This is a genomic window from Microvirga makkahensis (genome assembly GCF_009830105.1).
Lineage (GTDB): Bacteria > Pseudomonadota > Alphaproteobacteria > Rhizobiales > Beijerinckiaceae > Microvirga > Microvirga makkahensis.
On record NZ_WURB01000003.1, the window covers coordinates 1 to 57,671 of the forward strand.

A 57,671-nucleotide genomic window follows, 5' to 3' on the forward strand; every position below is an offset into this window, starting at 1 on the left:
CAGTGCGGCGATGTCGTACATCATCAGCGACTGGGCATAGCCCCAGGTCTCGTTGACATAGCCGCTGGTGGTGGAGGCGCCCACATACGAGCGGTAGCTCATCACCGTGTACTCCATCGAGTCCCGGCTGGAGGGCATGCCGTTCTCGTGAGGGTGCTCCAGACCGAATGCATGGCCGATCTCGTGGACGAAGGTCAGAGAGGCGTAGTTGCCCTTCACGGGGGTGTTGTAGTAGCCGTCCGAGTTGTTGAACCAAGCATCGCCGCCCTCGGCAGCCGCGGTCGGAAAATAGGCCCAGGCGGTGCTCGGCTTGTCCGACATCGCAAAGCGAAGATCCGCGTGCTGGGACGAGGTCTCGCTGATTTCCGTAAAGCTGAGATTGGCGACCGAGGCGAACATTTTCAGGGCCCCGCGCGTGGCCGTCTGCTGCCCCGAATTGAGAACGCCAAAATTGGTAATGTTCTCACCGTCTCCATAGGAAGAGCCGTAATACCCGCCGCTTGTGGGAATGCTGAAGGTGAAGCTGTTTACAGCCCATTTGACGTCGCCCAGAAGGCCGTCGATGTAAGCGTTACCGGTCGGGCTGTAGGTCGCGACTGCAGGCATTGAAAGGTCCAGATCAGGAGGAGGGGGCAGCATCCGAAAGGTCGGCAGGAAGGTGCTGCCTGATACCGGCAGGGTATAGCCGTCTCGGTTTCTAAGTTCTATTCGGGAGAATGGAGTATGCGGATCAGCAGGAGGGCAGGTGAATGGATTAATGCGCGGCACATAACGGCGGCAATGGACACGATGCCGCGCCAGGAGGGAGGGAAGGCCGCTGCGGTCGTCGAGCCCCCCGGAGGCCTCGGGTTAACGGCCCGGTCCCGACCGTCACAGCTAGAGGGCGCGGAGACGAAGGCTCGGGATTATCTCCCGGCCTCGATGTAAAAAACGCAAGCTGAGCGGGTGAAACGACATGCCTGTCCGCTCCCGCGGCCTGTTAAAATGAATTTTGTCCTACGGCTGTTCGCTCCTGAGGTGATGCAGCGGGCGATGGGGCCTCCGGTGCCTTCTTCAGCGTCTGCTCCCGTGCGAAGATAAACAATCCAGCCGCTACGACGATGACGATTCCCGCGAGGGCCACGGTGTCTGGCCATTCGTCGAAGAAGAGCGCTCCGATGAGGAGCGCCCACAGGATTTGGCTGTATTGCGCGGCTCCGAGCCGGTCCGCCGGCGCATAGGTGGTCGCGATGACGAAGAGGGCCTGAGCAACGAAAGCCGTCGCCGCGAAGGCGAGCAGGAGACCCCACTGAGGCGGTGCAGGCCATGTGAAGCCTGGGATCATCAGGATCCCGGCAATGACCGCCGTGCCGAGGAACACGCTTCCAATCAGGGTGTAGCGCTTCTCGGTGGTGCCGATCATGCGTCCCATGATTACGCCGCCCGCGGAGCAGAGAGCGGCAGCGATGGCGATGACGTGGCCGGGCAGGATCTCCCGGAAGCCCGGGCGGACGATGATGAGCACGCCGATAAAGGCCGCGCAGACGGCAAGGCCGCGCCGCCACCTGACCGTCTCCTTCAGAACGAAGATGGACAGCACCGTCACTAGACTCGGCATCAGGAACAGGAGCGCGAAGGCTTCCGCGAAGGGAAGGCTGGTGAACGCCATGACGCTCAAAGGCGTCGTTATCGAGATGAAGAAAACCCTGAGCGCCATGAGCCAGGGGCTCCTCCACCGCACGAGATCTGTCAGGCGGTCGCCGGGCTTCATGAAGGCCGGCGAGAGCAGGAGAGGGATGAGATATCCGAAGAAGGTCACCTCGAAGGGGTCGAGATCGTGACCGATGGCCTTCACCACGGCATCGCCCCAGGCGAACACGGCAAAGGCGAGGAAAGCAAGAATGATGCCTTTGACCATGTAAGGACAACTTTGAAAGACGGGCCGACTTCGAGCAGTCCCCGGGGTGGTTCAAATCCGTCGATAAGGGAATCCTATCGAGCTGCCAAGCGTGGGCGGCGCCGTTCTACAACGATGACCTTGCCCCCCTCGCCACGATCCAGGATACGGTCGGCCAAAGGTGTGCGTTCCGGCCGGCGGATTTTGGCCGAGCTCTTGAGAACCACCGGGCGCACCTCGTCCTCGGGCATGCCCATGAGCTGGGACGCGATCTCGATCTGGCACTCGATATCGTCGGTCAGCCCCTGTGCGGCGGCTATGGCCTCGTCCAGCGACGGCGGCTCGACCCGGGTGACCCGCTTGCCATGGCGGTTGGGTGTTTTCTTCGTTCCAAGCATTCCGCTTCTCCTGGACTTCCCCTTAACGTATGAGGATCTCGTTCGCACAATGCGTAGGCGTGACGGCAGGGATGCGCGTGACGCAGACTTCCGGCCCGGACGGCGCGACGTGGCTGGAAGCCGACCCGAAAACATGCTTCCACAGAACGCGTTCGGGCGGCCGGTGTTTCGCGCCAAGGCAGATGAAAGGTCAAGACGGTGTTCACAGCCAAAATTCTCCTTCTCGGTTCAGGCGAGCTCGGCAAGGAATTCGCCATCTCGGCCAAGCGCTATGGCTGCCAAGTGATCGCCTGCGACTCCTATGCCCATGCTCCCGCCATGCAGGTCGCGGACGAATCCGAAGTCTTCTCGATGCTCGATGCGGATTCCCTGAGGCAGGCCATCGAAAGGCACAGACCCGACTTCATCGTGCCGGAAATCGAGGCGATCCGCACCGAGGTGCTTCAGGAGTTCGAGGATAAGGGGGTCACGGTCGTTCCCTCCGCCAGGGCGGCTTCGCTGACCATGAATCGCGATCGCATCCGGGATGTCGCCGCCCAAGAGCTTGGCCTTCGCACCTCCAAGTACCGCTACGCGGAAAGCCTGGATGAGGCGAGGGGGGCAGTGGAGCATACGGGGTTGCCTTGCGTGATCAAGCCGGTCATGTCGTCCTCCGGCAAAGGGCAGAGTACGGTCCGCACGTCCGGGGAGCTCGAGCGGGCCTGGGAGCATGCCGTTGCCAACATGCGGGGCGACCGCAGGAAGATCATCGTCGAGGAATTCATCCCCTTCGAGTACGAGATCACTCTCCTGACCGTCCGTTCGCGGGACGGGGTGTCCTTCTGCGCGCCGATCGGTCACAGGCAGGAGCGGGGTGATTATCAGGAATCCTGGCAGCCCACGCCGATGACCGGCAAGCTTCTCGCCGATGCGCAGGAAATGGCTCGGAAGGTGGTCGATAATCTGGGTGGCTACGGCATCTTCGGCGTCGAGTTCTTCGTGACCCGGGACGAGGTGATCTTCTCCGAGCTTTCGCCCCGGCCGCACGACACAGGCCTGGTGACGCTGCTGTCGCAGAACCTGTCCGAGTTCGATCTCCATGTCCGGGCCGTGCTCGGACTGCCGATTCCATCCATTCGTTTGAATGGCCCCACCGCTTCCGCCGTGATCCTCGCCGACCGGGATGCCGAGCGCTTCTCCATCAAGGGGCTCAAGGAAGCGCTTTCGCTGAGCGCCGGAGAAAGCGAAGTCGAGGTTCGTCTCTTCGGCAAGCCCATGACGCGCCCGTGCCGGCGAATGGGCGTGGCCCTGGCCTCAGGCAGCACGGTGGAGGAGGCGCGGGAGCGGGCGCGGGAGGCAGCGGCAAGGATCCGCATCACCTATGAAGCATGAGGTTCTTCAGGCGTAACGGGATTCCCGGTCGAGCACTTCGGTCGTGCGGCGATAGAATTCCTCCGCCCGCTCGTGCGTGGGCGCGATGCAGAGCACGCCGATCTTGCCGAATTCCGAGAGGGCGCCGATCAGGTGGAACATCACTCCCTGTTGGCTGGCTCCATCGAAGTGGAGGCAGTTCAGGGCCGCGATGTCGATGAGATCTCCGGGCAGAAGTCCGCGGTAAGCGTCCGATTGCAGGTTGTCAGAGGCGTAGTAGCAGCGCGGTTGCCCCGAGGGAGTGAGAAACGTGCCGGTCGCAGGGTCGTACTGCCCCTCAGTCAGGAACTCGAGCATGATGAAGGGATGCGTGGTGCCTCCTCTGCGCAGATTGATTTCGATGGCGTAGTGGCGCCACGCGTCGCCCTCCTTCACGGACAGGAAGTCGATGGCGAAGCGCCCGAGCACGCCCTTTGCCGCGAGAGCGCGGGCAGCTTTGCGGCCGCTTTCCTGGATCTGAAGCCGGTAATCCTCGTCAGCTGGGAAACGGCACCCGAGAAAAACCTGGCCGCTTTCCCCGCCGAGAACCTGATCGTGAGTTGAGACCGCCTCCAGCTGGCCAATCGGGTCGACGCGGAACTGTGCGGAAGGCGAGCGCTTCACATCGCCTTCGATGAATTCCTCGACAATACCGCCCATGCTCGCAAGCTTTTCGGAGAAAAGCTCCCAGGTCATGTCCGGGGCCTCGAAGGCGAGTTGGGGCAGCCGCTCCCTGATCCATGGGCGCAGGGCAGCGCCCTCGGGAGCACCCTCATAGGAGAAGAGGGCATTGCCCTCGCCCGAGAAGCCTTCCTCGAGTTTGACGACTGCCCTCTTCATGCCAGGCCTGCGGGCCCTCAGCTCTTCCAGCGCGTCGACGATCTCATCCACGCCGCGCAGTTCCTCGAAGCCTTCCGGCATATCGATGCACGCTTCGCGGAAGATCTTGCGGGAGCCGCTCTTCGACCCCCAGTGCAGCAGGTCCGGATCGCAGCCGTAGATTGGCAGGTTCAGGCGCAGAGCGAGACTGCGCTCCTGCTCGGTGACGTTGAAGCAGATCATGTAGGCGGCTTCGGGATCGGGGATGGAAGCCCGGATCCGGTCGAGCAGGCGAGGGCGGGCGAGGATCTTCTCCGTCAGGGGAATGGCCGAGCCGTCATGGCATGAGAAAAGGGTGAGACGGCTGCGGGCATGCTGTGCCGGGATGCCCGGCAGGAGGTGCAGGTAATAGTCGATGATCGATTCCGGGATCGGGTAGCTCGACACATAAATCACGCGGGTGCGCGGCATCCGGAGCTGCATGAGATAGCACAGCATGCGCTCCTCGTAATGGTGGGCACCCGAGATGCCGGCCAGCACCTCCTGATCCATGCTCAGGCTCGGGACAATGAGAACGGTCCGGGGCGCGCCGTGATCCGAAAAGGATTCGAACGCCTTCGCGAGCCGTGCCTGGAGTGAATGAAAATCATCCGCCTTGGCATCCGCTTCGATGCCGGCTGCAGTCAAAGGAGCATATTTCGTTTCCAATCGAGCACCCAATCACGTGCGATGCCGGGACCAGGGTCTCCGAAGCATGTTCCAAACCGCAACGTTTCTGGCAAAGTTTGGTTGCGGGGGCGGGAGCCTGAGCCGTGACGGAGCTGGCCTCGGCCGGGAACCGTCCTAAATATGGCGGTGCTCCAAGCGGCGAATTTTTAGGGGGAGCTGGGGTAGACCAGCTTAAAGCATTGAAATCGATAAACTTTGAGGCTCTCTTCAACGCCTCGCCGAACCCGTACGTGCTGCTCGACCCCTCGCTCGTCATCATGGGGATGAACGATGCGTATCTGCGCGTCACGATGCGCACGCGCGAGGAGCTCATGGGGAGAGGCATGTTCGAGGCGTTTCCCAGCGACCCGGATTCGGAGAGCTACAAGCAGCTTCGGGCGTCGTTCGACCGCGTGGTCCAGGAAAAGGTGACCGATCATCTGCCGCTCATCGAGTACGCCATTCCCCTGCCCAACGGCCAGGGCTTTGAAGAGCGCTACTGGAGCGCGACCCATACGCCTCTGTTCAACGACGCCGGGGAGCTGATCTCCATTCTTCAGCATACGGTGGACGTGACCGAGCTGCACCACCTTCGAAACTTCGCGAAGACCTCGGCTTTCCTGTCCGGCCCGTCCGCTCTGATCGAGACGGACATGTTCCGCCGCGCCCAGGCGGTTCAAGAGGTGAACCAAGCCCTCTCGCGGGAGCGTCAGCATCTGCAGGAGCTATTTGAACAGGCTCCCGGCTTCATTGCCGCCCTCAGCGGACCGGACCATGTCTTTACGATGGCAAATGCGGCCTATCGGCAAGTGGTCGGGCGATCGGACCTTGTGGGCAAGCCAGTGCGCGAGGCATTGCCCGAGGTCGTAGAGCAAGGCTTCACTCACCTTCTGGATCGGGTTTACCGGACAGGCGAGCCATTCATCGGCCGCGGCGTGCGCGTCATTCTGAAACAAGATTCCGGTGAGGATTCGGAGGAGCATTTCCTGGATTTCGTATACCAGCCCATCTTCGGCAGGGACAGAAAGGTGTCCGGCATTTTCGTCCAGGGTAACGATGTGACCGATCATCGGCGGGCGCAGAATGCGTTGCGGGAGAGCGAGGAGCGTTTCCGTGCCATCGCCAACTCCATCGACCAGCTGATCTGGGCCACCCGGCCGGACGGTTTCCACGACTACTACAATCAGCGCTGGTACGAGTACACAGGCGTGCCGGAGGGCTCTACGGACGGGGCCGGCTGGAGCGAGATGTTCCATCCCGACGACCGCGAGCGCGCCTGGAAGACATGGCGGCAGTGCCTCAAAACCGGAGAGCCCTACCATATCGAGTACCGGCTGCGGCACCGCTCGGGCCAGTATCGCTGGGTGCTGGGACGCGCACAGCCCGTCTACGACGAGCACGGGCAGATCACGCGGTGGTACGGCACCTGCACCGACATTCACGATCTCAAGCAGGCTCAGGAAGAACTGCGGGAAAGCCGCGAGCGGGCGGTGCAATCCGAGGAGGAAACAGGCCGTCTGGCGGCGATGCTGGCCGAGCGGGTTTCCGAACTCGACGCCGCCAACGAGGAGATTCAGCGCTTCGCCTACATCGTCAGCCATGACCTGCGGGCGCCGCTCGTCAACATCATGGGCTTTACGAGCGAACTCGACAACGCCCAGCGGGAGATCCAGAAATTCTACAGGAAGGTCTCGGAGGCAAAGCCGGATCTGGTTACGCCGGATGCCCGGGCGGCCATCGAATCCGACCTGACGGAATCGATCGGCTTCATCCGGTCGTCCACGGCCAAAATGGACAAGTTGATCAATGCAATTCTCAAACTCTCCCGAGAGGGACGCAGAGTCCTGATGCCGGAGCCGATCAGCATGAACAATCTGCTCGAGGCTCAGCATCACAGCCTCGCCCACCAATTGCATGAGCGTGGCGCCGAATTGCTCATTGAGCCCGTTCCCGACCTCGTCAGCGACCGACTCGCCGTGGAGCAGGTATTCGGCAACCTCATCGACAACGCGGTCAAGTATCTGGATCAGGGACGTCCCGGGAAGATCGTCGTGAGGGGCCGGGATCTGGGCATGAGCGTCCGCTACGAGATCGAGGACAACGGCCGCGGCATCGATGAGCGGGACTATGAACGGATCTTCGACCTGTTCCGGCGGTCGGGAACCCAGGACCAGCAGGGCGAGGGAATTGGACTTGCGCACGTGCGGGCCCTCGTGCGAAGGCTGGGAGGTACGATCTCGGTCAGTTCGAGATTGGGAGAAGGCTCGACCTTCACCGTCACTTTGCCCAAGTATATCAATATGAGTTCGGAGGCCGCGTAACATGCCCCACCAGCAACCCGTCACCATTATCATGATCGAGGACGACGAGGGTCACGCCCGTCTGATCGAGAAGAACATCCGGCGTGCTGGGGTGTGCAATGAAATCCGCACCTTCGCGAACGGAACGGCCGCGATCGAGCATCTGTTCAGCGCAAATGTGCGCAATGCCGGCCCGTTTCTGGTTCTCCTGGATCTCAATCTTCCGGACATGAACGGGGTCGACATTCTCGTGAAGTTGAAGAGCGACGAGAGCCTCAAGCGGGCGCCGGTGGTGGTTCTGACCACGACGGACGACCAGCGCGAGGTGCAACGGTGCTACGATTTGGGCGCCAATGTCTATATCACCAAGCCGGTCGAGTACGAGTCGTTCTCCCAGGCTATCCGTCAGCTTGGTCTGTTCCTTTCCGTGATTCAGGTTCCCGAAACGCTGTGAGCGAGACTCTGCCTATCCGCCTTCTCTATATCGACGACGATCCAGGTCTCGGGCGCCTGGTCGAGCGAGCGCTGACGCGACATGGGTTTCAGGTCACTCATGCCCTCAGCGGCGACGAAGGGCTGGAGCAGCTCGCCAAAGGCTCTTTCGATGTGATCGCCCTCGATCATTTCATGCCGGGCAAGGAGGGACTCCAGGTCCTCGCCGAGATTCAGAAGCTCGCGGATCCGCCTCCGGTCGTCTATGTCACCGGGGCGGATGAAGGGCGCATAGCGGTGGCGGCCCTCAAGGCGGGTGCGTCCGATTATGTGATCAAGGATGTCGGAGGCGTCTTCCTGGATCTGCTCCGATCCGCTGCGGAGCAGGCTCTCGAGGCCGCCCGGCTGCGCCGCGCGAAGGAGGCGGCCGAACGGGAAATGCGCGAGGCCCGCGAGCGGGCTGAGATGCTCATTCGCGAGGTGAACCACCGGGTCGCCAACAGCTTGCAGCTGGTCGCCTCTCTCGTCGCCATGCAGCAGCGAGCCGCCGCGGGCGATACGATCGCGCAGGATACCCTCGCGGAGACGCAGAGCCGGATCACTGCCATCGCCCAGATCCACCGCCGCCTCTACACCTCCAACGATGTCCGTTTCGTCGAAATGGATACCTATCTGGAAGGTCTGGTCGAGGAGCTGGAGGGCGCCATGCGTGCCGCGGGCCGGGAGCATACAATCTCCCTTCGGGCCGAGCCCATCCCCATTCCGACCGACAAGGCGGTGTCCGTCGGCGTCATCGTGACGGAGCTTGTCACGAATGCCTTCAAATACGCCTATCCGGAAGGCGCAACGGGAGACATTCGCGTCATTCTATCCAGTTCGGGCAACCAGATACTCCTCTCCGTCGAGGACGACGGGATCGGCTGGAAGGGAACGGGCCAGGTCCAGGGCAGCGGGCTAGGCACGAAGATCGTGCGGGCCATGGCCTCCAACCTGCAATCGGCCATCGAGTTCGACCCGCATTATGCCGGCACGCGAGCCGTCCTGTCCTTTTCGATCTAGGGCAAGAGAAGAGGTAAGGCGGAAGCGCATCGGGGCGTTCCCGCTCTCGTACTCCTCAGATGACGTAGAAGTCCGCGTAAGTGATCTTCAGGTTCTTGGTAAGCTGAGCGAACTTGACCGCAGCGCCTTTACCTGAGCCGTCGGCATCGTAATAGAGCGCCCCCGTCTTGCTGTCGTAGACGATGTAGTCGTTCTTGTCCTTCGCCTTGGCACCGATGGTGAAGAAATTCTTGCTCAGCGTCCCGGTCTTGGTCAGCTTTGAGAAGTACTTGTTCTCCAGACGGATCGTATCGTCCCGCACGCTGAAGTCGTTGATCGTGTCCACGTTGGAACGCCTGTTCAGGGCCGTGTCGAACACGAACGCGTCTTTGCCGGTGCCGCCCAGCAGTCGGTCGTTGCCTGAACCGCCCATCAGCGTATCGTTGCCCGCACCGCCGCTCAGCGTGTCATACCCGCTTCCGCCGTTGATGATGTTCTTGTTGGTGTTGCCGCTGATGATGTTGCTCAGGCTGTTTCCAGTGAGATTCACGGAAGCCGAACCCGACGCCGTCATGTTCTCGATATTCGCTTCGAGCGTATGGCTCACAAAAGTTATGACCTTGTCCTTGGAACTTGCCTTGGAGGTCTCGACGACTTTGTCTCGCCTGTCGTCGACATAGAAGATATCGTTGGAAGATGTTCCGACGAGGGTGTCCGCGCCCGCGAAGCCACGCATCGTGTTGCCGAGCGTCCGGTAGACGCCGTTGCCACCGCTGGCGGGGGATGACAAGGAATCGGTGATCGACAGCCCCGCCATGATGTGGGCCGCGTCCACCACGCCGTTTACACCCGTGCGTGCCGTAAAGCCGATCGTGGTCTTCTGGCCGGCATAGAGCGATCCGTTCCAGCTGGCGTTGCTGAGGTCGTAGACGACGCCGTTGGACCAGCTGGCTTCGGCCGTCGTTGCCGCGCCCCAGATGCTTTCGATCTTGAACCGGCTCTTGAGAAAGACCTCCCAGGCATTGACGCTCTCACGGGCGGTGATCGTGATCTCAGCCTGGAAGCCGCCCCACCAGGTCTTCGTGACCTTGAGAGTCGCGCTGACTTTCTTGCCATCCATGGGGAGATTGTAGGAGGTCAGCACCGCGGGCAAATCAATCGCGTCCGCATCGTCTCCGAAGATCAGATCCCTGCCGCCCGCGCCGTAGAGTTTGTCCGAGCCGGCTCCACCGATGACGACATCATCGCCACCGTTGCCGAAACCGGTGTCGTCGCCCTCGCCGCCGATGATGGTGTCGATGGTGTTGCCGCCGTAAAGCGAATCGTTCCCGGAGCGGCCGTTGAGCCCGTTTATCCCTTCGTTGCCATAAAGCTTGTCGTGGCCCAATCCCCCGATGATCGTATCGCCGTCATTGCTGCCGTAGAGGAGGAGCGGTGCAGGAGCCGTTCCGGTATTGGGCGCAAATCCCGCGGAAGCGGTCGTGGCCGTGCCCTCGGCCAGGTCGATCGGATTGGCTTTCGCAAGCTCCAGAATCCTAGCGGAGGACAGGGTGCTGCCGTCGGCCAGGACGATGGCGACATCGTCATAGCTGGGTGCCGGGTAATCGTTGAAGAGGATCGCATCGCCGCCCTGGTCCAGGATGATCGCGATCTTGTCGTGGTCTCCCGTGGGGATCCGGTTCTCGACGGAGCGAACAAGGGTGAAGGCGTGGATGTCGGCAAGGGTGTAGCCAGCCAGCTTGATCACGTCGCGACCCGGCTGGAAATCCCAGAGCAGGTCGACGCCGTCTCCCTTCTTGTAAAGAAAGGTGTCGTTGCCGTCGTTGCCGTACAGGTTGTCGCCCACTTTGACTCTCAGGCCGCCAACCCAGGTGAGGGCACCGTTGTCCCTTCCGCCGATGATCAGATCGTCGCCGCCTTCGCCCTGCATCTCGTCATCGCCCAGGCCGCCATAGATCGTATCGTTGCCATCGCCGCCCTCGATCAGATCGTCGTTCGACACGCCGGATTCTGGAGAGCCGGTCTCGGGTGGCTGAGGCGCGGGATCGTCGGCATGACCGCCATCGCCGGGGGATGCCGGCGGATTATCCGGGGGAGATGGAGGGTTGTCGCCGGGGCTGGTGGGCGTACCGCCAATGATCTTCGGATCACCGGTCATCTGCCCAACGAGCTTCAGGCTGAGGTCCCGGCCTTCGCCGTTGTTGCTGACACTGGTCAGTCGGAGCCCGAAATGCTGCTGAAGCACAAATTCGAGGCCCAACGGCTCGGAAGCGCTCAAGGTGAAACTGGTCTCGCGGATGTCGTCCTTTCCGCTCCCCGATGTCCCGAACGCGATGCCGACGTCGAACGGACCGGCGGACTTTCCGACTTCGCCTTCCATGGTGGCGTCCTTTTCGACGGTCATCACCCTGTCGGCACTGGAGACATAGGTCGTAACGTCGGGCCCGCTCACCTTCAGGCTCGAGAGCAGCGTCTCGTCCGATACGTGGAAGAAGAGGCCGCGAATATCCGCGATGTCGGCCACATCCGCAGAACTCGAGATGACGTCGATCACCCTAACCCTGAAATTGAGGTTCCCTTCCGGGGTTTCCGTGACGGTGACGAGTGCGCCCGGCTCGCCGTTGATGAAGAGGTCGATTGCCCGAACTGACGTGGAGGACATTGGAGGCCTTGTTCTTATGGTGGCCCTACCAATGCTCCACTGAGGAAAATAGTCAAGCTAACAACAAACGTAAGATAAAGTCGTCGCCTTGTTGCATTGTATCGATTAGGACGTGGATTCCTTGCTCGTCTGGTGACCTGTCGACTGACTACTTCTCATGCTCCCCTTTGTATGGGGGCGATGCCGCCCTGGTCTTGATGGCGCTGGCGATCAGGTTCAGTTCCCGTTGAACGCGATTCAGGCGCGAGAGGATCTCTCCATCCTCCATGACCGAGAGGTTCTGGAGGCGCTGCTCGGTCGGCGTCTGGTTGATATAGCGGCGGATTTCTTCCAGAGTCGTCGGACCGATGTTCGGAACCGTCAGCCATTGCGCGTCCGAGATGCTGGCGACTTCCCTGATCGTGGGACATCGGCCGTGGAACTCGGCGAGAACCGCACCTCGTACCCGTCCCGAGCACTTCTCGATAGGAAATGGATCGTCCAAACCCATCTCGCTTCCCCGATCCTCAACCTGTGAAGCATCGCCAGCTAGCATCGGACCCTTCCGAACTTGGCCTTACAGGCTCACATGCGTATCTGTTGCATGTGGAAAAGAGCAGAGTTCCTTAGGTCGATACAAGGCGTGCTTGGGGGGTAGCCAAATCGGCTCGTGTGGCGAGTGTATGGCAAGCGGGCAAAATTCGGGTCTGGAGATTGTGCATAAATCAGGTTCGCATCGGTGCCTCCGACGATAGGCCGACTCGGCTCGTGGGCAACATGCGGCCGGTCTGCCGAGCGCGGATATGCCAGGAGAAGGCCTTTTCCAGCAGATGGAGAGTTTGCCCTTCGCGCTGAGTTGTGCGTTTCAGGTAATCGGCCGCGAGTTCGCGGTAGCTCGGGTGAACACGGTTTTGGATGATGGTTGGGGCGCGTCCTCGCGGCGTCAACCCGCTCAGATCGGCAAGGTCGATCTCGGTGGCGATTCCGTCCGCGTGGTATTCGTTGTGGTCCATGTGGGGCACCATGGGAGCGATGAGAAACAAGGCGCCGTCATTGGCAAGCGCCTTCGTGACAAAGATTTCGAGATAGGCGTTGCGCGCGAAGTCAACCGAACCGCCGATGCCGGTCATCATATGGGTGCCGTTGACGTGGGTTGAGTTTACGTTCCCATGAATGTCGCACGCGAGCGCCGCGTTGACGCCGATCACGCTGCGTCTGCGAATGACTTCGGGGTGGTTGCCGATCTCCTGAGGCCGCGGAAAGATCTTGTTCTCGCAGCTTCCCATGTGGGGGATCACGGGCTTCTGGCTCAAGGGTGATGGACGAGCCCGACGCAATGACGAGGCCTCACGGAACCGAACAGCTCGAACATGCTGTTCCCAAGCACTTCGCTGTGCATCTTGGGATCGTGGAACGGAATGTGGATGAGCCCACGGAGCACCGCATTGGCAATGGAGCCGATACCCGCATGTTAGGGGCTGGTTGACGTCCCCATCCGTTCGCTCCGCAGCTCGCTCGGGAGAAACTCGATGAGATGGTCCGCAAGGGCGGTCGTGGCCGCATCAGGAGGGTTGATGGTCCCTGCGCCGTCGGATTTCCGTGTGATGTCGATCGCGGCGGTCTTGCTCGGATCTGCCGGAATGAACGGCATCCCGGGCCGGCTCTCCGGTGCCACGACCGGGATAGGCTCGCGAAACTGGCGGCGCGTCGGGATGTCGATCTCGTGCAGTCCATCGAGTTCGAGAGGCTGAGCCAGGTCGATCGCGACGATGACCTTCTCGGCGAGGATCGCGAAAGTCGCGCTGTTGCCGACGGAGGTCGCCGGCAACAGCGCGCGGTCTTCGGTGATCGCCGAGGCTTCGATGGCGAAGTCAAAGGGACCCAGCTGACGGGGACGAAGCATCCCCACCGTTTCGGAGAGATGCTGATCGATGAACATGACATCGCCCGTGTTGATGGCGGGGCGCAGGGTCGGATGGGCCCGTGTCAGCAGTTTGTCGTTGTCGTTGCCCGGAGACGCGCCCTCCACGAGAGCGGGGCGAACTGGTAGAGCGCCGAAAGCAGGTCGGCTTCGATTTCGAGCAACCCCTCTCCAAAGGGAGAGGACAAAGGGAGAGGATTGCGCCTAGGTACCTGCGCTCCCCCGAAAAGGCAGGGAAATCTTCTCCGGCTAGCCATTATTAGCCGGCAACCTTATTGTCGTTCCGAAACAAGGGGACTAAGCAGAAGGTTTACTCCTTATCCGTCGAATGCTGAGGAATAGATGTCCGCTACTACCGTCTTGATCCACCTTCTCGGTGAGATTGCCCTGCTTCTCTGGGGCATCAACATGGTCAACAGCGGGGTTCAGCGCGCTTTTGGCAGCGATCTGCGGTGGATTCTCGGCATCGGCCTGCGCACGCGGCTGCGTGCCTTTCTGGCGGGCGTCGGTGTGACGACCGTGCTGCAGAGCAGCACGGCAACCGCCCTGATGGTGGCCTCCTTCACCGCCGGCGGGGCCGTTGGCATCGTTCCCGCGCTTGCCGTGATGCTGGGGGCCAATGTGGGCACGACTCTGATCGTGCAGGTGCTGTCCTTCGACATCACCCTGATCTTTCCCATGCTGATTTTCTTCGGCTTCATGGCTTACAAGCGCGGCGGCTCGAGCCGGGTCAAGGATCTGGGGCGCGTCGCCATCGGTCTCGGCCTGATGCTCCTCTCGCTGCATCTGCTCGGCGAGACGATCCGGCCGATCGAATCCTCCGAAGTGCTCAAGAACGTCCTCGCGGTCATAGCGCCGGATCCGCTGATCCTGGTGCTCCTGTCCGGTTTGTTCGCCTGGATGGCACATTCCAGCGTTGCCGCCATGCTGTTCATCATGTCCCTGGCCACGGCAGGGGTCATCGATACTCATGCCGCGTTGGTGATGGTGCTCGGCGCCAACCTCGGCAGCTCCCTGAACCCGATGCTCGAAGGCCTCGGCGGCGACCCGGCGAAGTTCCGTGTGCCGTTCGGCAATCTTGCCATGCGCGTGATCGGCGGCGTCGCGGCGCTGCCGCTGATCGACCTCATTCTGGGCTACATGTCGATGTTCGAGCCCAATCCGGCTCGTATGGCGGCGAACTTCCACACGCTTTTCAATGTGGGCGTCGCTGCGATCTTCATCCTGCCGCTTCCGTGGATTGCGAAGCTCCTCACCAGGGCCTTCCCGGAGAAGCTCGTGGCCTCCGATCCCGGCACGCCGCAGTATCTCGACAAGGATGCCTTGGACACGCCCTCCGTTGCCCTCTCCAACGCGGCCCGCGAGGTTCTGCGGATGGCCGACACAATAGAGATCATGCTGCGCAGCTCGCAGGACCTGTTCCGCGAGGACGACATCAGCCGCGTGGCCGAGGTGAGCCGCACGGACGACGTGGTGGACCGTCTCTACAGCGCGATACGCCGGTATCTCAGCTCCATCAATCACGAGGCCCTGAGCGAGACGGAGGCGAAGCGGCTGTCCGACATCCTCGCCTTCGCCATCAACCTGGAGCACGTCGGCGACATCATCGACAAGAACCTGATGGAGCTGGCGGCCAAGCGCATCAAGAACCACCTGCGCCTGCCCAAGGACAGTCTCGATGACATCACCGGCATGCACAACAAGCTGCTGGAACACCTGCAACTCGCCGCTTCGGTCCTCATGTTCCAGGATATCGGCTCCGCCCGACGCCTCGTGTCGGAAAAGGAACGCTTCCGTGACCTGGAGCGGACCTTCACCCAGAAGCAGCTGGATCAGATCCGCTCCGGGCGGACAATCGGTGACACCAGCGCTCTCCAGCTCGACATCGTGCGCGACCTGAAGCGCATCGAGGCTCACATCGCAGCGACCGGCCATTCGCTCCTCGAGCAGAGCGGCCAGCTCAAGCCGAGCCGCCTGTCGTCCTGACGCCTCACAGGCGCGTCTCATCTTTCAAGCTGCGCCAGTCCATGTAGCGGACCGGCTCGGGCAGGCCGATATCCCGCCTCTCGTGGTCCGAGAGGTGGTTCAGATCGGCGATCGGCTTCCGACGACGGCGCTGCAGGCGAGATAAGCACAGCCACGTCCGCAGACGCAGCCAAGCGCTCTCGACGCCGCGCAGGCGGCGGGCATCTTCGTACCTCATGACAATCACCGTAGCTGTGCTTCGGAGGCACCTCATGGCCTCGCTGATACGGAGAGACTGCTCCTGTACGCCCGCCTTGACAAAATGAAAGCCAAGGGGCTGGCATAAGGCAGCCTTATGGATCGCCCATGTCGAACTCGCCTGCCAAACTTCCTCCGCTGAGCGCCGTACGGGCCTTCGAAGCTGCCGCACGGCATCAGAGTTTTACGCGTGCGGCGGAGGAACTCGGCATGACGCAGGCCGCGGTGAGCTACCAGATCAGGATGCTGGAGGACCGCGTCGGCGCGCCGCTCTTCGTGCGCATGCCCCGGCAGGTCGTGCTGACGGCCAAGGGCAAGCAATTGGCCCCGGCCGTGACGGAGGCTTTCGATGCCCTGCGGGCCGCTTTCGCCGGCGTGGAGGAAACGGTGCAGTCGGTGCTGGCCATTACGACGCTCAGCACCTTCGTGTCCAACTGGCTTGTTCCCCGCCTGGGCCGCTTCCAGCATCTGTTTCCGACCATCGCGGTGCAGATCTCCGTCAGCCAAGAGGTGGTGGATCTCGGTCAGAGCGGGTTCGATCTGGCGATACGCAGCGGCGAAGGGAACTGGCCCGGACTCGCGGCCCACCTTCTCTTCCCGAACTTCTTCACTCCGGTCTGCAGCCCCGATCTGATCCGGGGCACGGATCTGAGGGAGCCGCAGGATCTGTTGAAATTTCCCATCATCTCGCCGGGGGATCCCTGGTGGAGGGATTGGTTCACGGCAGCAGGCCTGCCGGATGTCGACCTGTCCCGCCGCCTCGACAACTCTCTCGGAATTCAGCATTTGGAGGGGATGGCGGCCATCGCGGGGCAGGGATTTGCTCTGGTCAATCCCTATTTCTTCAGAGCCGACCTCGCCGCGGGCCGGCTTGTCCAACCCTTCGATCTGATGGCCACGACAAGCCGTGGCTATTGGCTGGTCTATCTGAAAGCCCGACGCCGGTCTCCCAAGATCGAGGCCTTCCGCGACTGGATTCTCAGTGAGGTCGCGGGAGACGCCGAGCAGGAGTCCTGGGCCCGCAAAATCGAAACCAGGGCCTGAGCCCTGGCTTCGGAAACGGTCCTACTCTGCAGCCTGAGCGTCGGCAGGCTTCTTTTTCAGGTGAACGAGCATGTTGAGCAGCGCGCGGTCGTGTAGCACCACCATGCGCTCTTTCGGATGCAGCCAGCTGATGGCGTCCTCGATGGTTTCCGCATCGACCAGCTTGGCCTCCGCCAGGGCGCGTTCCGTCTCGATGATGCCGCGCTTGCGGGGAGCCACGGTAGGCAGCATCTCGATGTGCCTTTCTCTAAGGACCGGATCGGAGTAGATGGCCCTGAGGCTGTCCTCGTCGTCGAAGCCGAGGGTGGCGTTACGTATCTGCAGCTCGTTCGCGCGGGTGGCGATCGTGGGAGGACGGTGCTCTTCCGGCGTCATGAGAAGACCGAGCCTCTTGAGCGCGAGGCCCGCTCCGAGCTGTCCGCTGAGCCAGGACAGCGGGATTGCGAGAAGCAGGCCGATGATCGTCGGCGACATCCAAAGGAACAGGGACGTGGCGATCATGAAGGCTGAAATGCCGGCAAGCGCGCCCAGCACCGTGTGCGCCCGGTGGCGGCGCACGATGTCCCTGAACGGGATGGACCCGTCGTCACGACGCTGCGGCTGCCAGCCGGTGTCGCGGCCCAGAAGAATCTGGAATACGGAGCCGGACTGGATCAGCATCAGAATCGGAGCGAGTAGGGCCGACAGAATGATCTCGAGCGTCGACGAGGCGATCAGCCGGAGCCCCCCGCCGGACGCCCGGCGCTCCTTGCCGCGGATCAGCATCAGGATGAGGCCGAAGATCTTCGGGGCCAGCAGGATTCCCATCGTCAGCGCGAACAGGGCCAGGGCTCGTTCGGGATCGAACCGAGGCCAGATGGGATAGAGGCGGAAATCGCGCGAGAAATATTCGGGTCGGATATAGGTGGTCTGCAGAACAAGCGCGATACCGACGATCAGCTGGAACAGCCAGAAGGGCGACGCCAGATAGGACATGATGCCGGTGGCGAAGTGCTGGCGGGTCGGGAGCTTCAGGCCCTTCGCGGTGATCACGCGCATGTGCTGCAGATTGCCCTGGCACCAGCGGCGGTCGCGCGCGGAGAGGTCTATGAGGGAGGGCGGGCTTTCCTCATAGGAGCCCTCGAGGTCCGGCAGCATGTAGACATCCCATCCGGCGCGGCGCAGCAGTGCCGCTTCCACGAAATCGTGGCTGAGGATGTGTCCGCCGAAAGGCGGCTTGCCTCTCAGATCCGGCAGCCCGCCATGGGCCGCGAAGGCTTTGGTGCGGATGATCGCATTGTGACCCCAGTAATTGCCGTCCCGGCCCATCCAGACCGAAAGGCCCATGGCAATGACCGGCCCCGTCACCCGTGCGGCATATTGCTGAAGCCTTGCGAAGAGCGTGTTGCGGTTGATGATGAGGGGCAGCGACTGGATGATGCCGGCATCCGGGTCGGCCTCCATCGCCGCCGCGAGGCGCACGATGCATTCGCCGGTCATGAGGCTGTCCGCATCGAGCACGAGCATGTGCTCGTAGTGCCCGCCCCAGCGGGACACGAAATCGGCAATGTTGCCCGCCTTGCGGTGATGGTTCTTCGGCCGGTGGCGATAGTAGAACCGTGCCTTGGGTCCGAGCCGCTCCCGCAGGGCCAGGAATGCTCGCTCCTCCGCCACCCAGGCATCCGGATTCGTCGTGTCGGAGAGAATGAAGTAATCAAAGCTCTCACCGAGACCCGTGGCCTCGACGGATTCGTAGATCGCCTCAAGGGCGGCATAGGTTCGCGCCGTCTGCTCGTTGTAGACGGGCATGACGATGGCCGTGCGTGCCTGCAGCGCCGAAGGGAGCGGGCCGACGGGGCGACGCCGGAGAAGGGCGAAGAACCCGAGGAGTGCGCTGGTGAAGGCGACTGCTATCCAGGAGAAGTTGATGGTGAACAGGGCCACCAATACCCACTGGAGAGCGGTGGTCCGGCTGACCGACACCACCTGATACATTTCATAGGTGCCGTAGGCGGTCAGAAGCAAACCGCCACCGAACACGAACAGACGCGCGAGCCAAGTTCCGAGCCTCGGATTCTGGCGAACGGGTTTGCGCTCCTGATCCGCTGACCAGCGTCTCAGATGCTGGGTCGGCATGTCCAGGTGCTTTTCCGGAGGCATGACGGATTCGAGCCGCCCCAAGGGGGCGATCTTCGTGTTCGGGTCGGAACTTAGGGTGTCCAACGATACAGCCATGTCTCGCTTATCGGTTTCCCGCCTGCTTCGAGGATGAGACGCATCTCACACGCGTTTTCGTTGCCCGGGTCAAGCTCGAATGCAACGCGTACCGTCTTTCTCTCCGGATACGGCAAAAGTTTGAGGTCATGGAACGTTCCCGGACCAACCGTCAGAATCGACTTGAGGTCCTTTGGCCAATTGTCGCCCAGCATCTCCCCGACAAAGTCGACGGTGAAACGACGGCGGCGACCGGTGCTCCCCCGGCCCGACCGTGTCGCGGCGACGGTCGCAAGCGGTGGCCGTTCCGGCGAGCTCCATCCCCAGTACTGCCGATAGGCGAAAGGAATCTCCGCTCCTGCCGCCATCGGCGCGCGCGGGCGCCAATAGGCCAGGATGTTGTCGTTGATCTCCGCATCGGTGGGAATCTCGAGGAGCTGGACGCTGCCCTCGCCCCATTCGCCCAGGGGCTCGACCCAGAGGCTCGGCCGACGCTCGAAGCGCTGCTCGTCGTCCTGAAAGGCTTCGTAGGCTCGTTCCCGCTGAAGCAGACCGAATCCACGAGGGGAGTTGTCCACGAAGGCTGAAATCTGGAGGGTCTCCGGGTTCTGCAGTGGCCGCCAAAGCCACTCCCCCTGGCCATTGAGCATCTGCAGGCCGGAGGATTCGTACACAGCAGGGCGGATATCGTCCGCGTTGCGGCGATCATTGGGGCCATAGAAATAGGTTGAGGCCATGCCCCCCAGGCCTACATGCTCCAGGTTCACACGGGGGAAGAGAGTCGTTTCCACATCGACGATGGTCATGTCGCCGGGCCGGAACGTCATCCGGACCGCACCGGTCGTCGATTCAGAATCGAGGACGCCGTGAATGGTGATACTGTTGCTGCCGATGCTTGGACGCTCGATCCAGAAGGCCCGGAAGATCGGGAACTCCTCGCCCTTGGCCTCGGCGGGCTTGAGGGTCAGAGCCCGGGCGATTGCGCCGTAGTTCTGCCCGCGCGCGAGGGCGCGGAAGAAAGTGGCTCCTTGAACGATGGCGAAGTTGAAGGGTTGTCCCTCGGCAGGGTGTGAAATCAGGCGAAAGCCGGAGAAGCCTATGTCCTTCAAGTCCTTGGGGATGTTAATTCCGTTGAAGTTGAAGTTGGACGGATCATAGGCGAGCCGCCTGACGCCTCCATCCTCCACGAGGTACAGGTCCACCGCGTTGTTGAAGACAAAGCCGCGATGCAGCGGCTCCAAGGCGATGCCTCGCCCTTCCGTGCTCCAAATCGGCTGCGAAAGGGATTTGATCGAGACGTATTGCTCAAAATTCAGATTCGAGAACGCGTCGGGCAGGTCGTTCGGCAGAGGAACGAACGGCTTCTTCGAAAGCTGACGGGCGACGTCCGTCACCGCGGACGGATCGAAGCGCTGGCCGTCACCCATCCGGGACGCGATGTCAGCATGAGGCGCCTGGGCTTGGACGGCAGGCGCAAGCGTAAACGCGGCAACCGAAGCGCTGAGATAAGCCAGCACATCGCGTCGCCGAGGATGAGAAGGGCGCGAGGCCCCCAGCGAAACCGACACAGTTATACTCTTGCGTGAACTTGGCGCTTGGGCCAGACAATCAGGAAGACTCATGATTTATCATCGAACATGAGTATGAAGTAAACGAGGCAGTTCGCATTCCGGGCCTTTGCTCATGAAAAGATTGCCGAATTACCCCTTCTGATTTAGCTGCATCCCTGAACACCACCGGATTGAAGCCTGATGACATCGAGCCATTCCCCCAAGACGTCCGCCGCCCGGAGCTGCCTCGCCGTTGTGCTGGCCGCGGGGGAAGGGACCAGAATGAGGTCCGAGAAACCGAAGGTTCTGCATCACGTTGCGAACCGCTCTCTGCTGGGGCACGTCCTCGCCATTCTCACGGAGGCGGGCGCCACGCGGACGGCCGTGGTGATCGGACCGGATCGCGAGGATGTGGAGAAGGAAGCGCTCAGGAGCGTGCCGGATGCGCGGATCTTCGTGCAGCGGGAGCGGCTCGGCACGGCCCATGCGGTACTGAGCGCCAGAGAGGCTCTGGCTGAGAAGCCCGACGACGTGATCGTCGCCTACGCGGACACTCCTCTTGTCACGGTCGAGACCTTCGCGAAGCTGCGCGCTCCCCTCGCCAACGGGGCGGCCGTGGTGGCGATGGCCTTCGAGGCCAAGGACCCGACCGGGTACGGGCGTCTGATCATGTCCGGCGACGAGCTTCTCGCGATTCGGGAGCACAAGGATGCTTCCGAGGCCGAGAGGGCGATCACTCTGTGCAACGGAGGCCTGATGGCGCTCCGTGGCGACATCGCTCTGTCGCTCCTGGACAAGATCGGCAACAGCAACGCCAAGGGCGAATACTACCTGACCGACATCGTCGAGATCGCCCGCGAGGCCGGGCACCGGACGGCCATCGCGGTCGTGTCGGAGGAGGAGGTGCACGGCGTGAACGACCGTGCGCAACTCGCCGCTGCGGAGCGCATGATCCAGGACCGGCTCCGGCAGGCGACGATGGCTGCGGGGGTCACCCTCGTGGCGCCCGAGACCGTATTCCTCAGCCACGACACGAAGCTCGGGCAGGACGTGGTCGTAGAACCGCACGTGGTTTTCGGGCCCGGAGTCATCGTGGACAAAGGCGCTGTCGTTCACAGCTTCAGCCACCTGGAGGGTACACGGATCGCCTCCGGAGCCGCGATCGGTCCTTACGCCCGCCTGCGCCCCGGCGCGGTCATCGGTCCCAAGGCCAAGGTTGGAAATTTCGTGGAACTCAAGAACACGGAGCTCGGGGCCGGAGCGAAGGTCAACCATCTGACCTATCTCGGCGATGCCAGGATTGGAGCCGCGACGAATATCGGGGCGGGCACGATCACCTGCAATTACGACGGCTACAACAAGCACAAGACGGAGATCGGTGAGGGGGCCTTCATCGGGTCCAACTCGTCCCTTGTCGCGCCTGTCACCATCGGCGACGGCGCGTTTGTGGGCTCTAGCTCGGTCATTACGGAAGACGTTCCCTCCAATGCCCTGGCGCTCGGACGCAGCCGCCAGGTCGTCAAGGAGGGCTGGGCCGTGGAGTTCCGGGCGAAAGCCAAGGTTTCGAAGAAACAGTAAGGCTCAGCTGTCACAATCTGTCATGGAAGTTGATTCCAGCATACCTCGCATTCTCTGTATGGAAGTGCGCAGCTCAGCTTAGAATAACATCGTCAACGGAAAGCCTTGGGGCATGTGCGGAATCGTTGGAATCATTGGAAATACGCCTGTTGCACCGCAGATCGTCGAAGCATTGAAGCGGCTGGAGTACCGCGGATACGATTCCGCCGGGGTCGCGACGCTGGAATACGGCCGCCTTGCGCGTTGCCGCGCGGAGGGCAAGCTCCGCAACCTCGAGGCGAAGCTCTCGCAATCTCCCCTCTCGGGCCATATCGGCATCGGCCACACCCGCTGGGCGACCCACGGGAAGCCGAACGAGACCAATGCGCATCCCCATGCCACCGACAAGCTGGCCGTCGTCCATAACGGCATCATCGAGAACTTTCGTGAGCTGAAGGCCGCGCTCGAAGCCAAGGGCGTTCGATTCGAAACGGAGACCGACACCGAGGTCGTGGCGCAGCTCGTGACCTACGAAATGCGTCAGGGACGCCCTCCGGTGGAGGCCGTGGCCGTCACTCTCCCGCGCCTGCGGGGCGCCTTTGCGCTCGCGTTCCTGTTCAATGGCGAGGACGAGGTGCTGATTGGGGCCCGTCATGGCGCGCCGCTTGCCATTGGTTATGGCGCGGACGAGATGTATCTCGGCTCGGATGCGCTGGCGCTGGCACCGTTCACGGACGACATCACTTATCTGGAGGACGGCGACTGGGCGATCCTGCGCCGGAAGGGGGCCGACATCCGTGACGCCTCCGGAGCGATGGTCCAGCGCCCGCGCCACAAGATCCCCGCCGGTTCCTTCATGGCCGACAAGGGCAACCACCGCCACTTCATGGCCAAGGAAATCCATGAGCAGCCGGAAGTGGTGGGGCGGACGCTGGCCCACTACGTGAACTTCAGCGCCGGGAGGGTGGAGCTTCCGTTCGAGCTGCCTTTCGATTTCAAGGACCTGAAGCGGATCTCCATCTCCGCCTGCGGCACGGCCTATCTCGCCGGGCTGGTGTCGAAATACTGGTTCGAGCGCCTCGCGCGCATTCCGGTCGAGATCGACGTGGCGTCGGAGTTCCGCTACCGCGAGGCTCCTCTGGAGCCCGGCGAACTCGCGCTCTTCGTGTCCCAGTCCGGCGAGACGGCCGATACCCTGGCCTCCCTGCGCTATGCGGCTGCCGAGAAACTGCACACGCTCTCCGTCGTGAACGTGCCGACCTCCACCATGGCGCGGGAAAGCGCGGTGGTCGCACAGACGCTCGCCGGGGTCGAAGTGGGCGTGGCTTCGACCAAGGCCTTCACGTGCCAACTCACCGTTCTCCTCTCCCTCGCGATCGCCGCAGGGCGCGCCCGCGGCACTCTGAGCGCCGAGGAGGAGAAGGAGCTCGTGGATGCGCTCATCGCCGTTCCCGGTCAGATGAGCGAGGCCATGAAGCGCGAGCACGACATCGAGATCCTGGCGCGCGAACTTTCAAAGGCGAAGGACGTGCTCTATCTGGGGCGCGGCACGGCCTATCCGCTCGCTATGGAAGGCGCGCTGAAACTCAAGGAAATCTCGTATATCCACGCCGAAGGATACGCGGCGGGAGAGCTCAAGCACGGGCCAATCGCCCTGATCGACGAGACCATGCCCGTGATCGTCATCGCGCCCTTTGACCATATCTTCGAGAAAACCGTCTCCAACATGCAGGAGGTGGCGGCCCGTGGCGGGCGCATCATTCTCATCACGGACGAGAAAGGGGCGCTGGAAACGGGCCTGGACACGTTGGCGACCATCGTGATGCCGTCCGTGCATCCTGTCGTGGCGCCGATCCTGAACTCGGTCCCGATCCAGCTGCTCGCCTATCACACGGCCGTCTTCATGGGCAAAGACGTGGACCAGCCGCGCAATCTCGCGAAGTCCGTGACCGTGGAGTAAACATTCACACCACACCCTCACACCAGGTCATCACCGGCCCTATGCCGGTGATCCCGATTCGCCGAGCGCCGCGCCTTTCCGATCGGGATGGCGGGAGCTAACCCGAGATCAGCTCCTGGGACGATCATGGCGCGGGGAGGGGCTTACCCCGCTCTCAGCAGCTTGATCGCGGAGTCGCGCTCGAACAGGTAGAGCATGATGCGCAGCGCCTGACCGCGTTCGCTCAACAGCTCCGGGTCCCTGTCGACGATCAGGCGCGCGTCGTCCCGCGCGGCGGCAAGGAGATCGCCGTCCGTTTCGAGCCGCGCGAGCTTGAAGCCCGGCGTGCCGGACTGGCGTGTGCCCAGCACCTCGCCTTCGCCGCGCAGGCGCAGGTCCTCCTCCGCGATGCGGAATCCGTCCTCCGTCTGGCGCATCATCTCGAGGCGAGCCTGGGCGATCTGGCCGAGCGGGCCCTTGTAGACGAGAAGGCAGGTCGAGGATTTCGATCCGCGCCCGATCCGGCCGCGCAACTGGTGGAGTTGGGCGAGGCCGAAGCGTTCCGCGTGCTCAATCACCATGATCGTGGCATTGGGCACGTCGACGCCGACCTCTATCACCGTCGTCGAGACGAGGATCTTGGTTTCGCCGCTCGAGAACCGCTCCATGGCGGCGTCCTTGTCCTTGCCGGCGAGCTTCCCGTGGACGAGGCCGACCTGATCGCCGAAAAAGCTTCTGAGCGTCTCGTACCGCTCCTCGGCCGCGGCGAGATCGACCGTTTCGGACTCGCCGACGAGCGGGCAGACCCAATAGACCTGATCGCCGTTGGCGACGGCGCGTCCGATGCCGCCGATCACCTCGTCGAGCCGGTCGATGGAGATCAGCTTCGTGGCGATGGGCTTGCGGCCGGCAGGCTTCTCGCTGAGCACCGACACGTCCATGTCGCCGAAATAGGTGAGCGCCAGGGTGCGCGGGATCGGCGTCGCAGTCATGACGAGAATGTCCACGGCCTCGCCCTTCGAGCCCAGCGCGAGACGCTGATGAACGCCGAAGCGGTGCTGCTCGTCCACCACGGCGACGCCGAGATCCTGGAACGTCACGCCCTCCTGGAAAAGAGCGTGGGTGCCGACGGCGATCTGGATGCTCCCGTCGGCCAGGCCGGCGAGAACGGCTTTGCGGGCGGCCCCCTTGTCGCGGCCCGTCAGGAGGGCGATGGTCAGACCGGCCTCTTCCGCCATGGGCGCGAGACGCTCGTAATGCTGGCGGGCCAGGATCTCGGTCGGAGCCATCATGGCGGCCTGCCGGCCGGCTTCTATGGCGCTCGCCATGGTCAGAAGGCCGACGACCGTCTTGCCCGATCCCACATCGCCCTGGAGGAGCCGGAGCATCTTCTTGTCGGAGACGAGGTCACGGCGGATGTCCTCGATGGCCTGGGCCTGTGACGTTGTGAGCCCGAAGGGCAGGGCCTTCTTGAGCTTCTCGACCAGATGCCCGTCGCCCGCGTTCACCCGTCCCGGCAGGCGGCGCATGCGGCTCCGGACGAGCGCCAGGGCGAGCTGGGAGGCAAGCAGCTCGTCATAGGCGAGCCGGCGGCGGGGGGCGGATTTGGCAATGGCGTCCTCGGAAAGCTGCGACGCGCTGTTGGGCCTGTGCAGGGCAAAAAGCGCCTGCTTGAAATCGGGTAGGGCATTCCGGTCGAGCCAAGCGGCATCCTGCCACTCGGGCAGATCCGGCACCCGTTCCAGGGCGGCGCCGATGTACTTGCCGACCATCCGCGAGGAAAGGCCCTCCGTGAGGCCGTAGACCGCCTCGACGGCGGGAAGATTCTCGATGCCCCTGTCGTCCAGGATGCGATCCGGATGGACCATCTGGCGGCGGCTGTCCCTCAGCTCGATCTTGCCCGAGACATAGCGGCGCTCGCCGACGGGCAGAAGCTTTTCGAGCCGGGCCTTCTGGCCGTTGAAGAAGACGAGCCAAACCTCCCCCGTCTCGTCCTCGACGAGGATCCGGTAGGGCGCACGGCGTCCCGGCGGCGGCGGACGGTGGGCCACCACGGTGACCGAGAGTGTCACCGGCTCGCCGACGGGCGCATCGGCGATGGAGCCTTTCATCTCCCGGGAAATGCCGCTGTTGGGCAGATGGAACAGCAGGTCGGCCACGCGCGCGGGCCTGCCCGGCTCGCCGAGGAGCCGATCCAGCAAGGGGGCGATCTTGGGGCCGACGCCGGGCAGGGAGGCAGCCGGGGTGAACAGGGGATCAAGAATGGAAGGGCGCAGGGACATCAAACGGGTGTCAAGTCGAGGGGAGATGGTTATATAGCGGCCGAGCCTCTTCGAAGCGACGTTATCTTTTTCTCACCGGAGCATTTTCATGAGCGGGACGACACGCACCAGCGCCGACCTCGACGTCCGTCGCAGGCAGATCCTTTTCCGGGCTTGGCACCGGGGCATGCGCGAGATGGATCTGATCATGGGGCGTTTCGCCGACTCGGAGATAGGAAAGCTTTCCGACGAGGACCTCGCGGAGTTCGAGCGGCTGATCGAGGTGATGGACCGTGACCTCCTCGGCTGGATCACGGGCGAGATCGAGATTCCCTCGAACTACGACACGCCCCTGTTCCGGCGCCTGAAGGCTTTTCACACCCATACCTCGCCGATCCATAACTGACGCAAAGTTCAGCATTCGGATTCCGACGAACCGGGCCGGAACGCCCGCGTTCTCCTCCTATTGACCGATACGCCATCATGAAGTCTGCACTGACCCGCGCGCTCGACGCCCTCAAGAAGGGCCAAGGTCTGACGCTTTCCAGCGTTCCGGACGGCTTCGATGCCCTAGCGGTGGCCGATCTGGCCCGGGGCCTGTCGGGAAGCGTCGAGGGGCCGGCCGTCCTTGTCCACGTGGCCCGCGACGGGCAGAGGCAGCAGAATTTCGCCAGCAGTCTCGGGTTCATCGCGCCGGAGATCGAGATCCTCACCTTTCCGGCCTGGGACTGCCAGCCCTATGACCGGGTCTCGCCCAATGCGGCGATCACCGCGCAGCGCATGACGACCCTGGCGCGACTTGCCCGCTCCAAGACCTCGGAGGACAAGCCGCGGATTCTCTCCACCACCGTAAACGCCCTCGTGCAGCGCGTTCCGCCGCGGGCCCGCATCGCGGCGGAGACCTTCTCCGCCGCGCCGGGCAACGTGGTGGACACCACGCTTCTGATCAACTGGCTCGAGACCAACGGCTTCATGCGCACGGGCACCGTCCGCGACACGGGCGAATACGCCGTGCGCGGCGGCATCATCGATCTCTATCCCGCGGGCCTGCCGAACCCGGTGCGCCTCGATTTCTTCGGCGATGCGCTGGAATCGATCCGCTCCTTCGATCCGGAAACCCAGCGGACCGTCGGCACCCTGCGCTCCCTCGACCTCGTTCCCATGAGCGAGGTGCAGCTGACCACGGAGAGCATCAAGCGCTTCCGTCAGGCTTATGTAGCCGCCTTCGGCGCTCCGACCCGCGACGACCGGCTCTATGAGGCGATCAGCGAGGGGCGGCGCTATCCGGGCCTGGAACACTGGCTGCCGCTCTTCCACGATCACCTGGACACGCTGCTCGACTACGTTCCCGGCATTCCCGTAGTGTTCGATGCCCTGGCCGACGATGCCGCGGGAGAGCGTCTCTCGCAGGTGAAGGATTATTACGACGCGCGGCGCGAGAACATGGGGCAGAACCAGCCTGGCGTCGCGCCGTACCGGCCACTCCCTCCGGATCAGCTCTATGTCAGGCCCGATGAGTGGTCGGAGCGCACGAATGCGCTGCCGCTCGCCCGCCTCACGCCTTTCGCGATGCCGGAATCCGGTGCTCCGCGCATCGTGGTCGATTGCGGCGCGCGCCAGGGCCGCAACTTCATCGCCGAGCGGGCGGACGAGAACGCGAACGTGTTCGAGGCCGTGATCCGGCACATCCGCGACCAGCAGGCTCAGGGGCGCCGCGTCGTCCTCGGCGCATGGTCGGACGGCTCCCGCGAGCGCCTGTGCCACGTGCTGCAGGATCACGACCTGCGGCAGACGAAGCCAATCGGCCGGTTCTCGGAAGCGATGGCCTATCCGCGCAACGAGGTCCCGGTCGGCATCTGGCCCCTCGAGCACGGCTTCGAGACCAACGACCTCACAATCATCGGCGAGCAGGACATCCTCGGCGACCGCCTCGTGCGCCAGAAGCGTAAGTCCAGGCGTCCGCAGGATTTCCTCACCGAGGTCGCGGCGCTCACGCCCGGCGATCTCGTGGTGCACGTGGACCACGGCATCGGCCGCTTCGCGGGCCTGAAGACCATTGAGGCCGCGGGCGCGCCGCACGATTGCCTGGAGCTGCATTATGCCGGAGGCGACCGCCTGTTCCTGCCGGTGGAGAACATCGAGCTTCTGACCCGCTACGGATCGGAAGAGACGGAAGTTCAGCTCGACAAGCTCGGCGGCGGGGCCTGGCAGGCACGCAAGGCCCGCATGAAGCAGCGCATCCGCGAGATGGCGGGCGCTCTCATGAAGATCGCTGCGGCTCGCATCCTCAAGGACGCGCCGCGCATGGTGCCGCCGGAGGGGCTCTATGACGAGTTCGCTGCGCGCTTCCCCTATGACGAAACCGAGGACCAGCTCAACGCCATCGAGGCGGTGCTGGACGACATGGCTTCGGGCCGCCCCATGGACCGTCTGGTCTGTGGCGACGTAGGATTCGGCAAGACGGAGGTGGCCTTGCGCGCCGCCTTCGTAGCCGCCATGAGCGGCAAGCAGGTCGCGGTGGTCGTGCCAACGACGCTGCTCGCGCGCCAGCACTACAAAACCTTCTGCGACCGCTTCCGCGGGCTGCCGCTCAACATCGCGCAGGCCTCGCGCTTCGTGCCCTCGGGCGAGCTGAAGAAGACGAAGGAGGGGCTGACGGACGGTTCCGTCGATATCGTGGTCGGCACGCATGCGGTCCTGGGCAAGTCCATCAAGTTCAAGGATCTCGGTCTCATCATCATCGACGAGGAGCAGCATTTCGGTGTGACCCACAAGGAGCGCCTGAAGGAGCTGCGGGCCGAGGTGCACGTGCTGACGCTCTCGGCGACCCCGATCCCGCGCACCCTGCAGCTTGCGCTTACGGGCGTGCGCGAACTCTCTCTCATCACCACGCCCCCGGTGGACCGTCTGGCGGTTCGCACGTTCATCACCCCGTTCGATCCACTGCTCGTTCGGGAGGCTCTCCTGCGCGAGCGCTACAGGGGCGGGCAGGCCTTCTACGTGGTGCCGCGCCTCGACGATCTTGGGGAGGTGAAGGCCTTCCTCGACAAGGAGGTGCCGGAGGCGAAGGTCGCGGTAGCGCACGGCCAGATGGCGGCGGGGCAGCTCGAAGACGTCATGACCGCGTTCTACGAGGGCCAGTACGACATCCTGCTCTCCACCACCATCGTAGAATCCGGCCTCGACATTCCCACGGCCAACACGCTGATCGTGCACCGCGCCGACATGTTCGGCCTGTCGCAGCTCTATCAGCTGCGCGGCCGCGTGGGACGTTCCAAGACCCGCGCTTACGCGCTGTTCACCGTGCCCGCCAACAAGAATTTGACGGCTCAGGCCGAGCGGCGTCTCAAGGTGCTCCAGACACTCGACACCCTGGGCGCCGGCTTCCAGCTGGCCTCGCACGATCTCGACATTCGCGGCGCGGGCAACCTTCTCGGCGAGGAGCAGTCCGGCCACATCAAGGAGGTGGGCTACGAGCTCTACCAGCAGATGCTCGAAGAGGCGGTCGCACAGCTCAAGGCGGGCATTGAGGAGCCTGCGGAGGACCAGTGGTCGCCCACCATCGCGGTCGGCGCGCCGGTGATGATCCCCGAAAGCTATATCGCCGACCTTCAGCTTCGCCTCGGTCTTTACCGCCGCCTCTCCACATTCGAGACAGATTCCGAGATCGACGCCTTCCGCGCGGAGCTCATCGACCGTTTCGGCCCGATTCCGTCGGAGGTCGATCAGCTGCTCAAGATCATGGCGATCAAGGTGCTCTGCCGCCGCGCCAACGTGGAGAAGGTGGACGGCGGCCCGAAGGGTATCATCATCTCCTTCCGCGACAATTCCTTCGCCAATCCGACGGGCCTCATCTCCTACGTGACCGAGCAGGCCTCGTTCGCGAAGGTGCGTCCGGACATGAAGATCGTGTTCGTGCGCGACGTCGAGACTCCCGACGAGCGCATCCGGGCATCGACGGTCATCCTGCGCGATCTGGTGCGGATCGCCGAGAAGAAGGCGGCCTGACGCCGTGACCGAGGCATGGGCGATGGTCGAGGACGGCGTCGTGGCGGAAAGCCACGGGGCCGCGGGGCTCGTTCCCTGGTGGAGCTTCACCAAGACGGTTCTGGCCGCCGCCGCTCTTGTGCTCATCCGCCGTGGCGTGGTGAATCTGGACGAACCGGTGCCGGGGCGGCCCTACACCCTCCGTCAGCTTCTTCAGCACCGGGCGGGGCTCGCCGACTACGGCGGATTCCCCGCCTACCACGAAGCCGTCGCCCGCCGGGACGAGCCCTGGCCCGTTACGGATCTGCTCGCGCGGGTCGACGCCGACCGGCTCCGATACGCTCCGGGGGAGGGCTGGGACTATTCCAATATCGGCTACCTCGTCGTGCGGCAGATGATCGAGGCCGTCACGGGGGAAGGAATCGACGACGCCCTGAAGCGCCTCGTCTTGCATCCCTCGGGGATCGCGGGCGCGAGAGTGGCGACGAAGCCGCACGATCTGGCCGAGGTGAGCATGGGGGACGCGTCCACCTATCACCCGGCGTGGGTTTATCACGGACTCCTGGTGGGAAGCGTTCCGGATGCCGCGCTGCTGCTCGACCGCCTCATGCGGGGGGAGCTTCTCCCCGCCGAAACGCGGAAGGTCATGCAGGAGCCCTTTCTCCTTCCAGGCCTCGTTCAAGACCGGCCGTGGAAGCAGCCTGGATATGGCCTGGGCGTGATGGTGGGTGAAACGACGGGCAATCTTCGGGTCGCGGGTCATACCGGCGGGGGGCCGGGAAGCACGATTGCGGTTTACCACCGCTTGGACGGGCGTCGACCCTCTCGTTCCGCCGCCTTTTTCTCGACCCGCGGCGACCAGGCCCGGACTGAGGAGAAAGCCTTTGGTTTGCTGAAGGGTTGAATCTCAGAATTCCGCTGCTGCTACGGCACGGGTGTTCAATTCGTTCTGCAGCAACGTCGCCGTGCCGCCCTCTCCCCCGGTGATGATCACGGGCGTGTGGCTTGCGGCCAGCGTTTTGCGAAGGCGGGTGGCCAGTTCGAGGAACCTCTTGCGCTCCGACCAGTTGGCATGGCGAGGCATCTGCAGCACGACGGCCGCAGGGCTGGGGATCAACGCCAGAACATCGTCTGCTGCTTCGAACGGGGTCGTAACGCTCGCGTACCCCAAGCCTGCGAGTTCCGCCGAAAGAGCGCTGTCAGGAGCGCGCTCGCCGTTGTCGACGACGAGAACCTTCTGCATTCCATTCATTGCAACACCCTTGCGTGAGAACGCATTCACCGAGACACGAGATACATTCCTTAACGTACAAAGCAGCAGATTAGTTGCATCTGCTGCCTGAACGTAAGCTCAACGATAAGGGTGATCTTGTCGCGGGAAGGGGTCAGTCGGGCTGGCGCCACCAGGTGTCGATATGGGGGCCAAAGAGCGGTGTCCGATCCGGCTTCTTCAGGCCACTGTCATAAGCAAGCCATTGATCTGCCACATAGAACAGCGGAACCACGTAGAAGCCCGAAAGGAGCAGGCGGTCGAGAGCCCGCACCGCGGAGACGAATTCCTCTCGTGTTCTCGCCTCCAGAAGGGCATCGATCATCCGGTCGATGGCTGGAGAGGCGGCGCCGGAGTAGTTGAGGGAGCCGCTCCTTTTCGCCGCTTCCGAGCTCCAGCGGTTGCGCTGTTCGTTGCCAGGAGAGGCGGAGGCGGGCCAGACCCATTGCACCATGTCGAAGTCGAATTGCGAGAGACGACGCCAATACTGCACGTTGTCGACGAGACGGACCCGCGCCTTGATGCCGACCCGCTCGAGAGCCTGCGCATAGTTGAGGGCCAGGCGCTCCTGCTGGCTCGAACTGACCAGCATTTCGAAGGTGAAGGGCTCTCCGGTGCCCTTTTTGCGGAGGACCTCGCCCTCGAGGACCCAACCGGCTTCGGAGAGCAGGGACAGGGCGCGGCGGGCCATATCCCGGTCCCTTCCGGACCCGTCGGGGGCAGGTGGGGACCAGCGGCCCGTCAGGATGTCCTCCCGGACTGCGCCGGGGAACGAGCCCAGGAGCGCGCGCTCGCGCCCGTCGGCGGGACGTCCCGCCGATGAGAGTTCCGAGCCGGCGAAGTAGCTGTCCGCACCGGTGAGCAGCCCGTAGAACAGGTTGCGGTTCACCCAGTCGAAATCGAAGAGATGGCTCAGGGCCTCCCGCACCCGAGGATCGCCGAAGACGGGACGGCGGGTATTGAAAACGAAGCCGTTCATGCCCTTCGGCAAGCGGATCGGCACCGTTTCCCGCAGGATGCGCCCGCTCCTCAAGCCGCCGAAATCGTAGCCCGTGGCCCATCGGCCCGGGTCGCCCTCCAGGCGGTAATCGTAAAGTCCCGCGCGAAAAGCCTCGAACAAGGTGTTGGCGTCGCGATAAAAATCGTAGCGAATCTCGTCGAAATTATAGAGGCCGCGAACGATCGGCAGATCCTCGGCCCAGAAATCCTTGCGGCGGGTGAGGACGATGCGCTCGCCGGGCCGGACCTCAGTGATGGCGTAGGGCCCGGACCCGATGGGCGGGGCGAGGGTGGTCCTGTCGAAGCTGTCCGGATCGGTCGCATGGGCCGGGAAAATCGGCATCGTGGCGATGATGAGAGGCAACTCTCTGTCGTTCGAGCCCGAGAGGTCGAAGGTGATCCGGTGAGGCCCCTGGATCTCAACGGCTCTAACCTGCCCGAAGCTGGACCGGTGGAAGGGCTTTCCGTGCTTCCTCAGCACATCGAAGGTGAATCGCACGTCCTCGGCCGTCAGCGGGTGGCCATCCGAGAAACGGGCGCGTGGATCAAGGTTGAACGTGACCGAGCTGCGATCCTCCGGCATCTCCGCCGAGCGAGCGACGAGGCCGTAGACCGTGAAGGGCTCGTCCCTCGAGCGCATCATCAGGCTCTGGAGGACGTATTCGGGAACCGCAGGCGGGGCGACGCCGAGAACAATCAAAGGATTGAGGCTGTCGAAGGTGCCCTGGATCGCCAGCGTGATTCGCCCGCCCCGCGGAGCGTCGGGATTCGCGTAGGGCAGGTGGGTGAAGTGCGGCGGGAGCGCGGGCTCTCCGTGCATGGCGATACCATGCCGCAGGGGCTCCGCCCGGGCTGCGACCATAGGACCAAGACCAGCCACGGCGAGGCTGGCGAGCAGAGCGAAGGTCCTTGTGAGGCTGCGGCGCATGAGACTCCTACCGTGCGAGTGTGCTTCCGGGCAATATTGTACAGAAAGTTAACCGGGGTGACTGGAAACCTAGCTCACGAAAGGTTAAAGGAGCGCCACAGGTCATGTCTTCGCCGCATTCGGCAAAGATTCACCGTCCCATTGCAGGTTTAAGAACGCCGGATACCAACGGCCCATTCTAGAGCCGACCTTTCGACTGAAGAGGATCTAACGACATGTCATTCGCGACACGCATCGCGAGCTTGGGGGGCACCTGCGGCCTGGCGACCGCCTTGGCCCTTCTCGCCAGCGCACCCGCCTTCGCTCAGGCTCAGAAGCCGGCCGCCAAGCCCGCAGCTCCTGCGCAGGGCCAGCCTGCCCAGCAGCAGTCCGGCCCCACGGTCGTCCAGGTGAAGGCCGAGCCGTCCCAGCCCGAATGGACCAAGGTCTGCGGCAAGGACCAGAACGCCAACGCCGAGATCTGCTACACCACCCGCGATTTCGTCTCGGATCAGGGCCAGCCCGTTCTCGCTCTCGCCGTCTACGACGTGAAGGGTCCGCAGCCGCAGAAGGTCGTCCGGTTCGTCATGCCGCTCGGTCTGCTCCTTCAGCCCGGTCTGCGCTTCGCGGTCGATCAGGGTCAGGCGACCCCCGGCCGTTACGTGATGTGCCTGCCCAACGGCTGCTTCGCCGAGGCCCAGGTGAAGGACGACTTCATCGCCTCACTCAAGAAGGGTGCGAACCTGAATGTGAGCGTTCAGAACCAGGTCGGCCGCGAGATCACCTTCGCCGTGCCGGCTGCCGGCTTCGCCAAGGCTTTCGACGGTCCTCCGATCGACCCGAAGGTGCTTCAGGAGCAGCAGAAGAAGCTCCAGGAAGAGCTTCAGAAGAAGAGCGAAGAGATGCGCCAGAAGATGCTGCAGAGCAGCGGCGCCACTCAGGGCGGTCAGCCCGCGGCCCCTCAGGCGGCACCCAAGCAGTAAGCGGGGCGCCCAGAAGAATGGAAACGCCGGGCATGGAGCCCGGCGTTTTCGTTTGGGTCATTCCTCAGTGCGCCAAGCTCGGCTTGGCCCGATACGCGCCGTTCGATTCCCTAACGAACATTTCCTCGATCATGGGATTGCGCAGGGGCTCGTCCGAATGGTCCGGGACCAGGTTCTGCTCGGACACATAAGCAATGTATTCGGTTTCCGCGTTCTCGGCGAAAAGGTGGTAAAACGGCTGGTCCTTCCGGGGCCGAACCTCCTCGGGAATGGACAGCCACCAGTCTTCCGTGTTGTCGAATTCAGGGTCCACATCGAAGATGAGCCCCCTGAAATCGAACAGGCGATGTCTGACCACCTGGCCGATTGCGAATTTCGCTGAACTCGCTTTCATGGGCATGGTCCTCACTCCTCGACCTTGCATATAGACATCCGCGCCGGAATCTCCAAATCGGCGCGACGCACGATTCAGAGAACGTCATCGGGAAACCCGGCCTTCGGGCCGGCCCCGGCCGGGGCCGGCTCCCGCCGCGCCTTCACGGGCGAGCATTGCATTTTCGGTCTGGCCATCTTCCAAAGGCGGGATTGCCGTAGGGTTCGAACCTTGCCAGAAGAGGAAACTCCCACTTCTTGCTGTCCAGCCTCGTATCAGGAGCCTGCGATGTCCGACCTGATCGGGCTCTTCAACCTGCTTGCCCCCTTCTTCGGACTGATCGGCCTCGGCCTATTCTGCGGCAAGCTCGTCAGGCAGCCGGAGAGCGGTCTGGCATGGATGCAGTTCTTTCTGATTTACGTGTCGCTGCCATGCCTGTTCTTCCGCCTGATCGCGGATAAGCCCCTGGACCAGCTCGCCAACTGGGCTTTCATCGCCGGCACGACCCTTTCCACGGCCTGCGCCTTCCTCCTGTCCGTCGCGGCGGGCTGGCGCCGCGCGAAGGATCTGCCGCAATCCGTGATGCAGGGCGTTGCAGGCTCCTATTCCAATATCGGCTACATGGGTCCGCCATTGATCCTGGCGGCCATCGGCCCTGCCGCGAGCGCGCCGGTCGTTCTGATCTTCGTCTTCGACAGCCTGTTCCTGTTCTCCGTCGTCCCTCTGCTCATGTCCGTGGCCGGGGTCGAGAAGCTCAACTTGGCCCCTACCATTCGCCGGATCCTCTGGCGTATCACGACTCATCCCTTCAACGTGGCGACAGCCCTCGGCATCACCGCGAGCTATCTTCACCTGGAACTTCCTGGCCCCGTCAATCAGATGGTCACCTGGCTTTCGGGCTCCGCAGCACCATGCGCGTTGTTTCTGCTGGGAGTCACGGTGGCCATGCGACCTTTGCGCAACGTGCCCGGCGAGGTGCCTGCTCTGGTCGCCATCAAGCTGGTCCTGCATCCGCTGCTGGTCTGGGTGGTCCTTTCGGCGATCGGGGATTTCGGGGCGACCTGGACCTATGCCGCCATGGTGATGGCCGCGCTGCCGCCCGCCTTGAACATCTTCGTGATTTCGACCCAGTACAATGTCGGCGTAGAGCGTGCATCTGCCTGCGTTCTCATCGGAACGCTGGCGTCGATCGTGACCCTGACGGGGGTGCTCTACCTCACCACCAAGACCGGCATCGTCCCCTACGACCTTTTCCCTTAAGCGCCCGCGGCGTCCTGCATGAGGCGGGGCGCACCCATATGGGGCAGAACGCCTTCCCGCATGACCGCACGGCGCAGGAAGCCCACCTTGCCGAGAGCCAGGAGGCCGGCCCCTCTCAGAAGGTCGGCGGGCAGGAGACCCGTCAGGAGCGTACGATTGAGCCCGTCCACGGCGGCGGTCCGCAGGCGCACATCGAGATCGCGGCTGCGCTGATACTGGCGCACGGTTTCCGGCGTCCCGGGATCGCGCCCGTCATCGAAGGCATCCACGACCGCATCCCTCAGGGAGGCCACGTCGCGGAAACCGAGATTGAGACCCTGCGCACCGATGGGCGGAAAGACGTGAGCCGCTTCGCCCACGAGCGCCAAGCGGGGGGCTCCATAGCGATTGACGGATAGCCCGGTCATCGGGACGACCCCGCGCGGCCCGACGATGCGCATGGCGCCCATGAGCGACTGGGCCTGGCGTTCGATGACGAGCGCCAGGGCTTCGTCGTCCAGTTTCGAGAGCCGTTCGGCTTGCTTGGGACTCATGACCCAGACGAGGCTCGAGCGCCTGCCAGGGAGGGGAACGAGGGTGAAGGGGCCGTTCCGGGTATGGAATTCGGTGGAGGTTTCCCGGTGCTCCCGGTCATGGGCCAGGATCGCGGTCAGGGCCGTCTGGGGATAAGACCAGGTTTGAGCCTCGATCCCGGCGATCTGCCGCAGCCTGGAATTGCGCCCGTCGGCCGCCACTGCCAGATTCACCTCGATCTCGGAACCGTCGGCCAGGGTCAGCACGCCCCTATCCTCCGAAGCCTGGAAGCCCGTGGCATGCTGCGGGAGGATCGTCAGGTGGTCGAAGGACCGGGCCGCCCCGGCCAATCTTTCGACGAGGGTTGCGTTCTCGATGTTCCAGCCGAAAGCGTCCAGGTCAATCTCCCGGGAAGAAAACGACACCGGCGGGGGGCGAAAGAGGCTGCCCGTATCGTCGATGATCCGCATCGTTTCCAGCGGAGCCGCTTCGGAAACCAGGGATGGCCATACGCCGAGCGCCCTCAGGAATTGTACGGAGCCATTCAGAAGGGCGACGGTCCGCCCGTCGCGCCGCGCGTCAAGGCCGCCGATTAGAACCGTCTCGAAGCCGTCCCGCGCAAACGCCAGGGCCGCGCTCAGGCCGACCGCTCCGGCGCCGACAACCGCGATGCTATAACTTTTCATGGTCAGGATATTCCCGTCAACTGATGCCCGACGGCTTGCCGACTCACAATAATCCATGGATTCGCCATTGCCGACCTGTGTGGCGCATCCCTATGATCGTTATCCAAGGTTCTTATCGAGCCAATCTCCACTTCATCAGTTCAGAGTCGCTTGCGTGAAGGCAGACGTATCATCATCTGGGCCGCCCCTTGTCGAGCTTAAAGGGATCAGCAAGCGTTATGGCGACCTGCTCGCCAATGACGGGATCGATCTGTCCATCGAACCGGGTGAAATCCACGCTCTGCTCGGCGAGAACGGGGCCGGCAAGTCGACGCTCGTCAAGATCCTGTACGGTGTCATCGAGCCCAGCGCGGGCGAAATCCTCTGGGAAGGCAGGCCCGTCGCCATCGGCTCCCCGGTCGAGGCGCGGGCGCTCGGCCTCGGGATGGTGTTTCAACATTTTTCCCTTTTCGACGAGATGACCGTCGCCGAAAACATCGCGGTGGCGCTTTCCGGAGAATGGAGCCTTGCCACGGTTCGCGGCCGCTTGAGCGAGATCAGCCGCACATACGGCCTCGTACTCGATGCAGACCGGGCGGTCTGGACGCTCTCCGCGGGCGAGCGGCAGCGCATTGAGATCGTCCGCTGCCTCTTGCAGAATCCGCGCCTGCTGATCCTCGACGAACCGACCTCGGTTCTGACGCCTCAGGAGTCGGAGCATCTTTTCGTCACCCTCGACAAGCTCTCGGCCGAGGGCTGTTCGATCCTCTACATTTCCCACAAGCTCGAAGAGGTGCGCCGCCTCTGCCGCCGCGCCACGATCCTGAGGGCCGGGCGCGTGGTGGCGACCATCGATCCGCGGGCGAGCACCGCCCGGGAGATCGCGGCGCTGATGGTCGGCAGCGAGGTCGGAGAGATCCGCACCGATGCCCCCCATGTGCCTCAGGAGGAGGTCCTGCGGGTGGACCACCTCGGCATGCCGCCGGCGGGGCTTCACGGACAGGCCCTGAAGGACATCAACCTCGTGGCGCGAGCCGGCGAGGTGGTTGGGATTGCCGGGGTTGCGGGCAACGGGCAGAGCGAGCTGTTCGCTGCGCTCTCCGGCGAGAGGCTGGCCGAGAGAGCCGATGCCATCGCCATCGCGGGTCGGGCCTGCGGAACGGCGGGGATCGATGCCCGCCGTCGCCTTGCCGCCGCCTTCGTTCCCGAGGAACGCCTGGGCCATGCGGCCGCCCCGACGCATCGCCTGAGCGAGAACACGCTGATCTCCCATGCGGCGACGGAAGTCAGCCGGTCCGGGTTCATTCTTGTCAGCGCCGCCAAGCGGCTGGCCCGCTCGATCATCAAGAGCTTCGATGTGCGCACGCCGGAAGGCGATCCGCAGGCACGCAAGCTCTCGGGCGGCAACCTGCAGAAATTCGTGATCGGCCGCGAGATCATCCGCAAGCCGAAGCTGCTGGTGGTCGATCAGCCCACTTGGGGCGTGGACGCCGGTGCCGCGCGCCTGATCCGACAGGCTCTCGTGGATCTGGCACGTGAGGGCAGCGCAGTCGTGGTGGTCAGTCAGGATCTCGACGAGTTGTTCGAGGTGGCCGACCAGATGGCCGTGATTCATCAAGGGCGCCTGAGCCCGCTGAAGCCCATCGGCGAATGGACCAGGGAGGCGGTCGGCCTTGAAATGCTAGGCGTGGCTCAAGCTCAGGGGGGCGCTCATGCGGTTTGAACTGATGCCCCGTACCAGCGTCTCACCCGTTGCGCGGGCTCTCGCGCCGGTCGTGGCTTTCATCATTTCGTTCCTCATCGCGGGCTTCGTGATCTGGCTCATGGGCCGTTCGCCCATCGCAGCCTTCGACGTCTACGTGCTTCAGCCCCTGAGCGACCCCTGGTCCTTGCAGGAGCTGCTCGTCAAGGCGACGCCGATGGCCCTTATCGCGATTGGCCTGTCCTATTGCTTTCGCGCCAATCTCTGGAACATCGGCGCCGAGGGGCAATACGTCATGGGGGCCGTCCTCGGCGGCTGGCTTGCCCTGAATACCCACGGGACGGAAGCGGGCTTCTGGGTGCTGCCGCTCATGCTGACCCTCGGCATTATCGGCGGCGCGCTCTACGGCCTCATACCGGCCTTTCTGAAGACCCGCTTCGGTGTCAACGAGATCCTGACCAGCCTCATGCTGGTCTATGTGGCGCAGCTTGCGCTCGACTACCTCGTGCGCGGCCCGTGGCGCGACCCGAAGGGCTTCAATTTCCCGCAATCGGTCACCTTCGATCCGTCGGCGACGCTGCCTCCCATCCTGGAGAGCGGCCGGGTGCATTACGGCTTCGTCTTTGCGGTGATCGCCGTCCTCGTCACGGCCGTGATCCTTGGACGGACCCTTTTCGGCTATCGTTTGAAGCTTACGGGCGATGCGCCCCGCGCCGCGCGGTTCGCGGGCTTCAACTCCAGCGCGACCACCATGACGGTGTTCGCGGTTTCGGGCGGACTTGCCGGGCTGGCCGGCATTTCGGAGGTCTCGGGCCAAATCGGCCAGTTGCAGCCGTCGATCTCACCGGGCTACGGCTTCACCGCTATCACGGTCGCCTTCCTGGGACGGCTCAACCCGCTGGGTATTCTCGTCGCGGCGCTCGTTGTGGCTCTTACCTTCATCGGGGGAGAGAGCGCGCAGATCCTGCTGAAGCTTCCGCTCGACCTCACGCAGGCATTCCAGGGCATCCTGCTGCTCTGCGTTCTGGCCGCGGATGCTCTGGTGAGCTACCGCATTCGTCTCGTGACACGGGGAGGGGGCAAGTGACCACTTTCGAGGCCATTCTGCTCACCATCGTAACGGCGTCGACGCCGCTTCTGATCGCAGCCCTCGGCGAACTCGTGACCGAGCGTTCCGGCGTGCTCAACCTCGGCGTCGAAGGCATGATGGCCATGGGCGCAGCGTGCAGTTTCGCCGCCGCCGTGAGTTTCGATTCAACTCTCGTCGGTGTCCTCGCCGGAATGACGGCGGGCGCCCTGATGGCGGCCCTTTTCGCGCTGGCTGTGCTGGGTTTCGCGGCGAATCAGGTCGGCTCCGGACTGGCGCTGACGATCTTCGGGCTGGGATTGTCCGGGTTGATCGGAGCTCCGTTCGTCGGTGCCAGGCGCGACCCCGTCGCGCCTGTCGACATTCCGGGCCTAAGCGATATCCCCTATATCGGCCGCCTCTTTTTTGAGCAGGATCTGTTCGTCTACGCTTCTTTCGCATTGACGATCTTGATCGCGCTTTATCTGACGCGAACCCGTTCAGGCCTGACGCTCCGTTCGATCGGAGAGAACCACACCTCGGCCAATGCCCTGGGCCTGCCGGTCCTGCGCGTGCGCTTTCTGGCCATTCTGTTCGGCGGCGCCTGCGCCGGTCTGGCGGGAGCCTATCTTGCCCTCGTCTATACGCGCTTCTGGTCGCCCGGCATGACCGCGGGCCGCGGCTGGATCGCTCTTGCGCTCGTGGTGTTCGCCGCATGGCGGCCCGGCTGGCTCTTGATCGGCGCCTATATTTTCGGGGCGGCGACGGTCCTGCAGCTGCACGCGCAGGCGGCTCAGTTCGGCGTCCCGTCTCAGGTGCTGTCGGCCGTACCTTACCTTGCCACCATTCTCGCCCTCCTGCTCCTCTCCCTACGCCACGGCAGGGCGGTCGGAGCGCCGGGGTCCTTGGGGACGCCTTTCGTGCCTGACCGGTAGGCATTCTGATGAGATTGTGAGCAGAACCATTCTTGCCAGACGTTCTCAGACCTGCAAATGGATGTCTAGGAACCTAACCTCGGGGGACGAGCATGTTTTCACGGAAACTCTTCGGAGCTTTGGCGGGCGTGGCGGTTGCCGCTCTGTCTGCAAGCGGCGCCATGGCTCAGGCGAAGGACAAGATCAAGGTCGGCTTCATCTATGTCGGACCGGTGGGCGACCATGGCTGGAGCTATCAGCACGATCAAGGCCGCCAGGCCATGGTCAAGGCGCTCGGCGACAAAGTGGAAACCACGTTCGTCGAGAGCGTGCCGGAGGCCGATTCCGAGCGTGCCATCGAGCAGCTGGCCCGCACGGGCCACGATCTGATCTTCACGACCTCCTTCGGCTTTATGGAGCCGACCCTGAAGGTCGCCAAGAAATACCCGAAGATCAAGTTCGAGCACGCCACAGGCTTCAAGCGCGCTCCGAACGTCTCGACCTACGCTGCGAAGTTCCATGAGGGCCGCTACATTATCGGCCAGATCGCGGGCAGGATGACCAAATCCGGCGTGATCGGCTATGTCGGCGCCTTCCCGATTCCGGAGGTGATCGCGGGCATCAACGCGTTCTATCTCGGCGCTCAGTCCGTGAACCCGGACGTGAAGATCAAGGTGGTGTGGGCCAATACCTGGTATGATCCGGCGAAGGAAGGCGACGCCGCCAAGGCTCTGCTCGACCAGGGCGTGGACATGCTGGCCCAGCACACGGACAGCCCGGCTCCGATCCAGGCGGCCGAGGCGCGCGGTAAGTTCGGCTTCGGCCAAGCCTCCGACATGGAGCGCTTCGCTCCGAAGGCCCAGCTGACCGCCATCATCGACAACTGGTCCGATTACTACATCGCCCGCGCCAAGGCCGTCCTGGACGGCACCTGGAAGTCGGAGGACACCTGGGGCGGTCTGGCCGAGAACATGGTGATCATGTCGCCCTACAAGAACATGCCCGACGACGTGAAGAAGATGGCCGAGGAGACCGAGGCCGCGATCAAGTCCGGCAAGCTCAACCCCTTCAAATGCCCGGTCTACGGCCAGGACGGCAAGGAAATCGAGTGTAAGGGCAACGGCGCTCTGTCCGACGAGCAGGTTCTCGGCATGAACTTCTACGTGAAGGGAATCGAGGACAAGATCCCGCAATAAGCGAGGTCTCGAAGCGAGCTACGAAAGGCAGCCAAGCGAGTGGCTGCCTTTTTTCATTGGGGCAACTATAATTCCAGCATGCGACAAGCTGGAGGCAGTGAATGGCTGACCGGGAAGCGATCCGAATGAAAGACTCCGATGTCCTGATCGTTGTCGACGTCCAATACGACTTCCTGCCCGGCGGTGCGCTCGCCGTGCCGGACGGGGATGCGGTGATCGGGCCGATCAACCGGTTGTCCAATGTCTTTCGAAACGTCGTGCTCACACAGGATTGGCACCCACGGGGACACGCCTCCTTCGCTTCCAGCCATCCCGGCAGGCAGCCCTTCGGCATGATCGAGCTGGCCTATGGGCCGCAGGTGCTTTGGCCCGATCATTGTGTTCAGGGCACTGCTGGAGCGGAGATATCCCGTGATCTTCGCGTTCCGCACGCGCAGCTCATCATCCGCAAAGGCTACAATGCGGGCATCGACAGCTATTCGGGCTTCAGGGAAGCGGACCGCAGGACGTCAACGGGTCTCGAGGGCTATCTCAGGGAGCGGGGCTTCAGGCGCGTGTTCTGCGCCGGTCTCGCCCTCGATTTCTGCGTTGCCTGGACGGCCATCGACGCGGCCGCTGCGGGCTTCGAGACGCTTCTGATCGAAGATGCCTCGCGGGCGATCGACACGAACGGGTCGCTTGGGATGGCCCGTCAGGAACTGGCCGCCGCTGGCGTTCATATGATTGCGAGCGGTCAAATCGCCCCATAGACGACCGCTCCTTTGTCATGGCCGGGTTCCTCCCGGGCTCCCGAACCGAAGAGCGCTGCGTTTCGGGCAATCGGGGTCACCGGCACAGGTCCGGTGATGACGTAGGCCTATTGCGTCGCGCTGGGTCTCAAACCACAGTCCCGTGCAGATCGTATTCGTCGGAACTTTCGATCTTCACGTTGACGATCTCGCCCGGCTTCAACGGGGTCTTGGAGGCCACGTAGACCACGCCGTCGATCTCTGGCGCGTCGTACTTGGTGCGGCCCGTCGCGACCGTCGCGCCCTGCTCGTCGACGATGACCGGAAGAATCTTGCCGACGCGGTTCTTCAGCAGCCTCGCGCTCACCTGCTGCTGCGTCTGCATGAAACGGTGCCAGCGCTCCTCCTTTACCTCGTCCGGAACGGCACCCGCGATGTCGTTGGCGGGGGCGCCCTGCACAGGCTCGTACTGGAAGCAGCCGGCACGGTCGATCTTCGCTTCCTGCAGCCACTGCATCAGATAGTCCACATCCCCCTCCGTCTCGCCGGGGAAGCCGACGATGAAGGTGGAGCGGATGGCCAGATCCGGGCAGATCTCGCGCCACTTCCTGATCCGGTCCAGGGTCTTCTCCTGATTGCCCGGCCGGCGCATGGCCTTGAGCACGCCCGGCGAGGCATGCTGGAACGGGATGTCGAGATAGGGAAGGATCTTTCCCTCCGCCATGAGCGGGATGATCTCGTCCACGTGCGGATAAGGGTAGACGTAGTGCATGCGCACCCACATGCCGAGCTCGCCCAGCTCCTTGCCGAGTTCGTAGAAGCGGGTGCGAACCTCGCGGTCTTTCCACAGGCTCGGCTGGTATTTGATATCGAGGCCGTAGGCGCTGGTGTCCTGCGAGATCACCAGCAGTTCCTTCACGCCCGCCCTGGCCAACTTCTCGGCCTCGCGCAGGACGTCACCGATGGGACGGCTGACGAGATCGCCGCGCAGTTTCGGGATGATGCAGAAGGTGCAGCGATTGTTGCAGCCTTCGGAGATCTTCAGATAGGCGTAGTGGCGCGGCGTCAGCTTCACGCCCTGCGGCGGTACGAGATCGACGAAGGGATCGTGCGCGGGAGGGGCGGCCCGGTGAACGGCCGACACCACGGATTCATAGGCCTGCGGCCCGGTGATCGCGAGAACGTTCGGGAAGTGCTCGCGGATCTGCTCGGGCTCGGCGCCCATGCAGCCGGTCACGATGACCTTGCCGTTCTCCGCCATCGCCTCGCCGATGGCTTCCAGCGACTCCGCCTTGGCGCTGTCCAGGAAGCCGCAGGTGTTGACGATGACCACGTCGGCCCCGTCATGCTCCTTGGTCAGCTGATAACCTTGAGCGCGCAGCTGCGTGATGATGCGCTCGGAATCGACCAGGGCCTTCGGGCAGCCCAGGGACACGAACGAGACTTTCGGTGCGGGAGCATTCATCCGCAGAATTCCACTTTTAGAGGCAAGGAGGACATCGGGAGGGGGCCGTAGCGAGATTTCGGTGCGAAATCATGGCAAGCCAGCCTGCGATCTGAAGCATTGCGCAAGCGGGCAGGCGTGCTGCGAGCCGAAGGCTCGGACGCTACGTGATGACCTTCTCAAAACGATGTCGCGCCTGGCGCAGGCGCTCTGGGTAAGGGAGCGCGCGACCAAGGCGCGGGAATGCCATACTACAGCGAACCCGTGTTTACAACACCAGCCTGCCGGGACGCCCGTGGACGGCCATGTGCTAAGCGATTGAATGGCCTCGTTTGTTCAGCCGCGTCAATGGGCCATGAGGATGGAGACGCCCGAAGTCGAGAGGGCGTTGCGGGTGGCTCCGCCGGCAGTCCATTGCCGAGTCCTGGAGTGTCCATACCCGCCCGTCACGATCAGGTCCGCGGAGCTTCTCCGGGCCTGATCGAGGACGACCTCGCTGACATCCCGGTTTCCGCTATGCACGATGCTCACTTCAATGGGAACTCCGAAGCCCTGGATCTGGACATCCATGATTGGAAGATACAGCGTACGGCTCTTCGCTTCTTGGGCTTTGGATGAGCGGGTCCTACCTTCTTGCCAATCGCGGCGGCAGGGCGCATCTGAGGCTGCGTACGGAATGGAGAAATGCCGATGACGAAGAACTATATTGCGGGCGAATGGGTTGCTGCGTCCGAGGCGACCCCGAACCTGAACCCGTCGAACACCAATGACGTGATTGGCGAGTTCGCCCGTGCCTCGGCGGCGGAGGCGGAGCGCGCCATTGCGGCGGCCTATGATGCCTTCCCCGCCTGGGCCCATTCCTCCATTCAGACCCGTCACGACATTCTCAAGGCCGTGGGCGACGAGATCCTCGCCCGCAAGGAGGAGCTCGGGCGCCTGCTCTCCCGCGAGGAGGGCAAGACCCTGCCGGAAGGCATCGGCGAGGTCACTCGGGCCGGCCAGATCTTCCACTTTTTCGCGGGGGAATGCCTGCGCCTGGCCGGCGAGAAGCTGCCCTCGGTGCGCCCGGCCCTGGATGTCGAGATCACCCGCGAGCCGGTGGGTGTGGTCGGTCTCATCACGCCCTGGAACTTCCCGATCGCGATTCCGGCCTGGAAGATCGCGCCGGCGCTCGCCTATGGCAACACGGTGGTATTCAAGCCTGCCGAGCTGGTGCCGGGCTCGGCCCATGCGCTTTGCGAGATCATCATCCGGGCCGGCGTGCCGGCGGGGGTGTTCAACCTGGTCATGGGCCAGGGCTCGGTGGTGGGCGAGGCCATGCTGCAGAGCCCGAAGGTGGCGGCGATCTCGTTCACCGGCTCGGTGCCCACCGGCCGCCGCGTGGCCCAGACCTGCATCACGGCCGATCCGATGAAGAAGGTCCAGCTTGAGATGGGCGGCAAGAACCCGATGGTGGTGCTCGACGACGCCGACCTGAAGGTGGCGGTCGAGTGCGCCGTCAACTCGGCCTTCTTCTCCACCGGCCAGCGCTGCACCGCCTCCTCGCGCCTGATCGTGACGCAAGGCATCCACGACCGCTTCGTTGCGGCGATGCAGGAGCGGATGCGCGGGCTGGTGGTGGACGATGCCCTCAAAAGCGGCACCCATATCGGCCCGGTGGTGGACCAGAGCCAGCTCGATCAAGATCTGAAATACATCCGCATCGGCCAGGAAGAAGGCGCCAAACTCGCGGCGGGCGGCGAGCTGCTCAAGCGTGATGCGCCCGGCTTTTATCTCTCTCCGGCGCTGTTCACGGAGGTGGACAACCGGATGCGGGTAGCGCGCGAGGAGATCTTCGGGCCTGTGGCGACGGTGATCCAGGCGAAGGACTATGACGAGGCGCTGGAGATCGCCAACGACACGCCGTTCGGCCTGTCGTCGGGCATCTGCACCACGAGCCTGAAATACGCCAGCCACTTCAAGCGCAACGCGGAAGCCGGCATGGTGATGGTCAACCTGCCGACGGCGGGGGTGGATTACCATGTTCCGTTCGGCGGCCGGAAGGGCTCGAGCTACGGCCCGCGCGAGCAGGGCCGCTATGCGCAGGAGTTCTACACCACCGTCAAGACCGCCTACACCTTCGACGGCAACGGACCATACGTGCCGAAGACCACGTCCAGCGAGTGACCGCCGGAGGTACCAACACTGCGTTGCAGAACCTTCTGGCTCTGCAACGCCAAGATTGCCCCAGATCAGGACGATAATCCCATGACCCAGACGAATTACGGCTCGCTGAAAGACAAGACGGTCCTCATCACCGGCGGCGCCAGCGGCATTGGCGAGAGCATCGCGCGCTCTTTTCATGCACAGGGCAGTCAGGTCGCCATCCTCGACTACAATGCAGAAGCGGGTGAGGCTCTGGCGAGAGAGCTCGGTCGGAGGGTTCATTTCGAGCACAACGACGTTCGGGATATTCCGGCGCTCCAGGCGGCGATCCGTCGCGCGAGCGACGCCTTGGGCCCAATCACCATCCTCGTCAACAATGCGGCAAGAGACGATCGTCACAGCATCGACGAGGTCACGCCGGAATATTGGCGCGAGCGTTTCGCCACGAATCTCGACCACCAGTTCTTCGCCGCCCAGGCCGTGTTGCCGGATATGGAGAAGGCAGGAGGGGGTTCGATCATCAACATGGGCTCCACGAGCTACATGGTGAGTGACGATTCCTTCGCAGCCTATAAGACCGCAAAATCCGCCGTAGTGGGATTGACCCGTGCACTGGCACGTGAACTCGGATCGAAGAATATCCGCGTCAACTGCATTGTGCCGGGCTGGATCATGACGCCGCGCCAGATCGACCTGTGGCTCACCCCCGAAGGTGAGAAGGAACTACTGAAGCGCCAATGCGTCAAGCGCAAGCTCGTGCCTCAGGATGTTGCAAATTTCGCTCTCTTCCTCGGCTCGGACGATTCCAGCGCCATGTCCGCCCAGACTTACCTTGTAGACGGCGGTTGGGTCTGAGAAAAAGGAGTACAATCGTAACGACAGGCGACTTTCGCAGCCCTCCGGCAAGCCTCCCACAAGCATACCGCCTCATGATCTCCCTCAAGGACGGAATCGCCAAACGGGGGAAGGCATGACGGCTTTATTGGCATTCGCAGTGGTTGCCGCGATGACCGCTCTTATCGTGCCGCCGGTCTTCAGGGTCTTGACGCTCGATCGCGAGGCTAGAATGGAGCTGAAGGGCAACAGGATCGCTTTCGCGCCCGAATAGTCGCCAGAGCCGCAGAATCCTGTGGAAAGCGACCGGAAGCAGAAGCGTTTGGGGCATGAGGGGCGCACGCCAGCGCCCGTTTCGCAGGTACGCTAAAGCTCGATGGCGATAGACAAATTGGTGACCTCATACTGCGCATTCGCTGCTCTCGCGAAGCGCATCGGCCCGGGTGTTCCTCGCCCTAAGGGGAGCGTATCCGAATTCTCGCCGCAGGACGGACCGCTCAATCGGCATCCAGGCTGATGCGATCCCTGGTCCAGTTCCATACCGTGTAGAGAGCGCCGTTGCGATCAAGGACATAGACGTTCTGTTGAGCCGACGCACCCGCCCGATAGGCGGAGGTTACGGCGAACTTCAGCGCGGTGGTGCGAAAGTAAAAAGCACCCAGATCCCGGCCTCGGTGAAGAACAGACCAGCGCCTGTCTCGGTATGCAACACAGTAAGCTTCGTGGGGCATTCAGGCTCCTCCGAAGTGGTTTAGTCATCAAACAATGTCGGGCTTTGCTAACCGCCGCCGTCGCGCGACGCAACCCGTTAGCCACACTTATTTAGCCTCGGCGGGTTAAGGATTCGTAGGCCGGAGGGGTGTCTTGAACCTGCGACGGGCTCAAACACGCACAACATTGAGCGCGAGGCTCAAAAAGCCGATTCCCACGAGCAGCACGAAAAGATCGCAGATCTTCGCGAGAGCGTCGGTCCCGGGATGTGTGTTTCGGTCGGACATGACACTCTGTTAACCAAATCAGTTCAGATTCTGCAATGATGCTTAAGCTTAGTGCTCTGGCTTTCCTACTGGACCCTCTGGATTTTCAGGCGGACGGGGGCTCCTGACAGACATCGACCCAGTTCGCCCCTACCAGATCGGCCATGCGTTCAGGGCAGATCTTCACCGCCGCGTGGATCGATCCGGCGGCGGGTACGACCTCGTTGAATGCCTTAAGTGAAATGTCGCAGTAGACCGGCAGGGGGGTTGCAAGGCCGAACGGGCAGACACCCCCGACCGGATGTCCGGTGAGAGAGCGAACCTGTTCCTCATTCAGCATCGATGCCTTTCCGCCGAAGGTGGCCTTGACCTTGCGGTTGTCGAGGCGAGCATCGCCTCTGGTAACGATCAGGAAACTGCGCTCCCCCACGCGAAGGGAGAGGGTCTTGGCGATCCGCCCGGGCTCGACGCCGTGAGCTTCCGCCGCCTGAGCGACCGTGGCGGTGCTCGCCTTCATCTCGATGATCTCGATGTCCGGCGCATTCTGCGAGAAAAACGCACGTACGGATTCAAGGCTCATTGATGCCGAACTCCATGATGTGAAAGAGCGCGTGCAGAGATACACAATGTATCGTGCGAAAGGAAGTGCACAGCGCATGTCTCATGAGATAAAGTTACATCAGCCGTTTCCGCCTCGTGATGAGCGGGACAGGGAGGCTGAACGATCATCGACGGGAGAGCCCGCTTCGGCTCGTACCGACGCAAAGCCGCAATGCCCTCAATCTGCCGCAGCGACGCTGTCGATCTGCCCGAGACGCTGCAATGTCGCCATGTCGAGTTCTCTGGTTACAGGAAGGCCGTTCTTGTATTGAAATTCCTCGATGGCCTGGCGAGTGCTCGGACCCATGACGCCGTCCGCGGCAAGGGGACCATAGCCGAGTTTGGTGAGCGCCTTCTGCGCAGTTGTAACGAATACCTTCTCGGGATGATCGAGAGTGGTTATCGAACCTGTCTCGGAGACGTTTGGCTGAGAGAGCTTGACGTTTCCGTCGCTCTCGCCGCCCCGGCTTGGCCGGGGCTGCGCCTGCAAAATGCTACGACGTTGCGACAAGTCGTCGATTTCCTTTCGCAATGCGGCTACCTGAGATTGGAGGGCGATCAGATCCGCTTTTGCGGCTGCCGCGACCTCGCGTTCGTGCAGCAACTGCATCTGGCTTTGTGCAAGAGTGGAAACCTGCTCCCTGAGATCCCGCTCGACCCTGTCAGAGCGTCGGTAGGAGACAAACCACGTTCCCCATCCTGAGGCAGTGCCGATGGCAAGCGCCAGGATGATGATACGGCTGAATGTCCTCTGCTCTGACCTGTACCTCGGCGACATCATTTCTCCTCATGTTGCTGGCGCGGTGCCACGGAGCCACACTCAGAACGGATCAATGGGGCTTGGAAGTGGCGATGCGACGGGGGCAAGGAATAGGATGGCACCCTCATATGCATTCGACAGGTAAGGCAAACGTTAAGGAGGCAATCGGCTGCGGCGGGAAGGATCCGCAAGATCTCCATTCTCACGGATCAGGGGCGATCAAGGTCATGGTTTGACCACGATTATCTCTAGGTTGTCGCGAGAACGGTTTTCACCAATCCAGATCTGAACGTTGAAGGAAGCACCGTGAATCCGAAGTCGAGAGGGTTGTCTCTCAGCTCCAAGCGCATCGTTGTTTTTGTTTTGGCACTTGCGGGGATCGCAGGGTGGGGCGCGTATGTCCACTCGTCCCTGACCTACGCAGAGCTGGAAGAGCAGGTTCGCACGCAATCTTCCGCTCTCCAGGATTATCAGGCTAGGTTCGCGGCACAGCGCCAGAAGGCTGAGGAGAGTGCCGAGCAGATTGAGACCTTGCGGAAGGAACTCTCGGTTGCCCGATCGGAGATGCAGCGCATCAAGGCGGACGCTGAGGCTGAACTTGTGAAACTGCGAGAGCAATTGGCGGCTGCTCCGCAGCAGGACTTGTCTCTTTCTGCAGGAGTTGCGCCCGAAGTCTTGCGCATCAAGCCGAGGCCTACAAAGCAGGATATAGTGGCGGCACAAGAGGCGCTGACGCAGCTCCGTTTTGGGGAGCTCAAGGCCGACGGCGTGATCGGAGCATCGACGCGGCAGGCAATCGAGGATTTTCAGCGTGCCGCCGGACTCGAGGTCACGGGTGAGCTCCAGGCCCAGACGCTTCTGGCCCTGACACGGGCCGCAAAGGTCATGGCGGCGCAGGCCGAGAGACCTGAGTAGGTTTCTCAAGGCACAATAGGGGGATCCCCGTTCGCGCGACGCGCCGGCCGGCAATGAGCGCCACACCATGTTCACAAGCAGTTGATATGGTCATAAGCTCTTGTGTCAAAGGACTAATTTGTGCGGCTCGCCCATCGATGGAGCTCGTCGGTCCCGAAATTTACCAATGAGTAACCTCGCCTTGGAAGGTTGCGGCCTCCTGCAACCACCAAGGCGAGTATCTCGTAGATGAAAATCACAAGCACGGCCCTTGCAATCGTCGTCCTCTCGAGCACCTGCGCGCTTGCGCAGAGCCCTCGCATGCTTGGTTCGAACGAAAGCTGGAGTGCTTGGAAAACCAGGGAGAGAAATGCTTCTGCCTGCTATGTGTTTTCCGACGCAATATCAAAGAAGCCCGAGCGTCTCGATCATGGACGTGTGACCCTGTTCGTCCGCCTGCTTCGTCGCGGCAAGGCTCGAACCGAAGCCAGTCTGCAGGCCGGTTACGAATTCGCGCCTGTTTCGATCCGCGTTAGGGTGGATGGCAAGAACTTCAATTTGATTCCGCGAGGCAAATACGCTTGGCTGCGCCGAGCCGAGCGGGAGGCCGAGTTCGTTCGCGCCCTTCAGAAGGGACGTACTGCGAGCGTCGAAGCGACATCGCGGCGCGGCAATAAAACGACGTACAGTTTCTCGCTCCGGGGCTTCACCGCCATGATGCGCAAGGCGCGGCAGGGCTGCCGGTAATCCGCGAGCGTCAAAAGAGACGTTTCTCAATCCGGCCGAGGGTGTACGGCCGGCGGTGGGCGAGGCTGCAGGAAACTGCATCATCCGGGGGGATTTGCTCCCCGGCGCCTCTCCCACGGAGGCTGCGATGAACGTCCCGCAGCACGACGAGCACCAGAAGGCCGTGACAACGAGGGTCGAAGGTCGATGCAAGCGCCGCAACGCAGCAGGGTGACCTTGGAGCATGCACGGTTGGCCGACCGCCAGGAATCTCTTGTGCTCCGACGCGGCGGGTCCTCGCTTCAGCCTAGGGGGCGATCAGCTGTGCGGGCAGGAACGTCGTGAATGCTGCTGCCGTCTCCTGAACAATGCCGTGCCGCACGTGGTCTGCTGAATTGGACGCAGGAGGAACTGGCGGAGCGTGCTTATGTCTCGCGCAGCACCGTCCGCAACATCGAGAACGGGCGACACTCTTTGCATCCTGTGATTGGCATCCTGTGATTGCGGCTCAGGTCGTAGCTGCGATCGAATGTGGCGGGGCGCTGTTGATCCCGTCCGGAGAGGCAGGTCCCGGCGTGCGGCTGCGCGAACCTTCTGGCTAGAGTTGCTTCCACTGCCGCAAAGACATCCTCCTTCTTTCCGGCACGTTCCGCCGGCGAAGCGGAACCGCTTCTCCGAAAGGTGCTCCAGGCGCTCTCCAGCCATCTGCCGGAGAAGCGCGGAACTGTTCGAGGACGCGGCTTGCGCTGCCCGTGACCAGTTCAGGTTCGTCTATCCATTCTCAGGTGGAGGCGATCCGTCCCCGGCATCTGCCGGAGGGACGTCCGTGCTGCCTGCGATGCGGTCCCGGTAAAGCGCGGCTCGGACCAGGAGCAACAGGGTGACCGGAGTGGTCAGAGTGACGAATATCGCGATCAGGATCTCGTGGGTCACGGGACGGGCCTCGAGCACGCTGAAGAAGAGCGCCGATCCCATCAGGATGCAGGCCATTCCCAGAGTCGTGCCGAGAGTCGGGGCATGTACGCGAGCATAGAAGCTGCCGAGGCGCACGAGACCGATGGACCCGATCAGGGTGACGCCGGCCCCCGTTAGCACGAGAAAGGCCGTCAAAAGGGCGGCCCAGACTGGCAATTCACCGGTCGTGCTCATTCAATGACCTCGCCGCGCATAAGGAATTTAGCAAGTGCCACAGTCGCCACGAAGCCCACGAGGCCGATGATGAGAGCGGCCTCGAAGTAGAGCCTGTCGGAAACGCGGATCCCAAACGTCAGAAGCATCAGCATCGCAATGACGTAGAGCGCCTCCATGCCCAGGATACGATCCTGCGCTCTCGGACCGAAAACAAGCCGGTAAGTGGCGCAGCACATGGCAAGGCCGAGCATGACTTGGGCCGCAAGAATCGACCAAGCAAGAACGGGGGCGCTCATTCGAAGATCTCCATCAGCAACCGTTCGTACCGACCTTTGATGGTGCGGATCCATACGGTCTTGTCCACCAAGTCGAGGACATGCAGCAGCAGCACGCTTTTCGCGGGATCGTAGTTCACCCAAATCGTGCCGGGCGTCGAGGTGATGATGATGGACAGGACCGCAAGTCCGTGGCGACTGCGCATATCGAGCGGTATCGTCATGAAGCCCGCATTCGCGCCAGGCTCCTGCGGGTGAACGATGATCCGCCCAACTGCGATATTCGACCGGAAGATGTCTATCAGCACCACGGCCATCAGATGCAGCGCCGCCATGGGGCGGCGGATTCCAGGCTTCCCGGGCCGCAGAGCTGCCATCGCCCAAGAGGCGACTATAGAAAGCACGCTTCCTAGAACCAGGTGACCAGGCGAGATCGACTGATTCAGCAGAAGCCAGAGCAGGAGGAGGACGGCTGAGAGCAGGGGAAAGGGCAAAAGCCAGCTCATGGGCTCCTCTCCTCTCCAGGTGCTCCAGCCTCATGGGCCGGGAGCACTCCTGTTACGTAACTTTGAGGAGACCAGAGAGCCTGTGTCGTGGCCTGCATGTAGTGCATCGCCGGGCCCCCTCCGACGGATAGACAAAGGCAGAGCAGGAGAAGGGCGAGCACCGGAGCCATCTCGATGATGCCGACACGGGGTACGCTGTCATCGATGCGGGCCCAAAAAGAGGTGATGCCGGTTCGAGTCATGGCGATCAGGGTCGCGAGTCCGGATAGAGTCAGAAGGGCGATCAATACCCAGGTCGACGCGCGGATCGTTTCGTCGCTTTTCAGCATCGCTGCCATCATGCCGAACTTCGCGATGAACCCGGACAGGGGCGGCAACCCTGCGAGAAGGAGGGCGCATGCGATGAAACTGCCGCCGAGGAGCGCAATCGTGGCGGGAATGGCGACACCCACTTCCTCTTCGATGAAATCGTCGTCGTCGCCATAGGCTTCCATCGTGACAGCAAGCACGTCGGCGCCGGGATCGCGCATTCGTTCCACCAGTTCGACCAGCAGGAAGAAGGCGGCGATCGCCAATGTGGAGCTGACCAGATAAAACAGCGCCGGGCCGATGACTGCGGCGCTTCCGGTACCGAGAGCTCCGATGAGAGTTCCGGAGGAAACGAGAACGCTGCACCCGGCGAGGCGCGGGATGGATTGTGATGCCAGGACTCCAACGGTGCCGAAGAGGATCGTCAACATGCCCGCCAACAGCAGCCAGTCTCCACCGAAACCTGCCAGCAGGCCCGCATCCGTGCTGAACATCAGCGTCCAGATGCGCAAGATCACATAGACCCCGAGCTTGCTCATGATCGCGAACATGGCCGCGGCAGGAGCAGAGGCGGCCGCATAGGTCGTTGGGAGCCAGAAATTCAGGGGCCAGATCCCTGCCTTCATCAGGAAGGCGGTGCCGAGAATGGCCGCGGCGGTCGCCAGAAGGGCCGCGTCGCCCGATGCAAGGGCGGGTATGCGCCTGGCCAGATCCGCCATATTGAGAGTGCCCGTAACGCCATAGGCAAGGCTTGCACCGATGAGGAAGAGCAAGGAGGCTGTTAGATTGATGGCGATGTAGGCAAGCCCCGCCCTGACGCGGAGGGTCCCGGCGCCGTGCAGGAGAAGTCCGTAGGACGCGGCGAGCATCACTTCGAAGAAGACGAAGAGATTGAAGAGATCGCCGGTCAGGAACGCACCGTTGAGCCCCATGAGCTGCAGCTGGAAGAGAGTATGGAACCTCGGTCCCGCCCGATGCCAGCGCGCCAGGGAATACACGAGCGATGCAATACCCAGCACGCTCGTCAGCGTGAGCATCAATGCCGAGAGGCGATCCAACACGAGCACGATGCCGAACGGAGGGGGCCAGTTCCCGAGCCAGTACACTCTCAAGAATGAGGCGGGCGTGTCCGCCGGGGATGCGTCCGCCATCCCCAGCAGAATGATGGAGACGATCAGAAGAACGACTGTCGTCGCAATCCCGATCCCGCCTTTCAGGGCACGGCGCCGCTCATCGAGGAGGAGCATCACGGCGCCTGAAATCAGCGGCAGCAGGATCGGAATGATGATCAGATGCTCGGCCAAGCCCATCATTGCGGATCCTCCCGCCCGTCGACGTGATCGGTTCCTGTGAGGCCGCGAGAGGCCAGCAGGACGACCAGGAACAGGGACGTCATCGCGAAGCTGATCACGATCGCGGTAAGGACCAGGGCCTGGGGAAGCGGGTCCGCATAGAGTGCAGGGACGGCGGCATCAGGGCTCTTGAGAATAGGGGCCGCTCCGATCCGCAAACGACCCATGCCGAAGATGAAGAGGTTCACCGCGTAGGAGAGCAGGGAAAGACCGATGATGACCTGGAACGTGCGCGGACGCAGCAGAAGCCACACTCCCGAAGATGTCAGGACTCCGACCGCAAGCGAAAAAACGAGTTCCATCATGCGTCCTCCTGCACGACTGCGGGCTTCCGGTCGGACAGCGGTGGGCGAGCCGCCCGCGGGCTTCTGACCGATTGGTGCGCCAAGGCGATCAGGATGAGCACCGTGGCACCCACCACCGTCGCGAAGACCCCGAGATCGAATAGGAGAGCGGTGGCGGCGGGCATTTTTCCGATAAGGGGCAACTCCAGGTACCGGAAATGTGATGTAAGGAACGGGTGTGCGAACACCCAAGCGCCGAGGCCCGTGAAAGCCGCGCAGAGGAGCCCCAAACCCATCCAGCGGATCGGCAGAACCCGAAGGCGCGCTTCGATCCACCGGGTTCCGCCCGCCATGTATTGGAGGACGAGGGCGATCGACATCGTGATCCCGGCCGCGAATCCTCCACCCGGCAGGTCGTGGCCGCGAAGGAAGAGATAAATCGCGACCATGCCAATGACCGGAAAGAGCCATTGCATGATGATCCCAGGGACGGTGAGATAGTCGGAGAGAGTGTCGCCGAGCGCACGTTCCGGTGCCGTACGGTCATAGGCGTCCTGCCTCTGCTGCTGCTCCGGTGCTTGAACGCTTTCTTGAGCAGGACGAAACCGGCGCAACAGCGAGAAGACGGTGATCGCCACCACGGCGAGCACGACGATCTCACCGAAAGTATCAAAGCCACGGAAGTCCACCAGGATGACGTTCACGACATTCCGGCCACCGCCTTTGTCGTAAGAGTTTTCGACGAAGTAGCGCGATACGGCGTCAGGAAGCGGTCGCGTGAGCAGCGCGTAGACGATCAGCGAGATGCCGGCTCCGGCTGCAATGGAAAGGGTCAGATCTCGGGCGCGGCGCATTCTTGCCCGGAACCCGGCGGTCAGGCCTTCGCCTGAAATTTCGATGCGCTTCGGCAGCCAGCGCAACCCGAGCAGAAGCAGTACGGTTGTGACGATTTCGACGAGGAGCTGCGTGACGGCGAGGTCAGGAGCAGAGAACCAGACGAAGGTGATGCAGGTGACAAGGCCCGCTCCACCCATCAGCACGGTGGCTGCGAGGCGGTGATACTTGGCCTGGTGCGCCGCGCCGATGGCGGACAGGCCGCCGACGACCCAGAGGAGGAGGAAGGCCGGATCGAACTCCGTTCCTGCGTGATGGCCCGCTTCAAACCCGTGCTGGTAGAGCGGCCACACTGCCGCGAGGACCGCGAAGGCCACGAGTAGCCGCAGCTGCGGCTGGAGCCGCTGGGTTCCCAGCACGCGTTCGACGGATCTCGCGCCCCGCCAGGAAACAGCGACCAGAACACGCTCGAAGATGCGCTGTCCTTTGAGACGGCGCATCAGGGGAGGGCCTTCGATTCCTTTTGCCAGGTGTGCTTGCAGAAGCCAGTACATGAGAATGCCGCCCACGAGAGCGATCACGCTCATGAGCAGGGGCTCGTTGAAGCCGTGCCACACGGCCAGACTGTAATAGGGTGTATCCGGCCCAAGGACGGATCTCACTGCCGCCGAGAGAAACGGCTTGATAGTCAAAGCCGGCAGGATGCCGACAAGAAGGCATATCAGCACCAGAAGCTCGATGGGAAAACGCATCCAGTGCGGAGGCTCGTGTGGCGTGCGGGGAAGGTCCGTCGCGGGCTCGCCGAAGAACACGCCGTGAATGAAGCGCAGGGAATAGGCCACGCTGAAAGCGCTCGCCATCATGGCGAAGTATGGCAAGGAATGATCGAGGAGCGAGTCGACGTGAAAGGCCGCGGCCTCGGCAAAGAACATCTCCTTGGACAGGAACCCGTTGAGCAGGGGCACGCCGGCCATGGCGGCCGCCGCGACCATGGCCAGGGTCGCTGTCACCGGCATATGTCGGAGCAGTCCGCTCAATCGGCGGATATCTCTTGTGCCGGACTCGTGATCGATAATTCCGGCGGCCATGAACAGCGAGGCCTTGAAGGTCGCGTGGTTCAGGGTGTGGAAGATCGCCGCGACCGCCGCCAGCGGACTCCCCAGCCCCAGGAGGAGCGTGATGAGGCCCAAATGGCTGATAGTGGAGTAGGCGAGGAGGCCCTTGAGATCCTGCTGGAAGATCGCTGCATACGCCCCCAGGAGAAGGGTGCAGAGGCCTGCAGTGACCACGATGTAGAACCAAGCCTCCGTACCTGAGAGCACGGGCCAGAGCAGAGTGAGGAGGAATACGCCTGCCTTCACCATCGTGGCAGAGTGGAGATAGGCCGAAACCGGCGTGGGCGCGGCCATGGCGTGCGGCAGCCAGAAGTGAAATGGGAACTGTGCGCTCTTTGTGAGGGCGCCAAGCAGGACCAGGATCAGAGTGGGCAGATAGAGATCGCTGCTGCGGATGAGTGCGCCGGAGGCGAGAACGCGATCCAGGTCGTAGCTGCCGACGATATGACCGATCAGGAGAATTCCGAGGAGAAGGCACAACCCGCCGGCGGCCGTTACCGTCAACGCCATGCGCGCCCCTTCGCGCGCGCTGGCACTATGATGCCAATAGCCGATGAGCAGGAAGGAAAAGAGGCTGGTCAACTCCCAAAAGAAGACCAGCTGAATCAGGTTGCCGGACAGCACGATGCCCAG

The 57,671-nt window shown here is 62.9% G+C and carries 50 protein-coding genes and 1 pseudogene (1 of these 51 running past the window's edge); 24 read left to right on the plus strand and 27 right to left on the minus strand.

Annotated elements, in window-relative coordinates:
* The 3 genes from GR328_RS04865 to GR328_RS04875 all read right to left on the minus strand — a co-directional run.
* Positions 1-606 (minus strand): matrixin family metalloprotease (locus GR328_RS04865; protein ID WP_160883408.1); only part of this gene is annotated, 606 nt, incomplete at its 3' end.
* Positions 607-979: 373 nt separating this feature from the next.
* Positions 980-1,897 (minus strand): DMT family transporter, encoded by a 918-nt coding sequence (locus GR328_RS04870; protein ID WP_160883409.1) that lies wholly within the window; start codon positions 1,895-1,897, stop codon positions 980-982.
* 74 nt (positions 1,898-1,971) lie between these two features.
* The gene (locus GR328_RS04875; RefSeq protein ID WP_160883410.1) at positions 1,972-2,274 is read right to left on the minus strand and encodes a hypothetical protein; all 303 of its coding nucleotides are present in this window, start codon (positions 2,272-2,274) and stop codon (positions 1,972-1,974) included.
* Between the two features lie 198 nt (positions 2,275-2,472).
* On the opposite strand from GR328_RS04875, the gene purT reads away from it, so the two are divergent.
* Entirely contained in the window at positions 2,473-3,645 is a 1,173-nt protein-coding gene (purT, locus tag GR328_RS04880) for a formate-dependent phosphoribosylglycinamide formyltransferase (RefSeq protein WP_160883411.1), read from the plus strand.
* A 6-nt stretch (positions 3,646-3,651) separates the two neighbouring features.
* Here the strand turns inward: purT and GR328_RS04885 are convergent, their stop codons facing one another.
* A complete protein-coding gene (locus tag GR328_RS04885) occupies positions 3,652-5,169 on the minus strand; it encodes a peptide ligase PGM1-related protein (RefSeq protein WP_246215703.1) in 1,518 nt (505 codons plus the stop codon).
* Between the two features lie 221 nt (positions 5,170-5,390).
* Between GR328_RS04885 and GR328_RS04890 the strand changes: the two genes are divergently transcribed.
* The 3 genes from GR328_RS04890 to GR328_RS04900 are packed head-to-tail and all read left to right on the plus strand — an operon-like array spanning position 5,391 to position 8,981.
* A complete protein-coding gene (locus GR328_RS04890) occupies positions 5,391-7,511 on the plus strand; it encodes a PAS domain-containing protein (RefSeq protein WP_160883412.1) in 2,121 nt (706 codons plus the stop codon).
* Position 7,512: 1 nt separating this feature from the next.
* Positions 7,513-7,944, plus strand: coding sequence for a response regulator (locus tag GR328_RS04895; protein ID WP_160883413.1), 432 nt, complete (start codon positions 7,513-7,515; stop codon positions 7,942-7,944).
* Positions 7,941-8,981, plus strand: a complete 1,041-nt coding sequence (locus GR328_RS04900) for a histidine kinase dimerization/phosphoacceptor domain -containing protein (RefSeq protein WP_160883414.1) — start codon at positions 7,941-7,943, stop codon at positions 8,979-8,981. Before GR328_RS04895 ends, GR328_RS04900 begins: the two co-directional genes overlap by 4 nt.
* A 55-nt stretch (positions 8,982-9,036) precedes the next feature.
* Here GR328_RS04900 and GR328_RS04905 read toward each other — a convergent pair whose 3' ends face one another.
* From GR328_RS04905 to GR328_RS26820, 4 genes are all read right to left on the minus strand, one after another.
* A complete protein-coding gene (locus GR328_RS04905; RefSeq protein ID WP_160883415.1) occupies positions 9,037-11,622 on the minus strand; it encodes a calcium-binding protein in 2,586 nt (861 codons plus the stop codon).
* Positions 11,623-11,770: 148 nt separating this feature from the next.
* Positions 11,771-12,112, minus strand: coding sequence for a hypothetical protein (locus GR328_RS04910; protein ID WP_160883416.1), 342 nt, complete (start codon positions 12,110-12,112; stop codon positions 11,771-11,773).
* A 214-nt stretch (positions 12,113-12,326) separates the two neighbouring features.
* Entirely contained in the window at positions 12,327-12,887 is a 561-nt protein-coding gene (locus GR328_RS26815; RefSeq protein WP_205789759.1) for an acetyl-CoA hydrolase/transferase C-terminal domain-containing protein, read from the minus strand.
* A 185-nt stretch (positions 12,888-13,072) separates the two neighbouring features.
* Positions 13,073-13,630 carry a sugar phosphate isomerase family gene (locus GR328_RS26820; RefSeq protein WP_205789760.1) on the minus strand — a complete coding sequence of 186 codons (558 nt, stop codon included), beginning with the start codon at positions 13,628-13,630 and terminating at the stop codon, positions 13,073-13,075.
* 234 nt (positions 13,631-13,864) lie between these two features.
* Here GR328_RS26820 and GR328_RS04920 point away from each other — a divergent pair, with 234 nt between their 5' ends.
* A complete protein-coding gene (locus tag GR328_RS04920) occupies positions 13,865-15,508 on the plus strand; it encodes a Na/Pi cotransporter family protein (RefSeq protein WP_160883417.1) in 1,644 nt (547 codons plus the stop codon).
* Between the two features lie 4 nt (positions 15,509-15,512).
* On the opposite strand, the gene GR328_RS04925 is transcribed toward GR328_RS04920, so the two are convergent.
* On the minus strand, positions 15,513-15,725 hold the full coding sequence (locus GR328_RS04925) for a hypothetical protein (protein ID WP_160883418.1): 213 nt from the start codon (positions 15,723-15,725) through the stop codon (positions 15,513-15,515).
* Positions 15,726-15,853: 128 nt separating this feature from the next.
* Here GR328_RS04925 and gcvA point away from each other — a divergent pair, with 128 nt between their 5' ends.
* Positions 15,854-16,789, plus strand: coding sequence for a transcriptional regulator GcvA (gene gcvA / locus GR328_RS04930; protein WP_160883419.1), 936 nt, complete (start codon positions 15,854-15,856; stop codon positions 16,787-16,789).
* A 21-nt stretch (positions 16,790-16,810) separates the two neighbouring features.
* Here gcvA and mdoH read toward each other — a convergent pair whose 3' ends face one another.
* Both mdoH and GR328_RS04940 read right to left on the minus strand, forming a co-directional pair.
* Entirely contained in the window at positions 16,811-19,003 is a 2,193-nt protein-coding gene (gene mdoH / locus GR328_RS04935; RefSeq protein ID WP_425487013.1) for a glucans biosynthesis glucosyltransferase MdoH, read from the minus strand.
* Positions 18,979-20,499, minus strand: a complete 1,521-nt coding sequence (locus GR328_RS04940) for an OpgD/OpgG family glucan biosynthesis protein (protein WP_343039287.1) — start codon at positions 20,497-20,499, stop codon at positions 18,979-18,981. The genes mdoH and GR328_RS04940 overlap by 25 nt, the downstream gene beginning before the upstream one ends.
* 234 nt (positions 20,500-20,733) lie before the next feature.
* Here GR328_RS04940 and glmU point away from each other — a divergent pair, with 234 nt between their 5' ends.
* Positions 20,734-22,110, plus strand: a complete 1,377-nt coding sequence (glmU, locus tag GR328_RS04945) for a bifunctional UDP-N-acetylglucosamine diphosphorylase/glucosamine-1-phosphate N-acetyltransferase GlmU (RefSeq protein ID WP_160883420.1) — start codon at positions 20,734-20,736, stop codon at positions 22,108-22,110.
* Between the two features lie 112 nt (positions 22,111-22,222).
* Positions 22,223-24,049 (plus strand): glutamine--fructose-6-phosphate transaminase (isomerizing), encoded by a 1,827-nt coding sequence (glmS, locus tag GR328_RS04950; protein ID WP_160883421.1) that lies wholly within the window; start codon positions 22,223-22,225, stop codon positions 24,047-24,049.
* A gap of 143 nt (positions 24,050-24,192) precedes the next feature.
* Here the strand turns inward: glmS and recG are convergent, their stop codons facing one another.
* Positions 24,193-26,310 carry an ATP-dependent DNA helicase RecG gene (recG, locus tag GR328_RS04955; RefSeq protein WP_160883422.1) on the minus strand — a complete coding sequence of 706 codons (2,118 nt, stop codon included), beginning with the start codon at positions 26,308-26,310 and terminating at the stop codon, positions 24,193-24,195.
* An 88-nt stretch (positions 26,311-26,398) separates the two neighbouring features.
* On the opposite strand from recG, the gene GR328_RS04960 reads away from it, so the two are divergent.
* The 3 genes from GR328_RS04960 to GR328_RS04970 all read left to right on the plus strand — a co-directional run bounded on the left by GR328_RS04960 (position 26,399) and on the right by GR328_RS04970 (position 31,180).
* A complete protein-coding gene (locus tag GR328_RS04960; RefSeq protein WP_160883423.1) occupies positions 26,399-26,695 on the plus strand; it encodes an FAD assembly factor SdhE in 297 nt (98 codons plus the stop codon).
* A gap of 77 nt (positions 26,696-26,772) precedes the next feature.
* Complete coding sequence (gene mfd, locus GR328_RS04965) at positions 26,773-30,297, plus strand: transcription-repair coupling factor (protein WP_205789761.1); 3,525 nt, start codon at positions 26,773-26,775, stop codon at positions 30,295-30,297.
* Between the two features lie 4 nt (positions 30,298-30,301).
* Positions 30,302-31,180 (plus strand): serine hydrolase, encoded by an 879-nt coding sequence (locus GR328_RS04970; RefSeq protein WP_160883424.1) that lies wholly within the window; start codon positions 30,302-30,304, stop codon positions 31,178-31,180.
* Between the two features lie 3 nt (positions 31,181-31,183).
* Here the strand turns inward: GR328_RS04970 and GR328_RS04975 are convergent, their stop codons facing one another.
* Positions 31,184-31,519, minus strand: coding sequence for a response regulator (locus GR328_RS04975; RefSeq protein WP_246215704.1), 336 nt, complete (start codon positions 31,517-31,519; stop codon positions 31,184-31,186).
* Between the two features lie 142 nt (positions 31,520-31,661).
* On the minus strand, positions 31,662-33,473 hold the full coding sequence (locus GR328_RS04980; RefSeq protein ID WP_160883426.1) for an extracellular solute-binding protein: 1,812 nt from the start codon (positions 33,471-33,473) through the stop codon (positions 31,662-31,664).
* Between the two features lie 215 nt (positions 33,474-33,688).
* Here GR328_RS04980 and GR328_RS04985 point away from each other — a divergent pair, with 215 nt between their 5' ends.
* The gene (locus GR328_RS04985; RefSeq protein WP_160883427.1) at positions 33,689-34,435 is read left to right on the plus strand and encodes an invasion associated locus B family protein; all 747 of its coding nucleotides are present in this window, start codon (positions 33,689-33,691) and stop codon (positions 34,433-34,435) included.
* 64 nt (positions 34,436-34,499) lie between these two features.
* Here the strand turns inward: GR328_RS04985 and hspQ are convergent, their stop codons facing one another.
* Positions 34,500-34,829: a heat shock protein HspQ gene (hspQ, locus tag GR328_RS04990; protein ID WP_160883428.1), complete on the minus strand. Its 330-nt coding sequence runs from the start codon at positions 34,827-34,829 to the stop codon at positions 34,500-34,502.
* A 267-nt stretch (positions 34,830-35,096) separates the two neighbouring features.
* Between hspQ and GR328_RS04995 the strand changes: the two genes are divergently transcribed.
* On the plus strand, positions 35,097-36,068 hold the full coding sequence (locus GR328_RS04995; RefSeq protein WP_160883429.1) for an AEC family transporter: 972 nt from the start codon (positions 35,097-35,099) through the stop codon (positions 36,066-36,068).
* Here the strand turns inward: GR328_RS04995 and GR328_RS05000 are convergent.
* Positions 36,065-37,267 (minus strand): UbiH/UbiF family hydroxylase, encoded by a 1,203-nt coding sequence (locus GR328_RS05000; protein WP_160883430.1) that lies wholly within the window; start codon positions 37,265-37,267, stop codon positions 36,065-36,067. The genes GR328_RS04995 and GR328_RS05000 overlap by 4 nt on opposite strands.
* Before the next feature lie 154 nt (positions 37,268-37,421).
* Between GR328_RS05000 and GR328_RS05005 the strand changes: the two genes are divergently transcribed.
* The 5 genes from GR328_RS05005 (at position 37,422) to GR328_RS05025 (ending at position 42,873) form a co-directional block, all read left to right on the plus strand.
* On the plus strand, positions 37,422-38,969 hold the full coding sequence (locus GR328_RS05005) for an ABC transporter ATP-binding protein (RefSeq protein ID WP_343039289.1): 1,548 nt from the start codon (positions 37,422-37,424) through the stop codon (positions 38,967-38,969).
* Complete coding sequence (locus tag GR328_RS05010; RefSeq protein ID WP_160883432.1) at positions 38,959-40,035, plus strand: ABC transporter permease; 1,077 nt, start codon at positions 38,959-38,961, stop codon at positions 40,033-40,035. The genes GR328_RS05005 and GR328_RS05010 overlap by 11 nt, the downstream gene beginning before the upstream one ends.
* Entirely contained in the window at positions 40,032-40,949 is a 918-nt protein-coding gene (locus GR328_RS05015; RefSeq protein WP_160883433.1) for an ABC transporter permease subunit, read from the plus strand. Before GR328_RS05010 ends, GR328_RS05015 begins: the two co-directional genes overlap by 4 nt.
* A gap of 92 nt (positions 40,950-41,041) precedes the next feature.
* A complete protein-coding gene (locus GR328_RS05020; RefSeq protein ID WP_160883434.1) occupies positions 41,042-42,124 on the plus strand; it encodes a BMP family ABC transporter substrate-binding protein in 1,083 nt (360 codons plus the stop codon).
* A 125-nt stretch (positions 42,125-42,249) separates the two neighbouring features.
* A complete protein-coding gene (locus GR328_RS05025; RefSeq protein WP_160883435.1) occupies positions 42,250-42,873 on the plus strand; it encodes a nicotinamidase in 624 nt (207 codons plus the stop codon).
* Positions 42,874-43,000: 127 nt separating this feature from the next.
* Here GR328_RS05025 and rimO read toward each other — a convergent pair whose 3' ends face one another.
* A complete protein-coding gene (gene rimO / locus GR328_RS05030) occupies positions 43,001-44,317 on the minus strand; it encodes a 30S ribosomal protein S12 methylthiotransferase RimO (protein WP_160883436.1) in 1,317 nt (438 codons plus the stop codon).
* 324 nt (positions 44,318-44,641) lie between these two features.
* Complete coding sequence (locus GR328_RS05035) at positions 44,642-44,827, minus strand: universal stress protein (protein WP_160883437.1); 186 nt, start codon at positions 44,825-44,827, stop codon at positions 44,642-44,644.
* Between the two features lie 153 nt (positions 44,828-44,980).
* Between GR328_RS05035 and GR328_RS05040 the strand changes: the two genes are divergently transcribed.
* From GR328_RS05040 to GR328_RS05050, 3 genes are all read left to right on the plus strand, one after another.
* Positions 44,981-46,462, plus strand: a complete 1,482-nt coding sequence (locus GR328_RS05040) for an aldehyde dehydrogenase family protein (protein WP_425487014.1) — start codon at positions 44,981-44,983, stop codon at positions 46,460-46,462.
* 81 nt (positions 46,463-46,543) lie between these two features.
* Positions 46,544-47,296: an SDR family NAD(P)-dependent oxidoreductase gene (locus tag GR328_RS05045; RefSeq protein WP_160883439.1), complete on the plus strand. Its 753-nt coding sequence runs from the start codon at positions 46,544-46,546 to the stop codon at positions 47,294-47,296.
* A gap of 115 nt (positions 47,297-47,411) precedes the next feature.
* Positions 47,412-47,549, plus strand: coding sequence for a hypothetical protein (locus tag GR328_RS05050; protein WP_160883440.1), 138 nt, complete (start codon positions 47,412-47,414; stop codon positions 47,547-47,549).
* A gap of 223 nt (positions 47,550-47,772) precedes the next feature.
* Here the strand turns inward: GR328_RS05050 and GR328_RS05055 are convergent, their stop codons facing one another.
* The 3 genes from GR328_RS05055 to GR328_RS28180 form a co-directional block, all read right to left on the minus strand.
* Positions 47,773-48,006: a hypothetical protein gene (locus GR328_RS05055; protein WP_160883441.1), complete on the minus strand. Its 234-nt coding sequence runs from the start codon at positions 48,004-48,006 to the stop codon at positions 47,773-47,775.
* Positions 48,007-48,358: 352 nt separating this feature from the next.
* Positions 48,359-48,832: a YbaK/EbsC family protein gene (locus tag GR328_RS05060; protein ID WP_160883442.1), complete on the minus strand. Its 474-nt coding sequence runs from the start codon at positions 48,830-48,832 to the stop codon at positions 48,359-48,361.
* Between the two features lie 198 nt (positions 48,833-49,030).
* Positions 49,031-49,462 carry a peptidoglycan-binding domain-containing protein gene (locus GR328_RS28180; protein WP_343039290.1) on the minus strand — a complete coding sequence of 144 codons (432 nt, stop codon included), beginning with the start codon at positions 49,460-49,462 and terminating at the stop codon, positions 49,031-49,033.
* Positions 49,463-49,918: 456 nt separating this feature from the next.
* Between GR328_RS28180 and GR328_RS28185 the strand changes: the two genes are divergently transcribed.
* The 3 genes and pseudogenes from GR328_RS28185 to GR328_RS26825 all read left to right on the plus strand — a co-directional run.
* The gene (locus GR328_RS28185) at positions 49,919-50,527 is read left to right on the plus strand and encodes a peptidoglycan-binding protein (protein ID WP_160883444.1); all 609 of its coding nucleotides are present in this window, start codon (positions 49,919-49,921) and stop codon (positions 50,525-50,527) included.
* 300 nt (positions 50,528-50,827) lie between these two features.
* Positions 50,828-51,253 (plus strand): invasion associated locus B family protein, encoded by a 426-nt coding sequence (locus GR328_RS05075; protein WP_246215723.1) that lies wholly within the window; start codon positions 50,828-50,830, stop codon positions 51,251-51,253.
* A 324-nt stretch (positions 51,254-51,577) separates the two neighbouring features.
* Positions 51,578-51,712: pseudogene (locus GR328_RS26825) on the plus strand (helix-turn-helix transcriptional regulator); the annotation flags it as partial.
* A 291-nt stretch (positions 51,713-52,003) separates the two neighbouring features.
* Here GR328_RS26825 and mnhG read toward each other — a convergent pair.
* The 6 genes in view from mnhG to GR328_RS05110 are tightly spaced (each overlapping or abutting the next) and all read right to left on the minus strand, a layout consistent with a single transcriptional unit that may run on beyond the window.
* Complete coding sequence (mnhG, locus tag GR328_RS05085) at positions 52,004-52,381, minus strand: monovalent cation/H(+) antiporter subunit G (RefSeq protein WP_160883447.1); 378 nt, start codon at positions 52,379-52,381, stop codon at positions 52,004-52,006.
* A complete protein-coding gene (locus GR328_RS05090; protein ID WP_160883448.1) occupies positions 52,378-52,659 on the minus strand; it encodes a K+/H+ antiporter subunit F in 282 nt (93 codons plus the stop codon). Before GR328_RS05090 ends, mnhG begins: the two co-directional genes overlap by 4 nt.
* The gene (locus GR328_RS05095) at positions 52,656-53,144 is read right to left on the minus strand and encodes a Na+/H+ antiporter subunit E (RefSeq protein WP_160883449.1); all 489 of its coding nucleotides are present in this window, start codon (positions 53,142-53,144) and stop codon (positions 52,656-52,658) included. The genes GR328_RS05090 and GR328_RS05095 overlap by 4 nt, the downstream gene beginning before the upstream one ends.
* The gene (locus GR328_RS05100; protein WP_160883450.1) at positions 53,141-54,766 is read right to left on the minus strand and encodes a monovalent cation/H+ antiporter subunit D; all 1,626 of its coding nucleotides are present in this window, start codon (positions 54,764-54,766) and stop codon (positions 53,141-53,143) included. Before GR328_RS05100 ends, GR328_RS05095 begins: the two co-directional genes overlap by 4 nt.
* Positions 54,763-55,107 carry a Na+/H+ antiporter subunit C gene (locus GR328_RS05105; protein ID WP_160883734.1) on the minus strand — a complete coding sequence of 115 codons (345 nt, stop codon included), beginning with the start codon at positions 55,105-55,107 and terminating at the stop codon, positions 54,763-54,765. The genes GR328_RS05100 and GR328_RS05105 overlap by 4 nt, the downstream gene beginning before the upstream one ends.
* Positions 55,107-57,671: the 3' portion of a monovalent cation/H+ antiporter subunit A gene (locus tag GR328_RS05110; protein ID WP_160883451.1), read on the minus strand. Its footprint extends 372 nt past the window's final position; only the last 2,565 of its 2,937 coding nucleotides appear in the window; the start codon falls outside the window, past its right edge; it ends in the stop codon at positions 55,107-55,109. The genes GR328_RS05105 and GR328_RS05110 overlap by 1 nt, the downstream gene beginning before the upstream one ends.

Coding starts and splice junctions, on each gene's coding strand:
- hspQ (WP_160883428.1), bottom strand. CDS start 34,829: ATGAAAGCGAGTTCAGCGAAATTCGCAATCGGCCAGGTGGTCAGACAT.
- GR328_RS04985 (WP_160883427.1), top strand. CDS start 33,689: ATGTCATTCGCGACACGCATCGCGAGCTTGGGGGGCACCTGCGGCCTG.
- glmU (WP_160883420.1), top strand. CDS start 20,734: ATGACATCGAGCCATTCCCCCAAGACGTCCGCCGCCCGGAGCTGCCTC.
- GR328_RS04925 (WP_160883418.1), bottom strand. CDS start 15,725: ATGAGGTACGAAGATGCCCGCCGCCTGCGCGGCGTCGAGAGCGCTTGG.
- GR328_RS04975 (WP_246215704.1), bottom strand. CDS start 31,519: ATGCAGAAGGTTCTCGTCGTCGACAACGGCGAGCGCGCTCCTGACAGC.
- GR328_RS04920 (WP_160883417.1), top strand. CDS start 13,865: ATGTCCGCTACTACCGTCTTGATCCACCTTCTCGGTGAGATTGCCCTG.
- GR328_RS05060 (WP_160883442.1), bottom strand. CDS start 48,832: ATGAGCCTTGAATCCGTACGTGCGTTTTTCTCGCAGAATGCGCCGGAC.
- GR328_RS05045 (WP_160883439.1), top strand. CDS start 46,544: ATGACCCAGACGAATTACGGCTCGCTGAAAGACAAGACGGTCCTCATC.
- rimO (WP_160883436.1), bottom strand. CDS start 44,317: ATGAATGCTCCCGCACCGAAAGTCTCGTTCGTGTCCCTGGGCTGCCCG.
- GR328_RS05020 (WP_160883434.1), top strand. CDS start 41,042: ATGTTTTCACGGAAACTCTTCGGAGCTTTGGCGGGCGTGGCGGTTGCC.
- GR328_RS05105 (WP_160883734.1), bottom strand. CDS start 55,107: ATGGAACTCGTTTTTTCGCTTGCGGTCGGAGTCCTGACATCTTCGGGA.
- gcvA (WP_160883419.1), top strand. CDS start 15,854: ATGTCGAACTCGCCTGCCAAACTTCCTCCGCTGAGCGCCGTACGGGCC.
- GR328_RS04895 (WP_160883413.1), top strand. CDS start 7,513: ATGCCCCACCAGCAACCCGTCACCATTATCATGATCGAGGACGACGAG.
- GR328_RS05025 (WP_160883435.1), top strand. CDS start 42,250: ATGAAAGACTCCGATGTCCTGATCGTTGTCGACGTCCAATACGACTTC.
- GR328_RS05075 (WP_246215723.1), top strand. CDS start 50,828: ATGCTTGGTTCGAACGAAAGCTGGAGTGCTTGGAAAACCAGGGAGAGA.
- GR328_RS26815 (WP_205789759.1), bottom strand. CDS start 12,887: ATGGGAAGCTGCGAGAACAAGATCTTTCCGCGGCCTCAGGAGATCGGC.
- GR328_RS05095 (WP_160883449.1), bottom strand. CDS start 53,144: ATGAGCTGGCTTTTGCCCTTTCCCCTGCTCTCAGCCGTCCTCCTCCTG.
- mnhG (WP_160883447.1), bottom strand. CDS start 52,381: ATGAGCACGACCGGTGAATTGCCAGTCTGGGCCGCCCTTTTGACGGCC.
- GR328_RS05100 (WP_160883450.1), bottom strand. CDS start 54,766: ATGATGGGCTTGGCCGAGCATCTGATCATCATTCCGATCCTGCTGCCG.
- GR328_RS05050 (WP_160883440.1), top strand. CDS start 47,412: ATGACGGCTTTATTGGCATTCGCAGTGGTTGCCGCGATGACCGCTCTT.
- glmS (WP_160883421.1), top strand. CDS start 22,223: ATGTGCGGAATCGTTGGAATCATTGGAAATACGCCTGTTGCACCGCAG.
- GR328_RS04875 (WP_160883410.1), bottom strand. CDS start 2,274: ATGCTTGGAACGAAGAAAACACCCAACCGCCATGGCAAGCGGGTCACC.
- GR328_RS04995 (WP_160883429.1), top strand. CDS start 35,097: ATGTCCGACCTGATCGGGCTCTTCAACCTGCTTGCCCCCTTCTTCGGA.
- GR328_RS28180 (WP_343039290.1), bottom strand. CDS start 49,462: ATGCAGTTGCTGCACGAACGCGAGGTCGCGGCAGCCGCAAAAGCGGAT.
- recG (WP_160883422.1), bottom strand. CDS start 26,310: ATGTCCCTGCGCCCTTCCATTCTTGATCCCCTGTTCACCCCGGCTGCC.
- GR328_RS04910 (WP_160883416.1), bottom strand. CDS start 12,112: ATGGGTTTGGACGATCCATTTCCTATCGAGAAGTGCTCGGGACGGGTA.
- GR328_RS04905 (WP_160883415.1), bottom strand. CDS start 11,622: ATGTCCTCCACGTCAGTTCGGGCAATCGACCTCTTCATCAACGGCGAG.
- GR328_RS05055 (WP_160883441.1), bottom strand. CDS start 48,006: ATGCCCCACGAAGCTTACTGTGTTGCATACCGAGACAGGCGCTGGTCT.
- GR328_RS04870 (WP_160883409.1), bottom strand. CDS start 1,897: ATGGTCAAAGGCATCATTCTTGCTTTCCTCGCCTTTGCCGTGTTCGCC.
- GR328_RS04980 (WP_160883426.1), bottom strand. CDS start 33,473: ATGCGCCGCAGCCTCACAAGGACCTTCGCTCTGCTCGCCAGCCTCGCC.
- GR328_RS05090 (WP_160883448.1), bottom strand. CDS start 52,659: ATGAGCGCCCCCGTTCTTGCTTGGTCGATTCTTGCGGCCCAAGTCATG.
- mfd (WP_205789761.1), top strand. CDS start 26,773: ATGAAGTCTGCACTGACCCGCGCGCTCGACGCCCTCAAGAAGGGCCAA.
- mdoH (WP_425487013.1), bottom strand. CDS start 19,003: ATGGCTGTATCGTTGGACACCCTAAGTTCCGACCCGAACACGAAGATC.
- GR328_RS04960 (WP_160883423.1), top strand. CDS start 26,399: ATGAGCGGGACGACACGCACCAGCGCCGACCTCGACGTCCGTCGCAGG.
- GR328_RS05010 (WP_160883432.1), top strand. CDS start 38,959: ATGCGGTTTGAACTGATGCCCCGTACCAGCGTCTCACCCGTTGCGCGG.
- GR328_RS05000 (WP_160883430.1), bottom strand. CDS start 37,267: ATGAAAAGTTATAGCATCGCGGTTGTCGGCGCCGGAGCGGTCGGCCTG.
- GR328_RS05040 (WP_425487014.1), top strand. CDS start 44,981: ATGCCGATGACGAAGAACTATATTGCGGGCGAATGGGTTGCTGCGTCC.